The organism is Arthrobacter sp. Soil736 (assembly GCF_001428005.1).
Lineage (GTDB): Bacteria > Actinomycetota > Actinomycetes > Actinomycetales > Micrococcaceae > Arthrobacter.
Genome location: NZ_LMSB01000004.1, coordinates 1 through 56,863, shown reverse-complemented (window position 1 = coordinate 56,863; position 56,863 = coordinate 1). Strand labels below are relative to the sequence as shown.

Annotated in this window: 51 protein-coding genes, 9 pseudogenes and 1 riboswitch; of the genes and pseudogenes, 40 read left to right on the top strand and 20 right to left on the bottom strand. The window is 65.5% G+C overall.

The genetic code is table 11. The features are described 5' to 3' along the window. Positions 1-77: 77 nt before the first annotated feature. The 3 genes from ASG92_RS04020 to ASG92_RS04010 form a co-directional block, all read right to left on the bottom strand. Positions 78-461, bottom strand: coding sequence for a hypothetical protein (locus tag ASG92_RS04020; protein ID WP_157372089.1), 384 nt, complete (start codon positions 459-461; stop codon positions 78-80). Between the two features lie 184 nt (positions 462-645). Continuing rightward, entirely contained in the window at positions 646-1,185 is a 540-nt protein-coding gene (locus ASG92_RS04015; protein ID WP_056624797.1) for a hypothetical protein, read from the bottom strand. A 79-nt stretch (positions 1,186-1,264) separates the two neighbouring features. Beyond that, positions 1,265-1,555, bottom strand: coding sequence for a VOC family protein (locus tag ASG92_RS04010; RefSeq protein WP_056624796.1), 291 nt, complete (start codon positions 1,553-1,555; stop codon positions 1,265-1,267). A 59-nt stretch (positions 1,556-1,614) separates the two neighbouring features. Between ASG92_RS04010 and ASG92_RS04005 the strand changes: the two genes are divergently transcribed. Next, positions 1,615-2,013 carry a nuclear transport factor 2 family protein gene (locus tag ASG92_RS04005; protein WP_056624795.1) on the top strand — a complete coding sequence of 133 codons (399 nt, stop codon included), beginning with the start codon at positions 1,615-1,617 and terminating at the stop codon, positions 2,011-2,013. 79 nt (positions 2,014-2,092) lie between these two features. On the opposite strand, the gene ASG92_RS04000 is transcribed toward ASG92_RS04005, so the two are convergent. Then, positions 2,093-2,485: a VOC family protein gene (locus tag ASG92_RS04000; protein ID WP_056624794.1), complete on the bottom strand. Its 393-nt coding sequence runs from the start codon at positions 2,483-2,485 to the stop codon at positions 2,093-2,095. Positions 2,486-2,487: 2 nt separating this feature from the next. Next, positions 2,488-3,297, bottom strand: coding sequence for a MarR family transcriptional regulator (locus ASG92_RS03995; protein WP_200951876.1), 810 nt, complete (start codon positions 3,295-3,297; stop codon positions 2,488-2,490). Between the two features lie 193 nt (positions 3,298-3,490). On the opposite strand from ASG92_RS03995, the gene ASG92_RS03990 reads away from it, so the two are divergent. Continuing rightward, positions 3,491-4,276 carry an alpha/beta hydrolase gene (locus tag ASG92_RS03990; RefSeq protein ID WP_240986996.1) on the top strand — a complete coding sequence of 262 codons (786 nt, stop codon included), beginning with the start codon at positions 3,491-3,493 and terminating at the stop codon, positions 4,274-4,276. 154 nt (positions 4,277-4,430) lie between these two features. Here the strand turns inward: ASG92_RS03990 and ASG92_RS03985 are convergent, their stop codons facing one another. From ASG92_RS03985 to ASG92_RS03960, 6 genes are all read right to left on the bottom strand, one after another. Next, entirely contained in the window at positions 4,431-5,924 is a 1,494-nt protein-coding gene (locus ASG92_RS03985; protein ID WP_082579288.1) for an aldehyde dehydrogenase family protein, read from the bottom strand. 115 nt (positions 5,925-6,039) lie between these two features. Next, the gene (gene dapA / locus ASG92_RS03980) at positions 6,040-6,951 is read right to left on the bottom strand and encodes a 4-hydroxy-tetrahydrodipicolinate synthase (protein WP_056624791.1); all 912 of its coding nucleotides are present in this window, start codon (positions 6,949-6,951) and stop codon (positions 6,040-6,042) included. A gap of 49 nt (positions 6,952-7,000) precedes the next feature. After that, positions 7,001-8,380 (bottom strand): FAD-dependent oxidoreductase, encoded by a 1,380-nt coding sequence (locus ASG92_RS03975; protein ID WP_056624788.1) that lies wholly within the window; start codon positions 8,378-8,380, stop codon positions 7,001-7,003. A 444-nt stretch (positions 8,381-8,824) separates the two neighbouring features. Next, positions 8,825-10,162 carry an MFS transporter gene (locus ASG92_RS03970; protein WP_056624786.1) on the bottom strand — a complete coding sequence of 446 codons (1,338 nt, stop codon included), beginning with the start codon at positions 10,160-10,162 and terminating at the stop codon, positions 8,825-8,827. A 523-nt stretch (positions 10,163-10,685) separates the two neighbouring features. Then, positions 10,686-11,405: a cache domain-containing protein gene (locus tag ASG92_RS03965; RefSeq protein ID WP_056624783.1), complete on the bottom strand. Its 720-nt coding sequence runs from the start codon at positions 11,403-11,405 to the stop codon at positions 10,686-10,688. 1 nt (position 11,406) lies between these two features. Beyond that, positions 11,407-12,153 carry an FCD domain-containing protein gene (locus ASG92_RS03960; protein WP_200951875.1) on the bottom strand — a complete coding sequence of 249 codons (747 nt, stop codon included), beginning with the start codon at positions 12,151-12,153 and terminating at the stop codon, positions 11,407-11,409. 199 nt (positions 12,154-12,352) lie between these two features. Between ASG92_RS03960 and ASG92_RS03955 the strand changes: the two genes are divergently transcribed. The 5 genes from ASG92_RS03955 (at position 12,353) to ASG92_RS03935 (ending at position 16,452) form a co-directional block, all read left to right on the top strand. Further along, complete coding sequence (locus ASG92_RS03955) at positions 12,353-13,336, top strand: helix-turn-helix transcriptional regulator (protein ID WP_082579299.1); 984 nt, start codon at positions 12,353-12,355, stop codon at positions 13,334-13,336. Continuing rightward, a complete protein-coding gene (locus ASG92_RS03950) occupies positions 13,329-14,210 on the top strand; it encodes an SDR family oxidoreductase (protein ID WP_240986995.1) in 882 nt (293 codons plus the stop codon). The genes ASG92_RS03955 and ASG92_RS03950 overlap by 8 nt, the downstream gene beginning before the upstream one ends. A 130-nt stretch (positions 14,211-14,340) precedes the next feature. After that, a complete protein-coding gene (locus ASG92_RS03945) occupies positions 14,341-15,105 on the top strand; it encodes an SDR family NAD(P)-dependent oxidoreductase (RefSeq protein ID WP_056624776.1) in 765 nt (254 codons plus the stop codon). 155 nt (positions 15,106-15,260) lie between these two features. After that, positions 15,261-15,839, top strand: a complete 579-nt coding sequence (locus tag ASG92_RS03940; protein WP_200951879.1) for an adenylate kinase — start codon at positions 15,261-15,263, stop codon at positions 15,837-15,839. Between the two features lie 166 nt (positions 15,840-16,005). After that, complete coding sequence (locus tag ASG92_RS03935; RefSeq protein ID WP_157372088.1) at positions 16,006-16,452, top strand: hypothetical protein; 447 nt, start codon at positions 16,006-16,008, stop codon at positions 16,450-16,452. A 94-nt stretch (positions 16,453-16,546) separates the two neighbouring features. Here the strand turns inward: ASG92_RS03935 and ASG92_RS03930 are convergent, their stop codons facing one another. Beyond that, positions 16,547-17,557, bottom strand: coding sequence for a LacI family DNA-binding transcriptional regulator (locus tag ASG92_RS03930; RefSeq protein ID WP_240987001.1), 1,011 nt, complete (start codon positions 17,555-17,557; stop codon positions 16,547-16,549). 360 nt (positions 17,558-17,917) lie between these two features. Here ASG92_RS03930 and ASG92_RS03925 point away from each other — a divergent pair, with 360 nt between their 5' ends. The 8 genes from ASG92_RS03925 to ASG92_RS03890 all read left to right on the top strand — a co-directional run bounded on the left by ASG92_RS03925 (position 17,918) and on the right by ASG92_RS03890 (position 25,670). After that, positions 17,918-18,622 (top strand): nucleoside/nucleotide kinase family protein, encoded by a 705-nt coding sequence (locus tag ASG92_RS03925; protein WP_056624770.1) that lies wholly within the window; start codon positions 17,918-17,920, stop codon positions 18,620-18,622. A gap of 98 nt (positions 18,623-18,720) precedes the next feature. Next, entirely contained in the window at positions 18,721-19,485 is a 765-nt protein-coding gene (locus ASG92_RS03920) for an ATP-binding cassette domain-containing protein (protein ID WP_056624767.1), read from the top strand. Further along, complete coding sequence (locus ASG92_RS03915) at positions 19,482-20,567, top strand: ABC transporter permease (RefSeq protein WP_056624764.1); 1,086 nt, start codon at positions 19,482-19,484, stop codon at positions 20,565-20,567. Before ASG92_RS03920 ends, ASG92_RS03915 begins: the two co-directional genes overlap by 4 nt. A gap of 45 nt (positions 20,568-20,612) precedes the next feature. Next, entirely contained in the window at positions 20,613-21,593 is a 981-nt protein-coding gene (locus tag ASG92_RS03910; protein WP_056624761.1) for an ABC transporter substrate-binding protein, read from the top strand. 86 nt (positions 21,594-21,679) lie between these two features. Next, positions 21,680-23,179: a mannitol dehydrogenase family protein gene (locus ASG92_RS03905; protein ID WP_056624757.1), complete on the top strand. Its 1,500-nt coding sequence runs from the start codon at positions 21,680-21,682 to the stop codon at positions 23,177-23,179. Further along, on the top strand, positions 23,176-23,952 hold the full coding sequence (locus tag ASG92_RS03900; RefSeq protein ID WP_200951874.1) for an SDR family oxidoreductase: 777 nt from the start codon (positions 23,176-23,178) through the stop codon (positions 23,950-23,952). The genes ASG92_RS03905 and ASG92_RS03900 overlap by 4 nt, the downstream gene beginning before the upstream one ends. Positions 23,953-24,014: 62 nt before the next feature. Next, positions 24,015-24,599, top strand: coding sequence for an ATP-binding protein (locus ASG92_RS03895; RefSeq protein WP_162256294.1), 585 nt, complete (start codon positions 24,015-24,017; stop codon positions 24,597-24,599). 171 nt (positions 24,600-24,770) lie between these two features. After that, positions 24,771-25,670: a hypothetical protein gene (locus tag ASG92_RS03890; RefSeq protein ID WP_200951873.1), complete on the top strand. Its 900-nt coding sequence runs from the start codon at positions 24,771-24,773 to the stop codon at positions 25,668-25,670. Between the two features lie 90 nt (positions 25,671-25,760). Here the strand turns inward: ASG92_RS03890 and ASG92_RS03885 are convergent, their stop codons facing one another. Next, complete coding sequence (locus ASG92_RS03885) at positions 25,761-26,270, bottom strand: hypothetical protein (RefSeq protein ID WP_056624751.1); 510 nt, start codon at positions 26,268-26,270, stop codon at positions 25,761-25,763. 209 nt (positions 26,271-26,479) lie between these two features. Between ASG92_RS03885 and ASG92_RS03880 the strand changes: the two genes are divergently transcribed. Both ASG92_RS03880 and ASG92_RS03875 read left to right on the top strand, forming a co-directional pair. Beyond that, on the top strand, positions 26,480-27,688 hold the full coding sequence (locus tag ASG92_RS03880) for an aspartate transaminase (protein ID WP_056624750.1): 1,209 nt from the start codon (positions 26,480-26,482) through the stop codon (positions 27,686-27,688). 26 nt (positions 27,689-27,714) lie between these two features. Then, positions 27,715-28,392: a 4-carboxy-4-hydroxy-2-oxoadipate aldolase/oxaloacetate decarboxylase gene (locus ASG92_RS03875; protein ID WP_056624749.1), complete on the top strand. Its 678-nt coding sequence runs from the start codon at positions 27,715-27,717 to the stop codon at positions 28,390-28,392. Between the two features lie 273 nt (positions 28,393-28,665). Here ASG92_RS03875 and ASG92_RS03870 read toward each other — a convergent pair. The 3 genes and pseudogenes from ASG92_RS03870 to ASG92_RS03865 all read right to left on the bottom strand — a co-directional run. Continuing rightward, positions 28,666-29,787, bottom strand: a pseudogene (locus tag ASG92_RS03870) (DUF222 domain-containing protein); the annotation flags it as partial. A 330-nt stretch (positions 29,788-30,117) separates the two neighbouring features. Next, positions 30,118-30,351, bottom strand: a complete 234-nt coding sequence (locus ASG92_RS27085) for a hypothetical protein (protein WP_082579285.1) — start codon at positions 30,349-30,351, stop codon at positions 30,118-30,120. 132 nt (positions 30,352-30,483) lie between these two features. Next, a complete protein-coding gene (locus ASG92_RS03865; protein ID WP_056624742.1) occupies positions 30,484-31,404 on the bottom strand; it encodes a LysR substrate-binding domain-containing protein in 921 nt (306 codons plus the stop codon). 629 nt (positions 31,405-32,033) lie between these two features. Between ASG92_RS03865 and ASG92_RS03860 the strand changes: the two genes are divergently transcribed. The 10 genes and pseudogenes from ASG92_RS03860 to ASG92_RS03820 all read left to right on the top strand — a co-directional run bounded on the left by ASG92_RS03860 (position 32,034) and on the right by ASG92_RS03820 (position 40,787). Next, on the top strand, positions 32,034-32,822 hold the full coding sequence (locus ASG92_RS03860; protein WP_056624738.1) for a 5-oxoprolinase subunit PxpA: 789 nt from the start codon (positions 32,034-32,036) through the stop codon (positions 32,820-32,822). Position 32,823: 1 nt separating this feature from the next. Beyond that, the gene (locus tag ASG92_RS03855) at positions 32,824-33,549 is read left to right on the top strand and encodes an allophanate hydrolase subunit 1 (RefSeq protein WP_056624737.1); all 726 of its coding nucleotides are present in this window, start codon (positions 32,824-32,826) and stop codon (positions 33,547-33,549) included. Further along, positions 33,546-34,559 carry a biotin-dependent carboxyltransferase family protein gene (locus ASG92_RS03850; RefSeq protein ID WP_056624736.1) on the top strand — a complete coding sequence of 338 codons (1,014 nt, stop codon included), beginning with the start codon at positions 33,546-33,548 and terminating at the stop codon, positions 34,557-34,559. Before ASG92_RS03855 ends, ASG92_RS03850 begins: the two co-directional genes overlap by 4 nt. A gap of 55 nt (positions 34,560-34,614) precedes the next feature. After that, positions 34,615-35,955 (top strand): MFS transporter, encoded by a 1,341-nt coding sequence (locus tag ASG92_RS03845; RefSeq protein WP_056624731.1) that lies wholly within the window; start codon positions 34,615-34,617, stop codon positions 35,953-35,955. 94 nt (positions 35,956-36,049) lie between these two features. Beyond that, positions 36,050-36,799: an SDR family oxidoreductase gene (locus ASG92_RS03840; protein WP_056624727.1), complete on the top strand. Its 750-nt coding sequence runs from the start codon at positions 36,050-36,052 to the stop codon at positions 36,797-36,799. A 48-nt stretch (positions 36,800-36,847) separates the two neighbouring features. After that, positions 36,848-37,789, top strand: a complete 942-nt coding sequence (locus ASG92_RS03835) for a 2-hydroxyacid dehydrogenase (protein ID WP_056624724.1) — start codon at positions 36,848-36,850, stop codon at positions 37,787-37,789. A 121-nt stretch (positions 37,790-37,910) separates the two neighbouring features. Further along, positions 37,911-38,045, top strand: a pseudogene (locus ASG92_RS28095) (SDR family NAD(P)-dependent oxidoreductase); the annotation flags it as partial. Positions 38,046-38,089: 44 nt separating this feature from the next. Further along, positions 38,090-39,019, top strand: a pseudogene (locus tag ASG92_RS30235) (SDR family oxidoreductase); the annotation flags it as partial. 95 nt (positions 39,020-39,114) lie between these two features. Beyond that, positions 39,115-40,176 (top strand): L-idonate 5-dehydrogenase, encoded by a 1,062-nt coding sequence (locus ASG92_RS03825; protein WP_056624721.1) that lies wholly within the window; start codon positions 39,115-39,117, stop codon positions 40,174-40,176. 59 nt (positions 40,177-40,235) lie between these two features. Further along, entirely contained in the window at positions 40,236-40,787 is a 552-nt protein-coding gene (locus ASG92_RS03820; RefSeq protein ID WP_056624717.1) for a gluconokinase, read from the top strand. A gap of 2 nt (positions 40,788-40,789) precedes the next feature. Here the strand turns inward: ASG92_RS03820 and ASG92_RS03815 are convergent, their stop codons facing one another. Further along, positions 40,790-41,242, bottom strand: a complete 453-nt coding sequence (locus ASG92_RS03815; protein WP_056624708.1) for a hypothetical protein — start codon at positions 41,240-41,242, stop codon at positions 40,790-40,792. Between the two features lie 264 nt (positions 41,243-41,506). Further along, positions 41,507-41,604: riboswitch (glycine riboswitch) on the top strand. Between the two features lie 157 nt (positions 41,605-41,761). Between ASG92_RS03815 and gcvP the strand changes: the two genes are divergently transcribed. From gcvP to purU, 12 genes and pseudogenes are all read left to right on the top strand, one after another. Then, positions 41,762-44,614 (top strand): aminomethyl-transferring glycine dehydrogenase, encoded by a 2,853-nt coding sequence (gcvP, locus tag ASG92_RS03810; protein ID WP_056624707.1) that lies wholly within the window; start codon positions 41,762-41,764, stop codon positions 44,612-44,614. Between the two features lie 40 nt (positions 44,615-44,654). Next, a complete protein-coding gene (gene gcvT, locus ASG92_RS03805; protein ID WP_056624706.1) occupies positions 44,655-45,776 on the top strand; it encodes a glycine cleavage system aminomethyltransferase GcvT in 1,122 nt (373 codons plus the stop codon). A gap of 192 nt (positions 45,777-45,968) precedes the next feature. Further along, positions 45,969-46,352 (top strand): glycine cleavage system protein GcvH, encoded by a 384-nt coding sequence (gene gcvH, locus ASG92_RS03800; protein ID WP_056624702.1) that lies wholly within the window; start codon positions 45,969-45,971, stop codon positions 46,350-46,352. Beyond that, a pseudogene (gene glyA, locus ASG92_RS03795) lies at positions 46,349-47,227 on the top strand (serine hydroxymethyltransferase); the annotation flags it as partial. The gene gcvH and the pseudogene glyA, both read left to right, overlap by 4 nt. A 55-nt stretch (positions 47,228-47,282) precedes the next feature. Then, positions 47,283-47,939: pseudogene (locus ASG92_RS03790) on the top strand (hypothetical protein); the annotation flags it as partial. Positions 47,940-48,124: 185 nt separating this feature from the next. After that, positions 48,125-49,550: pseudogene (locus ASG92_RS03785) on the top strand (L-serine ammonia-lyase). A 67-nt stretch (positions 49,551-49,617) separates the two neighbouring features. Next, positions 49,618-50,151, top strand: a pseudogene (locus tag ASG92_RS03780) (hypothetical protein); the annotation flags it as partial. A 28-nt stretch (positions 50,152-50,179) separates the two neighbouring features. Continuing rightward, positions 50,180-50,506, top strand: a pseudogene (locus ASG92_RS03775) (lipoyl synthase); the annotation flags it as partial. 61 nt (positions 50,507-50,567) lie between these two features. Then, positions 50,568-51,339 (top strand): annotated as a pseudogene (locus ASG92_RS03770) (radical SAM protein); the annotation flags it as partial. A gap of 31 nt (positions 51,340-51,370) precedes the next feature. Further along, positions 51,371-52,204: a methylenetetrahydrofolate reductase gene (locus ASG92_RS03765; protein WP_082579283.1), complete on the top strand. Its 834-nt coding sequence runs from the start codon at positions 51,371-51,373 to the stop codon at positions 52,202-52,204. After that, complete coding sequence (cycA, locus tag ASG92_RS03760; RefSeq protein ID WP_056624699.1) at positions 52,194-53,663, top strand: D-serine/D-alanine/glycine transporter; 1,470 nt, start codon at positions 52,194-52,196, stop codon at positions 53,661-53,663. The genes ASG92_RS03765 and cycA overlap by 11 nt, the downstream gene beginning before the upstream one ends. Then, positions 53,660-54,598 (top strand): formyltetrahydrofolate deformylase, encoded by a 939-nt coding sequence (gene purU / locus ASG92_RS03755; RefSeq protein WP_056624697.1) that lies wholly within the window; start codon positions 53,660-53,662, stop codon positions 54,596-54,598. The genes cycA and purU overlap by 4 nt, the downstream gene beginning before the upstream one ends. Positions 54,599-54,713: 115 nt before the next feature. Here the strand turns inward: purU and ASG92_RS03750 are convergent, their stop codons facing one another. Genes ASG92_RS03750 through ASG92_RS03740 form a run of 3 tightly spaced genes read right to left on the bottom strand, consistent with a single transcriptional unit; the run spans position 54,714 to position 56,143 of the window. Next, on the bottom strand, positions 54,714-55,109 hold the full coding sequence (locus ASG92_RS03750) for a type II toxin-antitoxin system VapC family toxin (protein WP_056624981.1): 396 nt from the start codon (positions 55,107-55,109) through the stop codon (positions 54,714-54,716). Positions 55,110-55,160: 51 nt separating this feature from the next. Next, positions 55,161-55,574: a hypothetical protein gene (locus ASG92_RS03745; protein WP_056624695.1), complete on the bottom strand. Its 414-nt coding sequence runs from the start codon at positions 55,572-55,574 to the stop codon at positions 55,161-55,163. Beyond that, entirely contained in the window at positions 55,571-56,143 is a 573-nt protein-coding gene (locus ASG92_RS03740; RefSeq protein WP_056624692.1) for an MOSC domain-containing protein, read from the bottom strand. The genes ASG92_RS03745 and ASG92_RS03740 overlap by 4 nt, the downstream gene beginning before the upstream one ends. 120 nt (positions 56,144-56,263) lie before the next feature. On the opposite strand from ASG92_RS03740, the gene ASG92_RS03735 reads away from it, so the two are divergent. Beyond that, positions 56,264-56,647 (top strand): nuclear transport factor 2 family protein, encoded by a 384-nt coding sequence (locus ASG92_RS03735; RefSeq protein ID WP_056624691.1) that lies wholly within the window; start codon positions 56,264-56,266, stop codon positions 56,645-56,647. Positions 56,648-56,863 lie beyond the last annotated feature (216 nt).

The following is a 56,863-nucleotide window of genomic DNA, read 5'->3' as shown; positions in this document are numbered from 1 at the left end:
CACCTGCTGGCGCCGGCCAGTCTCGAACATGCTCGCCAAGACGGCGGCACCGAGTCCAACCGCGATCGGCCAGATATCTAGTTCCATGAAGAAGAAGGCCTCTTTCCGAAGCCTGCACAGCGGTACACGGACCAACTGATCACGCCAAGAGTCGCCGAGGACGGCAGCCCGGCAAGACCGCCGAGGAGCCCGGATCCGATCAACCAATAGCGTTCGGTGGGGGTAAGGCCGGCCGGCTGCACATCGGCTGTGGCGTACGCAGCTTTGAGGATTTCGCTGTTGCCCTCACCCAGCGCGGGCGTCTCCAGGTTCTCGAGGGGCACTCGCAGGATAGGGGTGTTCGCGAGCCCCGCGGGTATGGCTACGAGCACCGAGACGGCGATGCCGACGGCTGCAAGTCCAAAGATAACGGCAAACAGGAAAGCGACCTTGCGGTCCAAATGAGCCAACGAAGTAACCACAGTCCATCCCCAATCAGAAAGGTTATCGATTACCGTTAAGATAACGACTATCGATAAACATTTCAAGGAGCCCAAGCAGTTGTCCAGCTCGGATGCGCTGACCCCGGCTGCGATGTCGTGGGGTCGGGGTCGGGGTCCCGATTGGGGGGACTGTCACCGGGGACACTGTTAGGACGACGGGAACCTACCGCAACTGATCCAACTCGCGCATCAATGCATCGGGGTCATCCACGTCAAAGAAGGCGACGCCCTGAGCCTGGCCCAGATTGAGAACGTCCAGTCCCGTGTTTCGGTAGTCGGCCTGGCGCCTGTTGCCGAAAATAACGCTCACGTGACGGCCATCCCGAGAGCGGTCAACTCGCATCGGCGTGCCCTTTACGAACGTGTCGGTAAACGATCGTTCGCTTGAAGACACGATCGCTCGAGAATCCGTGAGCCCGTAGACGGTCATGATTTTGCGACGCTTCTTGTAGATGAAGCGACCAAAAATGAAATAGAGGCCCACCAGGACGAACGGAATCCCCCACAGAGTAAAGAAGATGGGCGCTCCGCTCACGACTACCTGCAACTCCCAGAAAACCGCGAAGCCTCCCCACATGATGCTGAACGGCACCAGGAAAAGGTCAGTTGCCGAAAAGCGAACCCGTGGATCTGGTTTGCCAACCCAGCGAAGCTGCTCTCCCTGCCGAAGGAGCGGATGAAGCCGATTCCACGCGTCATTCATGCCACGGAGTCTTCCATCGGAATCAAACCCCCACAGTTTTCGACACGCAGAAGCGTCCTAGGACATCCGCAGCAAAGACCTAGGCGCTGGTTGAGGCAGGCCGCAGGGGTTGTGCCACCTCGACGATCAGCCCTTCGGGTCCGCGAATGTAAGCGAGCCGGTAGATGTCCTGATAGTCCACGACATCGCCGACTGTGTGGTACCCCGCCGCGCGGGCCTGCGCCACGACTGCGTCGATGTTCGTTACCCGGTATGCGATATGGCGGTAGCCGTAGGCGTTCGCGGGAAGTTCCTCCCGGTCGTGGGCTCGGGTGGGTTCGTGGAACGCGGTGAGCTCGAGCTTGCCGCTTCCATCCGGTGCGGTCACCATGAAAGCCAGACTCCGCAGTCACGCCTGTGCAAACCACCGGGCCGGGGGCATACTGAGGCATGACCGGCCGCGACGATTTCTTGGCATGGGTCAAATCCGCGCTGTACCAAGCGGAACTGGCCCTTCACAACGGCGACTCGGCCCCGCGCCGGGCGCTCTGGTCCCGCAACGAGCCCGTGAGCATCCTGGGTGCGTGGCGCAACGCCTTCGGGCAGCAGGAGGTAGACGAGGCCTTCGCAACCCTCGAGAGATCTTTCTCCCACTGCACGTCGTACACGTTCGAATTGCAGGCGTATGACGTGGTGGATGACATGGCTTACACCGCAGGCCTGGAGCACATCTCAACCTCCGTCTATGACCAGCCGCGCAGTTACACCCTGCGGGCCACCCAGATCTACCGCCGCGAAGGCGGCGAATGGAAGGTAGCCCACCGGCACGCCGACACAGTGACCGAATGACGGATCGTCCCGCTTTGGAACTGGCACACTCCGGAGCCACGCCGTCGGCCGCGGCAGCACGTCCGGGCCCGCGGCGCGCTTATCCGCCGGCGGGCTGGAACAACTCGACCACGTTGCCGGACGGATCTTCCAGCAGGATCTGCTGACCGCCTGGACCGGTGACAATGTTGTTTCGGAACGTGAGGCCGGCCGCACGCAGCCGGTCCACCTCGGCCGCGATGTCGCCCACGATGAGGTGGATGCGGTTCCATCCCCCCGGCGTCGGCAATGTGCCGTCCGGCATTGGCCGGCCTGCCGAGCTGGTTGGCCCGCTCAGCAGGAGCCGCAGCTGGCCGCGTGCGACGTCGGCGAACGCCGGTGCGGCGCTCATCCTAAGGGTGAATCCGAGGTGCTTTGTGTAAAAGTCGATTGCCGCGTCGACGTCGTCCACCATGTATCGGACGCTGACCATGTCCGTTGGCTCGTTGGGCATTTCTAGCTCCTTTCCGAACTCGCTTGGAAGTGCTCGATTGCGTACAGCAGGAACTGGATTCGCGTGTTCAGTTCGTCCGCCGTGCGGACGAACGCCGGGTGACTGGGCTGGCCGGCAGCTGCTTCGGCCGCCGGATCGGGGATGCTCCAATGCACCATCGCCGGAGGCCCCGGGAACTCCGGGCATACTTCCCGTACGCGGTCGCAAAGGCTGATCACATAGTCGAACCGCTGCTCCACGAACTCCCTCAGATGCTTGGAGCGCGCCCCGCTGATGTCGACGCCGCGCTCGCGCATCACGCGCACGGCGTCGGGGTGCAGGTCTTTGGGGTGACTGCCGGCACTGGCGGCTTCGATCCGCGAGCCGCCCAGGCGCGCCAGAATCGCCTCGGCCATCTGGGACCGGGCGCTGTTGCCCGTGCACAGGAACAGCACCCGGACGGGTGATTGCGCCGGCGGCCGGCCAGGACCGCCCGCCGGCGGTGTCAGCGCGGCCGGGACCAGCCGCAGGCCGGGGTGAAGCGCGGCACCGGTCTCGGCAAGCCGCTCGCGATACAACGCCAGGTTGAGGCTGCAGTAGGTGTCACGTCCGTCAGCCGAGCTGCGCCGCATGGTCACCAGCCCGGCAGCGCGCAGTTGGCCCAGATGGTAGGACGTCAGGCTCTGCCTCTGGCCCACCAGCGCCGTTAGCTCGCGGACCTGCCGATCGCTGCGTGCCAGCTCGCCCAGCAACTGCCACCGCACGGGGTGCCCAACCAGGCGCAGGAACCCCGATGACGTTGCCCGTGCCTCCGGGGATGCGGTGTAGCTCACACGAAAATTATAGATCCATCCAGATGGATCAATCAAACTATTTTGATTGATTAGCCCCGTCCGACGGCGGCTGGCCGGCGCGGCAGGGGAGCGGCACCAAACGCAGGCCGACGACGGCGGGACGTCCCGCCGTCGTCCGCTCTCCATGGGTCTGAGTCCTGTTCGCCGGAAGCGCCCGGGGTTAGGATGCCGTGTGACCTTCACCCACGGCTATGCCGACAACCAGGGCCTTCGCATGTACTACGAGGTCCACGGTCGGGCGGTGCCCGGTCAGCCGCCGCTGCTCCTCATCCCGGGCGGCGGCTCCACCATCGGCACCAACTTCGCCGAACTCATCCCGCTGCTGGCCGAACAGCGCCAGGTGATCGCCGTTGAGGAGGAGGGCCACGGCCGCACCCAGCCCACCGGCCGCCCTCTCACCGCCGAGAACTCCGCCGGCGACGTCCTCGCCGTCCTGGACCAGCTCAACGTGCAAACCGTCGATGTGCTGGGATTCAGCGCCGGCGGCCACACCGCCATCGCGCTGGCACTAGGGCGTCCCGCCATTGTCCGGCGCCTCATCGCTGCCTCCACCTTTGCGACCCGCGATGCCGTGCCGGACGAGTTCTGGGACGGCATGGCGAAGGCCACCCTCGATGACATGCCGGACACCTACAAGGACGCTGACCGCCTTCTCAACCCTGAACCCGGCCACCTGGAACGGCTCTTCGAACTGGACAGGCAGCGCATCGTGGACTTCCGCGGATGGTCCGACGACGAGCTGGGCACCATCGCAGCCTCCACGCTGGTGGTGAGCGCCGACCGCGATGTTGTCACCGCCGGGTATGCCGCGCGGATGGCTGGCGTCATCCCGGGCGCCCGCCTGCTGATCGTCCCCGGCGGCCACGGCGATTACCTCGGTGAGCAGGCCGCCAGCGGCGGGGATCTCAAGACGATGCACGCCACCGTCCCGTTTCTGCTGCGGTTCCTCGACGGTTAGGCCGGCCGGTTTCAAGGCTCCCGGCTGCTTGAGCCCTTCGCGACTGTTGGGGGTCTACGTTCTTCTGGCTTTTCGGGCCGCATCGAGAAAATGATCATGCACCCCGGAAATCCGGGGTGCATGATCGGCAGCGGCCTGAATATGGAAAGCAGCCTCAGCCGTGGTTGTACATGACGTGTTTGGTGCGGGAGAAGTCCTCCAGGGCATAGACGGAGAGGTCGCGGCCGTAGCCGGAGCCCTTGAAGCCGCCCCAGGGCATTTCGTTGGCGATGACGAGGTGCGAGTTGACCCAGACGGTGCCGAAGTCAAGCCGGCGGGGCACGGAAAGTGAGCGGGCGGAGTTCGTGGTCCAGACGGAGGCGGCGAGCCCGTAGACGGTTTCGTTGGCTCGGGTGATGGCCTCCTCGTCGGTGCTGAAGGTCTCCACGGACACGACCGGGCCGAAGATTTCCGTGCTCGTGATCGCGGCGCCGGCGGGCACACCGGTGACGACGGTGGGTTCGATGAAGTAGCCCGGGCCCTTGATGGCGTTGCCGCCGACGGCGATCGTCAGGCCGTCGTTGCGGATGTCCTCGAGTGCGGCCAGGACCCTTTCGTAGTGGGTTTTGGAGATCATGGAACCGATTTCGACGTCGTCGCCCGCGCCGGGAGTGCCGACGGAGATCTCGCTCACCTCCCGCACGAGCAGTTCGGTGAACTGCTTTGCGACCGATTCGTGGACGAGGACACGGCACGCCGAGCCGCATTCCTGCCCGCCGTTCCAGAACCCGGCCGCGCGGACGCCTTTCGCGGCGGCTTCCAGATCGGCGTCCTCGAACACGACGACGGGTGCTTTGCCGCCGAGTTCCAGGTGCACGCGCTTGACGGTGGAGGCCGCGCTGGCGGCGACCTTCTGGCCGCTGCCCACGCTTCCGGTGATGGCGACGAGGTCGACATCGGGGTGTTCCGAGATCCGGCTTCCCACCACCCGCCCGGGGCCGGTGATGATGTTCAGGACACCGGCCGGAACCTCGGAGGCGATGAGTTCGGCCAGCTTGAGCGTGGTCAGCGGCGTCTGCTCCGAGGGTTTGAGCACCATGGTGTTGCCGGCGCCCAGGATAGGGGCGATCTTCCAGGCGGCCATCAACAGCGGGTAGTTCCACGGAGTGATCACGCCCACGACTCCCACGGGCTCGCGGAGGATCACCGAGGTGTGGTTCTCTGCATAGTCGCCGGCGCCGGGTGCGGTGAAGGCACGGGCAGCGCCCGCCGCGAACCTGAAGGTGTCAATCGCACTCGAGATATCGTCTTCGGCCACGGCGGCCGGTTTACCGGTGTTCGCGGCTTCGAGGGTTTCGAGAAGTTCGCGGTTGGCCTCAATGATCTCCGCGATGCGAAGAAGGACCGAGGAACGGTCCTTGGGAGTCTTCGCTGCCCAGTTCGCCTTGGCCGCTACGGCAGCGGCAACGGCGGCGTCGACGTCCTCAACGGAACCGGCGGGCACCTGCATCAGGATTTCCTCGGTGGCCGGGTTCACCACATCGACCGTTGAAGCCGAACTCGACGGGACGAACGCACCCCCAATGAACTGGCCGAAAGGAGGAAGGGAAGGAGCGGGCATGTCTCCCCCTCTGCGGACGGTGAACAATGCTGTTTCTGAAGTAGTCATGGTTATTCCTTAAGTCCTGTCTTTGGCTATGGGGTGTGCCCCGCGGCCGTGATCCGGTCCCCGCGCCGATGCGGGAGGAAGCCGGGACCGCGGCCGCAGGGCTTGGCCGGAGGGCTTACTGGGCGGGCATCTGTGCCCCCGCCTTCACGTTGAGGGCGGACAGGGCGTGCTGAACCCGTGCGAGGTCCTCGGCGTTGAGGTCGGCCGTGGGGCGCCGGGGCGAGCCGGCCGGAAGGCCCTGCAGGGTCAGGCCGGCCTTGACGGACGGGATGAACGGCACGGAGAGGAGCGCGTCGATGACCGGGTACAGCTGCTTCCACAGTTCACGGGCTCCGGTGAGGTCGCCTTCGGCGATGCGGCGGCTGACGGCGACGATCTCGTTGGGGACGACGTTGGCGGTGCCGGCCATCACGCCGGCCGCGCCCTCGGCGAGGGCGCTGTAGATGTAGGCGTCCCAGCCGATGAAGGTGCCGATGACGTCACTGTGGTGGTGGATCAGCTGGAGTGCCTGTTCCCAGTTCGCGCTCGAGTCCTTGATGTAGCGGATGTTCTCCACGTCTTCGGCCAGCGCGCGGACCGTGGCCGGATCCAGGTTGACGCCGGTGACGGCCGGGATGTTGTAGAGCATGACCGGGATCTTGACGGACCGGGCCACGTCCTTGATGTACGTGACCGTTTCCGCCAGGGACAGCGGCTCGTAGTACGGCGTGATCAGCATGAGCACGTCAGCGCCGGACTTCTCGGCCGCCTGCGACAGCCGGATGGCCTCGGCAGTCGAGGTCGCGCCGGTCTGGGCGATGACCGGGACGCGGCCGTTCGTGTGCTCGATGACGGTGTTGATGAGGAGGAGGCGCTCCTCGGAGGACAGGGCGCCGACCTCGCCCGTCGATCCCGCGGCCACGACGCCGTCGACCCCGGCGTCGATGGAGCGGTCAACGACCCTCCGCAGGGTGTCGACGTCGATGGCCCCGTCCTGGTCAAAGGGGGTGGACAGTGCGGTGAGGACACCGCGGAGATCTTTGGACATGAATGATTCCTCGTTTTCAGTACGGTTAAGGTGCAACGATGCTTCAGGGCTAGATGGAGAAGCCGGAATGAGGCTGTGCCTGGCGCTCGGTGGCAAGCAGGCTGGCGGCTTCCTGGGCTGCGGAGAAGCCGGTGGTGATGGAGCTTTCGGTGTAGAGGGTTCCGAGGAAGTCTCCCGCCAGGAACACGCGGTCCGTCCCCCGCATGAGCGTCGACTGGAGCTTGGCCCGGCCGGGGAAGCAGTAGGGCGAAGCGTTCTTCCACCGGTCCGCCTTGGCCTCGACGACGCTGTCAGCGAACCCGTGGCCGAGAACCTGGTCCAGATCGGTGAGGTGGGTCCGGGCGACTTCCTCATCGCTCTTGTCCAGCAACGCGCGCCCCAGGCCAGCCGGGGAGAACGTCATGAAGCTGCCGCCGGGCTTCCGCACGGACTCGGAACCACGGACGATGCTCGCCTGGTTCAGCGCGATCGCGAACGAGCGCTTCGGCGCCGCGATGGCATAGATGTCATCCCAGGGCCGGGCTGATGTCTCGTTGGTCAGGAAGGCCGTGCTGACGTGCGGGCCGTACTTGATCTGGCCGAGTGCACCGCGCAGGTCCTCCGGAAGGTCCACGCCGATTTTGTGCGACACGTCAGCGGTGGTGGCCAGGACGACGGCGCGGGCCTCCACTTCACGGTCGACACCGCCCTGGCTGTACCGGACGAGGACGGAGTTCTTCCGGTGCACGACCTCCTGCACGGTGGCTCCGAGCTCGATGCGGTCGCCCAGCGAGGCCGCGATCGACTCGGTCAGGGTGGACGGGCCGCCGACAATGCCCCGGTTGAGCCCCTGGCCGATGCCCAGGACCAGGCTGAAGTACCCGATTCCGGCGCCGGCGGAGATTTCGTTCATGTCACCCGCGGAGCGGGTGACAGTGGTCTTGAACAGTGCGGCTGCGTCCTCTGACAGGTTCCCAATGAAGTCCAGGAACGAGCTGTCGTTCTCGAAGTCATAGATGCGCTGCTGGCGCATCGCGCCGGATTCCCCCGAACGCTTCCTCACGACGCCCGTGTACTTGGCGACGCCGCTAACGACCTTCAGACCGGCCCGCAGCGTGTCGATGCGGGACGAAAGGGACATCGGAATGCGGAACGGGTAGGTGGCGATGTGCCCCTCGCGAATGAACTTCCCATTCATCGACAAGGCCTGCAGGGATCCGGGGATCTGAACGGCCGTCACGCCGACTTCATTGAGCAAGGCATCCGTGGACGATCCTGGGCCGGCGAAGACGTGCCCTCCCCAGTTCAGCCAGTAGGCACCACGGCGCTCCGATCGGATCCGACCGCCGATGCGGTGCCCTGATTCCAGCAGCACAGTGTCCCAGTGCCGAAGCCGCCAAGCTGCGGACAGTCCGGCGAGACCGCCTCCGACAATTACTACGTCTTTCATGATCTTCCTTCTTGATGGCGGATCCGTCACTTCCGTTCGGCGTCACCGCCGAACGGAATGTGTGAGGTTACATTTGTGTGCTGTTTACTTCGCTAGACAAGGCCGTCAACGGCCTTGTCCAGAAGTTGATGTTCGTCACATTTAAAAGATACATCATTGTAGGATTAATGCAATGGTTTTTATTCCTCGGGCAGGGACCGCATCGCCGCGACGATGTCCTCGTGCTCGAACCACGTTCAGCACGGTCTCCAGCGGCGGGTCCTCCACCGCGAGCCCGGACACCAAGGCCTGACGACGTCCGGCCACGCATTCGCGTCCTGGCGGAAGAAATCCGAACCGCAAACGACCTGTAGACGTGAAGGGCTCGTGGCCCTGTTGGATGATGGGTGTGTATCATCCGTCTAACAGGACCACGAGCCTTGATTGAGCTACGTGGGGTCAGCCTTAGTGCGAGTAGCCTGCTGCCGCCTCGGTCAGGGTCTTTCCCTTCGTCTCCGGAGCCAGCCACTGGGACAACCCGGCACCGAGGAGGGCGACTCCGGCGGCGATCAGCATGGTGGGACCAGCCCCGAGGCTCTCCATCGACATCGGGAAGAGGAAGATGCCGATGCCTGCTCCGACCCGGCTGACGGCGGCCGCGAAGCCTGTTCCGATCCCCCGGATCTCGGTCGGGAGGACCTCGCCCGGGTAGACGTTCGTCAACGTGTTGTACCCCGCGTTGAAGAACGAGAAGACCAGGAAGAGGATGAGCACGACGGGCGCCGGAGCGCCGGCCCACAGGCCGATGATCGCGAGGACGACGGCGCACAGCCACTGCGGCGGGACGGTCAGCGTGCGGCGGCCGGCCTTTTCGATCAACAGGAACGTGATCACGACCCCGGCCAGGGCGACGGCGGAGAGCCCGACTCCGCCAGCGAGCCCGCCGGCGAGGCCGTACTGATTCAGCACGCTGTCGGCGAAGGTGGCGATCGCGAAGTACGGTGTCACGGCGCAGAACCAGAACGCCGAGATGAACAGTGTGGACCGCCAGTGCGCCTTGGAGAACAGCATCCGGAAGCTGCCCTTGCAAACGTCCTCGTGCTGGACGTCGTCAAGCGCGTCGTCGGGCATGTACTTTGCGGCGAGGGCGCGGGCCTCGTCCTTGCGGCCCACGCTCCACAGCCAGCGTGGCGACTCCGGCATGCCGAGCCGCGCGAGGAATATGGCCACCGCGATGAACGTGCTCGTACCCAGGATGAAGTGCCAGCTCAGATCGGTGTACTCATTTAGCAGATGGCCGATCACGAATGCGATCATGAAGCCGCCGTACCAGGCGATCCCCATTGCGGCCATTAGCCGCCCCCGCAGATGGGAGGGCGAGAACTCAGCCATCAGGGGCCAGCCGACCGCATACTCGGTGCCGATCGCGATGCCCATCAGCAACCGCACCACAATGAGCAATGTCGGTGAGTCGACGAAAAACTGCATTCCCGACGCGATAGCGAATAGACCGATGTCGAACATGAAAATTGGCTTACGGCCCCACTTGTCGGCGGCCCAGCCACCGATCGGTGAGCCGATCAGGATGCCGATCAGAGCGGCCGCGGCGATCAGACCCTGCCAAAACGCAGTGAGCTGCAGGTCCTCGGCCATCCTCCCCGACACCGGACCGATGATGCCGAGGACGTATCCGTCAAGGACCATGCCGCCGATCAGGACGGTGACCATCCTGATCAGGAAGCGTCTTTTACTTGCGGCTGAGGCACCGCCTTGATGCGCGATTACGTTATCTATGGCTGACATTCTTCACTCCTGACGATTGGGGTGGATGACATGGGTTCCGCCTTGCCGCGGCACTGAGAAGTTGGCGCTTGAGCATTCTTTGACCTCCCGGTCGATGATGGCGCTGGGCGTGCGATGAGCGATGGGGGCGTGTGCAGATCCGAGTCCACCTGGTGCCCGGGTCTTTCGCTTCGCTTACTGCCAGCGTCAATGCTGCGTACTGCTCCTCCGTGAGTTTGGAGTTGGACATCCACCCGCGCACGTCTGCGTGGTTTTCCCCGAATTCCTTGGACAGTCCGACGTATTGCTCTGCAAGAACGTGACCTACACCACTAAAGATACATCATTGTATGATAAATGCAATACCTTTTTTGAACTTTGAAACCATGGCAGGCGTTGGGTGACGCATCGGAGATGAACGTCCAGTGCTGGGGGATCGACGACAACCTCGGGCTCACCTGCAACCCCGGTGGGCGCCAGGCAGCGCGGATTGTGCGGGGAGTGATTGCGACGGCGCCGGCCCGCGACGCTTGAGGTGCGGGCCTTACTGCTGAAGGCTGATGAGCTTCCAGGGCAGGCGGGTCGGGTTGCCCGGCGAGACGTCGAGTAAGGTTTCGGCCCGTTCTAGGTCTTCGTCCAGGAGCAGCGTGCCCGTTGCGATGCGTGCGCTGTTTGAGGCGATGACCCGGCCATTGGGTCCCAGCAGGACGACCACCGGCTCGCGGAGCTGAAGCGTCCGGAGGAAGGCTCCCTCAAGGTTCGCGAGGGTCAGGTCGCATCCGAGGACGTGCATGCCCTGTGCGGTTTGAGCGGGAACGCAGAGGGTGATGATGTTGACGTTGATGCCGCCGAAGTCGACGTAGGGGCCCACAGCCACCGGCCGCCCGGTGGAGGTGGGAAGGGTGAACCACTCCCGGCCTGTGTAGTCGTAGTAGTTCAGCGAGTCCGGGTTGAGGTCGTGGGTGACGAAGCGCGGCCCGCCTTTGGGCTGTGCCCTCCACCATTCGAGCCAGTGCGGCGTCTCGGGGAGGCTCCCTGGGGCGTAGGCGATCCCGGCTCCGACGATGAGGTCCGAGTGCAGCTTAATGAAATCGGCCAGGTCTTGCTTCAGGAACAGGTACGCGCTGCGGCGGGGGACACCGGGCACCGCTTCTGCGGCTGCCGTGACCGCGCCGGCGATTTTTTCCAGATCCGCGAAGACGCCGTTGATGCTGGCGGAGAGGGTGGCGGCGGTCCGCTCGAGGGCTTCTTTTACGGTTTCCACGTCACGCACCTTCTTCGGGCCGCATCGTCAACCTCAGATGCTGCTCAATCAAATATTCTGTCTGGCTGCGGCTGTGGTCCTCTGCCGCGCGGGCCGCGGCGTCGGCGTCCCGCTTCCTGATCGCATCGACGATCGCCTTGTGCTGGTCCACCAGTACGCTCTCGCTGCCGGAGTGGCCAGGGTCGCCCCACCAAAGGGTCATCAGCTCAGCCTCAAGTTGCAGCGCCGCCGAGGTCAGCCTGCTGGACTGCGAGGCGATGCTGATGGCCACGTGAAAGCGGCTGTCCATGCGGCGCCGCGCACGTTCATCGGCGGTATCCCGGTGGCGCTTGACCAGATCCTCCAGATGCTCAACGTTTTGAGGGTCTGCACGGCGGGCGGCGAGCCGGGCAGACATTGACGCGATGGCAGCCCCGAGGTCCCCAAGGTCCCTGAGGGCCTCTGTGCTGGTGTCCCGAAGCTTGTGCCGCAACTGCGTGTCCGTAAGCTCGATCTGGCGGCGGATGACGCTGCCGCCGCTTCGGCCCCGGCTGGTTTCGATCAGGCCCTTGGTCCGGAGCGCGGCAAGGGACTGGCGAAGGGTGATCGGAGAGATGCCGAGTTCCGAGGCAAGGGCAGACTCCGTGGGTAGCCTGTCGCCTTCGGTCAGGATTCCCATCAGAATCGCTGTCTCGATCTGGTACGAGACCTGATCTGCGCGGCCGAGCCCTTCGGGCTCACTTCCGCGCAGCAGCAACAGAAGATCCAAGGCGCGAGTGGAGATTGCCGCACTTTGCATTCCCAGGTCTCCCTGCTGTTAGGGGCTCGGCGGGAATCCGCCCATTACGGCCACTTCCCTATTACCTTCAATCTTTGCACATTCCAAGTTTGCGGTCCGACGTTCCGGCGGGTTGGGGGTGTCTGATAGACACTGCCACCGGCTGCACCGGCTCCGTAGCGTGGTGGATGTGGACAGAAAAGAAGAAATCCGGGAGTTCCTGATTTCGCGTCGTGCGAAGATCAGCCCGGAGCAGGCCGGGATCCCAAGCTACGGGGAGCTGCGCCGCGTGCCGGGCCTGCGCCGTGAGGAAGTGGCGCAGCTCGCCGGTGTGAGCACGGACTATTACACACGGCTGGAACGCGGCAGCATCCGCGGCGTCTCAGACTCGGTGCTCGAGGCGGTGGCCGCTGCGCTTCAGCTGGACGAGGCCGAGCGGGCACACCTGATGGACCTGGCGCGGACGGCCAATGCGGCGTCGCGCCGGGCACCGCGCCGTCCAGCGCAGCAGCGGGTCCGCCCCGGGGTGCTGCGCCTTCTCGACGGCATGACCGGAGTCGTCGCCATGATGCAGAACAGCCGTTCGGACGTGCTGGCCGCCAACCTGCTGGGCCGCGCGCTGTACGCGGAGGTGTTCAACTTCGCCGCGGCGTCGGGGCCGGACACTCCGGGCCGGCTGCCGAACCAGGCGCGCTACATCTTCCTCGATCCGCGCGCCGGTGACTTCTATCCCGATTGGCGCGCGATCGCGGCCACCACGGTCGCGATGCTGCGCTCGGAAGCGGGCCGGAACCCCGACGACCGGGAGCTGAACGAGCTGATCGGGGAGCTGACCACGCGCAGCGGGCTGTTCGCCGCGTTATGGGCCGGCCACGACGTGCGGATCCACACCACGGGAACCAAACGCTTCCACCACCCGGTCGCCGGGGATTTGTCCCTGCAGTTCGAGACGCTGCACCTGCCCGGCGATGAGGGACAGACTCTGTTCACCTTCACCGCTGAGCCTGGCTCCGCGTCCGAAAACGCGCTGGCGTTCCTCGCCAGCTGGGCGGCATCGCCTCCCGAAACAACCACGGCCGGCGATCCTGCCGGCACACCCACCGTCCCGGAAATGCGCTCCCACGCGCAGCCAGGGACACGTCACCAAGGAAAGACAGAACCATCACATGACTAATCAGGAAACCACGGCAGGGCAGAAGGAAAACATGACCGAGAAGAAGGTCTGGTTCATCACCGGCGCAGGCCGCGGCATGGGCGTGGACATCGCGAAGGCGGCCCTGGCCGCTGGCCACGCGGTGGTCGCCACCGGCCGCAACCCGGAAAAAGTCACCCAGGCCATCGGCGAGGACAAGGATCTGCTGGCCGTGCAGCTCGACGTCACCGATCCCGCCGGCGCCGCGGCCGCCATCCGGGCCGCCGTCGAACGGTTCGGCCGGATCGACGTACTCGTCAACAACGCCGGCAACTTCTACGCCGGGTTCTTCGAGGAAATCACCCCGGACGACTTCCGGACGCAGATCGAAACCACCATGTTCGGGCCCATGAACGTCACCCGTGCGGCCCTGCCGGTCCTGCGGGCCCAGCGCTCGGGCCTGGTGGTCACGATCTCCTCGACCGCCGGCATCGCAGGCGGGGAGTTCCTCACCGCGTACGCCGCATCGAAGTTCGGCGTGGAGGGCTGGGCGGAGTCGCTGGCCCCCGAAATCGCCCCGTTCGGCATCCGCACCATGATCGTGGAACCGGGGTTCTTCCGCACCGAGCTGCTCACCCCGGAATCCACCAGCTACGCGGAATCCACCATCGAGGACTACGCCGAACGCACCCGGCAGACCGTCGCCGCCTGGAAGGGCATGAACGGCCTGCAGGGCGGGGACCCGGCCAAGCTCGCCGACGCCCTGATCCGGCTGGCGGAGCTGGAGGAGCCACCGCTGCGGTTCGCTGCCGGAGCCGACGCCGTCGGGCTATTCGACTCCCGGGCCGCCGCACTCAAGGAGCAGGCCGACGCCCACCGCGAACTCTCCAGCAACCTCGCGCACGACGACGCCTAAGTCCCACGCAAGCGGACGACGGCGGGAAGTCCCGCCGTCGTCCATCAAGCCCCACCACCGCAGATCCGCCGGACGCCGACGGCTTCCGGCTGGCCAAAAACCGGCACCAACGCCGGAGGAGAACATACCCATGACATCGGAACTGACCGGAACCGCGGCCCTCGTCACCGGCGCCAGCAGCGGCATCGGCGCCGCCACCGCACGGCAGCTCGCCGCGCTTGGCGCCTCCGTGGCGCTCGTGGCCCGGCGCCGGGACCGCCTGGAGGCCCTCGCTGCCGAGATCGAAGAGGCCGGCGGCACCGCGCTGGTCATCGACGCCGACATCACCGACCGCGCCCAGGCGCAGGCCGCCGTGGACCGGACGGTGGAACGCTTCGGACAGCTGGACATCCTGGTCAACAACGCCGGCCTGATGCTCCTTGGCCCGGTCGTCGGCGCGGACCCCGCGGAGTGGGACCGCATGATCGCCATCAACGTCCAGGGCCTGCTGCACACCACCCACGCCGCACTCCCGCACCTGCTGAAGGCCGCCGAGGACGGACCGCGCCGGGTCGCCGACATCGTCAACATCAGCTCGATCGCCGGGCGTGTCGCCTGGAACGGCTACGGCGTCTACAACCTCACTAAATTCGGCGTCAACGGCTTCACCGAATCCCTCCGCCAGGAAGTCACCCAGCGGCACGTGCGCGTCGGCGTCCTGGAACCCGGCGGCGTCGACACGGAGCTGGGTTCCCACAACACCCCCGAGGTCCGCGGCGAAATGATCGACCCCTTCTATGAGCAGACAGAGGTCCTCGCCCCCGAGGACATCGCCGACGGCGTTGCCTACATGGTCACCCGGCCCCGGCGCGCCTCCATCGGCGAGCTCTGGATCATGCCCACCGACCAGGCCTGACGCCTCGGACCGACCTGATTCCGGGGCCTGCGCCGCCTTGCGCCAGCAGCGCGCCCGGTTCCAGCCCCACCGGATGCATCCTGGTCGCAACCTTTGAAGTCCTAGCATGGGGCTGGCCAGCAGCGGCACAACGAAGGGTTACTCGAATGACAAGAATGTTGATTATTGGGCCGCCCGGTTCCGGAAAAGGGACACAGGCGGAGCGCATTTCGGAGCGCCTCGGCGTTGTTGCGATCTCTACGGGCGACATCTTCCGCGCCCAGGTGAAGGGTGGAACGCCTCTTGGCCTCGAAGCCAGGAAGTACATGGACGCCGGTGACTTCGTTCCGGACAGCGTCACGAATGAGATGGTGCGCAGCCGCCTCAGCGAGGACGACGTCGAAAACGGCTTCCTGCTGGACGGCTACCCCCGCACCGCCGGCCAGGTTGACTACCTGGACGAGGTGCTGGCCCAGGGCGGGCAACAGCTCGACGTCGTACTGCAGCTGACCGCCGATGACGACGAACTCGTGACGCGCCTCCTGGGCCGCGCCAAGGACACCGGCCGAAGCGACGACAACGAAGCCGTTATCCGCCACCGGCTGGACCTGTACCACGAGCAGACCGAGGCTGTGGTGGCCAAGTATGCCGAGCGCGGCACCCTCACCCGGGTCGACGGCATCGGCGGCATCGATGAGGTTACCGACAGGGTGCTGGTGGCCATCGACACGGCTCCCGTCGCTGGCGGGCGGTGATCCCGCACCTTGCGAAAGCAGTGGTGGCCAAGGGCTAAGGGCTTGCGGTCATATACTGGCGCTCAATTGTTGGACTCACCGCGGAGGCAGCAGAGAAGTGGAACGGCCACGTCCGCGGTCCTGAGTGGGGGCGAGGCATAGCATGGGGCGTCGAGGCAAGATAGCCTTGGCGGCCGTAGCGGTCATCGTTGCAGGGCTCGCCGGCTTCTCTATGAATGTCCATTTTCAGAACGAGGCCAACATTCGAGAGATGAAGGCAATCGCGGATCGGCTGCAGACTTCTCCCGCGTGGGAACCGCTCGGCGGGACGCAGCCACCACTGGGCGGAGCGTTCTGCATCCCCATTGACGGACCGTGTGCAAACTACGCCTACAGGTGGGACACCCACACGCCATACAGAGACGGTGACCTGGAGCGGTACATGGGTCAGGTCGGCCTGACTCCCGACGAGTACAAGCCGTGCCTAAGGGAACCACGGTTCAACTCAGGTGGTCTGACGTGCCGGGGAGTCGGGAGGATCAACGGCTGGGACGTAAGGATCACCATTAACGACTACGGCCCCGAGTCCGACAGCTACACGACGCAGATCGTGGTTGAGCGCTACGGCTACTGAGCTCAGGGTTGGGCAAGCTGTGGGGCCAAGAGCTAAATAGCTGGCGGACGACGGCGGGCGATCCCGTTGTCGTCCGCTTTTCTCCTTCTCGGCATCACTGCATGGCTGCGGATGCAGACGGTGCACGGACGGACTGGCACGATTGGCGTTCGATCAGCTTGACGGGAATGACATTTTTCCGTCGGAACCTCTTGGTCGGCGCTGCAATTCGGGCGAGGATGCGTTCGGCGGCGACTCGTCCGACCTGTCGAGGGTCCTGATCGATGACTGACACCGAGGGCTGGAGGACGTCCGCCATGGGGAAGTCGCCAAAGCTGATGAGCGCAATGTCGGTTCTGTTCAATGCCTGAAGCGCTGGAAAAACGCCGGTTGAGAAACGGGCGTTGGAGGAGAAGATGGCCGTCGGCGCGTCGGGCAGCGCCAGTAAGTTCTTGCAGACCTGGGCGGCAGCGTCCGTGTCGCGCGAACCGAGCGCAATCAGTTCTTCGTCGTTCTCCAGGCCGGCGTCATCAAGGGCGGCGCGATAACCCTCCAGACGCAGCCTCGTGGTGGGGACGTCCGTTGAGTCTCCGACGATGGCGATGCGGCGGTGGCCGTGGGCGATGAGGTGCTGCGTCGCTTCAAATGCTCCGCCGAAGTCGTCTTCGACGAAGTAGTCGGCGTTGAGCTTGGTGGGTATGCGGTCAATGAACACGATGGGGAAACTGTCCTGCCAGCGGGAGAGGTATGACTGATCGGTAGCGATCGGGGCGATAATAAGCCCGTCGATCTGGCGGCGGACCGTCGATTCAATGATGCTCTGCTCTAGGGACGGGTTATCCCCCAGGCTGGTAACGACTATGGCCATGTCGTGTTCACGTGCTGCCAGTTCAATTCCCTTCGTGACGGCAGCGAAGAAGGGGTCGGCGACGTCAGGCACAGCGATGCCGATAACGGCTGATTTGCCCTCGCGGAAGGTGCGCGCGAGCATGTTCGGCACGTACTTGAGTTCGCGCATGGCCGACTGAACGCGCTCCCGCGTGTCTTCGGTGACGTGGGGGTCGTCGTTAAAAACCCTGGAAACCGTCTTGGCACTCACTCCGGCGCGCGTGGCCACATCCTGCATGGTAGTCACGGTTCGGCTCCTTCATTGTTCGCTGGGCACACCCTACAGGCTGGGCTGTCCGAACGCGGGAACACCTCCAGCGCTGAAGATGTCATCGGTGACAATCAGCCGCAAACCCCATCCTGCCCGATGCTCGCAGTAACTTCAAGCAACTCATGTCATCGATGACATAGATTTTTGAATTTTCCTTGACATCGATGACATGGGGCCTCTAGGTTTCTGTAAGGCAGGTCACGGCGAGTCCTCGAACCCTTAGGTTCGAGCCCCGCGATCAAGACCTACCGGTTTGATTCAGGCAGCGCTTCAAGGGTGTAGCAGCAGAGCTTCTTCACCGTGGCATGACCAACGGAGGAGACAGTGATGAACACCGCTGAAGATCGGGCCTCGGCTACCGTCCGGGGAGCGGAGCGGCTGACCTGCTCGCTAGATGAGCTGGTGGAGCGGGCCCGCGCCCTTGCTGTCGCTGGAAGCCGGCGCATCTTGGGAATCACTGGTGCGCCCGGTGCCGGAAAGTCCACCGTGTCGCAGGCTGTCGCCGATGCCTTGGGCGGCCAGGCTGCCCTGGTGGGAATGGATGCTTTCCATCTGGCCAACAAGGTCCTTGCAGCTCACGGCTCTCGGGACCGCAAGGGCGCTCCGGACACGTTCGACCCATGGGGATATGCCAACTTGCTGCGCCGGCTCAAGACGAACGAGGAAGCGGTTGTCTATGCCCCGATGTTCGATCGCGGCCTGGAGGAATCCATCGGCAGCGCGGTCCCGGTGGCCCGCGACGTACCGCTGGTCATTACGGAGGGAAATTATCTCCTTCTGGACGCCGAAGGCTGGCGGGAAAGCAGGGAACAGATCGACGAGGTCTGGTTCCTGGACCTAAGCGATGACGAGCGGCAGCTCCGGCTGCTGAGGCGGCACGAAGCCTTCGGAAAACCGCCCGAGGAGGCAGCGGCGTGGGCGCTGGGCAGCGACCAACGCAATGCCGCGGTTGTTGCCTCCACCCGGGAACGGGCCGATCTGATCATCGACCTGAGCTGTTCCCACAGCCCTGAGACCTTCGCCCAGGCCTGAACGAAGAGGAAGACAGAAGTGACAACACAACGAAGTGTCTTCGGCTGTTCTGCCGGAGCCGCTGCAATCGTCCCGTACCAGCTGACAGGTGTTACACCATGACAACAATCCCGGTTCTGGAAGCCCGCGGCCTGACCCGCAGCTTCGGCAACGTACGCGCCTTGGACGGCGTCGACTTCGACGTCCACGCAGGCGAAGTGGTTGCGCTCATCGGCGACAACGGCGCCGGAAAATCGACCCTCGTGAAGGCACTATCGGGAAACCTTGCATTGGACTCCGGCAAGATCCTGTTTGCGGGCGGTGAGGTCGAACTTGGTTCCCCGAGCCAGGCCAGCAGCCTGGGCATCGAAACCGTCTATCAGGACCTGGCCCTGGCGCCACACCTGAACGCCGCCCAAAACATGTTCCTCGGCCGCGAAATCCCCAAGCCCGGCTTTCAAGGTCGACTCGGATTCATGGACAACAGGACGATGCGTGCCAAGTCACGGGAAGCCTTTGACGAACTTGGCGCCACGGTTCGAAGCCTGTCCGACCCCGTCGGCAGCATGTCGGGCGGCCAGAAGCAGGCGATCGCCATTGCACGGGCTGTTGCCTGGGCCAAGGGTGTCATATTCCTCGACGAACCGACGGCTGCCCTGGGCGTCGTTCAGACAAGGAACGTGCTCGAGACGATCCGCCGAGTCCGTGACAAGGGTGTGGGCGTCGTGTTCATCAGCCACTCGATGCCGCACGTCATCGACGTCGCCGACCGGATCCAGGTACTCCGGCTTGGACGACGCGTGGCGACCTACGAGGCAAAGAAAACGACAGTGGAAGAACTAGTCGGCGCAATGACCGGCGCACTCGATGGAGCACACTCATGACCAGTACCCATGCCGTACCCCGCACAGCCGCCACCGCCCCGGAAATTTCACGCACCCGCTCCCTGCGACAGGTTCTCCAAGTTCAGTCGTTCCAGATCCTGCTTGTACTGATGGTCATCTTCCTGATGTTCTCAGCCCTGGCGCCGGACGTGTTTCCGACCTGGGGCAATGTCCGACAGATCATCCAGAATGTCTCCATCCTTGGTGTCCTGGGTATCGGCATGACCTTCGTCATTGTCACCTCGGGTATCGATCTGTCCATTGGATCCAACCTCGTTTTCTCCGGAGTCGTGGCGGCAAAGGTAATGCAGGCCATGGGCGACACAGGGTGGGGAACGGCCATTGTGGGCATCTTCGTCGCCGTCGGCTGCGGGCTCGGTTGGGGTCTTCTCAACGGAGTCCTCATCGCCAAAGCCAAGGTGCCGCCGCTGATCGTCACCCTGGGAACACTTGGCGGTGCCCTGGGGCTGGCGCAGGTGATCACCGGGGGCGTGGATATCAGGGAAGTTCCTGCGGTGCTCCAGGACACCATCGGCTATGGCAACGTTCCGGGAACCACATTGCCGACGATTTCCCTGATCGCGATGGTCCTTATTCTGATCTTCGGGACCGTGCTCCACCGGACCAGATTCGGCCTCTACACCTTCGCCGTCGGCTCCAACGAGGAATCCGCCCGACGGGTCGGCGTGAAAGTGGATCGCCAACTGATTTCCATCTACGTACTCTCCGGCGGCCTCGCCGGCGTGGCAGGCATCCTGTCGCTGTCCCAGTACGGCACCACCGCCATCGCCGGCCAGTCGGCGACAAACCTTAACGTAATCGCCGCCGTTGTGATCGGCGGAACCTCACTCTTTGGCGGCGTCGGCACCATCTTCGGAACCGTCGTCGGACTCTTCATCCCCGCAGTGCTGCAGAACGGCTTCGTCATCGTCGGCATCCAGCCGTTCTGGCAGCAGGTGGCAGTCGGTGCCGTCCTCGTCGTCGCCGTCTACGTCGATCAGCGCCGCCGGGCGGCGGCAGCCCGAGGACATTCCGCCAAGGCTGATGGCAAGAAGAAGCTTTTCGGCCGACGATCCAGCTGATTTCCTCCCCGCATCAACCCTTTCAAGCAAAACAGGAGCTAGACAATGAAGTTAACCCCTAAAGCGACCATGCTCGCGGCCGGACTCCTCGCCGCAACGTCCCTCACGGCCTGTGCCGGCGGAAGTGCCTCGGCCGGGAGTGCATCAGGAGCGCAGCCCAAGCTCACGTTCATCCAGGGTGTCGCCGGCGACGAGTTCTACGTCAGCATGCAATGCGGCATCGACGCCGCTGCCAAGGCAGCCGGCGCAACAATCAACACGCAGGGGCCCGCAAAGTTCGACCCGACCCTGCAAAAGCCCATCGTCGATTCCGTTGTAGCCTCCAAACCGGACGCCATCCTTATCGCGCCCACTGACGTGGCTGCGATGCAGGCACCCTTGAAGGCAGCTGCGGCAGCCGGCATCAAAGTGGTCCTCGTTGACACCACGGTGCAGGACCCTTCGTTCGCTGCGTCGGCAATCGCCTCGGACAACAAGGGCGGCGGCCTCGAGGCCTTCAAGGCAATCAAGAACCTCAGCCCCAACGGGGGCAAAGTCCTCGTAATTTCCACCGACCCCGGCGTCTCAACGGCTGATGCCCGTGTCGCGGGCTTCGAAGAAGGCGCCAAAGCTGACTCGTCCTTCCAGTACCTGGGCGTGCAATACAGCCACAACGACCCGGCCGAAGCGGCCAAGCTCGTCTCCGCTGCGTTGGCCAAGGACCCGGACATTGTCGGCGTCTTCGCAGCCAACACTTTTGCAGCGGAAGGAACCGCCACCGGCATCCGGCAGGCTGGCAAACAGAATCAGGTCAAGATCGTCGGCTTTGATGCCGGACCCGCGCAGGTCAAGCAGCTCAAGGACGGCGTCGTACAGGCCCTGATCGCCCAGGAACCGGCATCCATTGGCACGCAGGGTGTCGATCAGGCCCTCAAGGCCATCAAGGGGGAGTCCACCCAGAAGGAGATCCAGACCGGGTTCAAACAGATCACGGCGGACAACATCAGCGGTGAAGGCGCCCAGTACGTCTACAAGTCCTCCTGCTGACAGCCGGCCTTCCGGTGCTGTTGCCCGCCAACCCGCAACCGGGCAACAGCACCGTCCCACCGCACCCCATCGAAGAGAAGAATGACATGACGTCCCTGAATGAAGCGGCCCTTCAAGAATTAGAGGGCCAGCTACCCATCCCCTCGTATCGTCGCCGCGCGGTCCGGACAGGCATCGTTCACTTCGGCGTCGGAGGATTCCACCGGTCGCACCAAGCCATGTTCATCGACCGCCTACTGAACCTCGGGGGCTCTCAGGACTGGGGAATCTGCGGGGTCGGCGTTCTGCCCTCGGACGCCCGCATGCATGATGTCCTCAAGAACCAGGACGGGCTGTACACCTTGGTGTTGAAGGGCGGCGAAGGATCCGAAGACGCCAGAATCATCGGTTCCATCACCGAATATCTGTTTGCCCCCAACGACCCGGCCGCGGTCATCCGCAAACTCACGGATCCTGCTACGCGGATAGTCTCCCTGTCCATTACCGAGGGCGGCTACAGCATCAACGACTTCACGGGCGAATTCGATCCCCGTGGGCCGGACGTCGTCCATGACCTGAAACCGAACATCGTTCCACGCTCCGTTTTCGGACTGATCACCGCAGCCCTGGCGCAGCGGCGTGAGCAGGGCACTGCCCCGTTCACCGTCATGTCGTGCGACAACATTCAGGGAAACGGCAACGTCGCCCGCAAAGCGCTCGTGTCCTTCGCCCGACTCAAGGATCCGGAGTTGGCCGGCTGGATCAGCGAAACCGTAGCTTTTCCCAACTCCATGGTCGACCGAATCACGCCCGTCACCACCGACGCGGACCGGGCTGCGGTGACCGAAGCCTACGGATTCTCGGACGCATGGCCGGTCGTCGCCGAGCCCTTTGAACAATGGGTCCTCGAGGACAAGTTCACCGCCGGGCGACCGCCTCTCGAAGGCGTCGGTGTGCAGATCGTGGACGACGTGGAGCCTTATGAGCTCTTGAAGCTTCGGCTCCTGAACGCGAGCCACCAGGTCATGAGCTACCTCGGCTACCTCGCCGGTCACCGGTACGTCCATGAGGTCTGTACAGATCCGCTGTTCGCCGATTTCATCGTCGGCTTCATGGAACGGGAGGCGACACCCACGCTACGGCCTGTGCCCGGCATTGATTTACACGTTTACCGGAACGAACTCATCCACCGTTTCTCCAGCCCCGCCATCAGGGACACCCTCGCCCGCCAAATGGTCGATGCATCCGAGCGGATACCTAAATTCGTACTCCCAGTCCTCCGTGAACAGCTCCAACGCGGAGGCCCCATAGACCGGACGGCGCTCGTGATCGCAGCTTGGGCGCGGTTTCTGGAAGGCGCCGATGAACAAGGCGAATGGATCGACATCACCGACCGGCGCCTTGGCGAACTTCGCGCAGCCGTCCGTGCGGACCGCGCAGAACCGGGCGCCTTCCTCAACCTCACCGAGGTATTCGGCGACCTGGGCCAGAACGCCCGTTTCGCCGCCGCATACCGGCAGGCCCGTGAAGCGCTGCAACGATCCGGGGCACGAACCGCCGTCCAGGACCTAACCGACCCTTTGATACCTACAAGGAGAACTTCATGACCGACTCACCCATGGCAGACACAGCTGTCGCAGCTCGATCAGCGACAACCGACTTCAACGGCCGCACCATCCTCGTAACCGGCGCTAGCGGCGGCATCGGGGCCGCCACCGTCAGGCAGCTCGCTGCCGCGGGGGCAAAGGTGATCGCCAGCGCCCGCACACTCGACTCGTTAGCCGCGCTCTGTGATGAAACCGGCGCGCAGCGGTTGGTTTTCGACCTGACCTCCGAAGAAAGCATCAAAGACGCCGTCGAGGGGCTCGCCCTGTGGGGTGTAGTGAACTGCGGCGGCTTCGGCGGCGAAATCGCCACCCCGCAGGACACTGACATCGACGTCTTCGACAAGGTCATCAGTGTCAACGCCCGAGGCGCCCTCCTGGTCATCAAACATGCCGTGCCCTCCATGATCCGCCAAGGCAATGGCGGCGCGATCGTCAACGTTTCCAGCCAGGCCAGCATGGTCGCGCTCCACGGACACATCTCTTACGGCTCGTCAAAGGCCGCCCTGGACAACATCACCCGGGTTTCCGCCCTGGAACTTGGCAAGCACAACATCCGCGTCAACAGCGTCAACCCGACGGTGGTCATGACGGACATGTCCAACTTCTACTGGGGACGACCGGAAATCGGCGGACCTTTCCTTGAGCAAATGCCCCTCGGCCGCTGGGCCACCGTTGATGAGGTCGCCGCCCCCATCGTCTTCCTGCTCAGTGACGCCGCCTCCATGATCAACGGCGTTTCCCTACCGATCGACGGCGGCTACACCAGCCGCTGACCGTCGTTTCCGGCGCAGAGGCGCCGCGAACTGGCCCCAAATTGAAATGGATGACAATGAACATGACCGAAGAACGCTCAGCCGAGGCGATTATCGTCTGCGGAGTGCCGGCCAGTGGCAAGACAACATTTGCACAGGACCTGGCCCGCGAGCTCCACTGGACCATTCTTGACCTGGACACCGTCACGAATCCGTTGTTCGAACACATCGGCGGCGAGTTCCTTGTCGACGTCCCCACGGCGCAGCCCGCAGTGCGCGCGACCGTGAACGACATTCGCTACACCTGCCTCTTCGACACCACCCGGGAGAATCTCGCACTGGGCAACAGCGTGGTTGTTGTTGCCCCCTTCACTTCCGAACGCACCTTCCCGGCTGCGTGGGCACGGCTCCTTGAGCGCCTCGGGATTCCTGACTCGCTGGTGCACCTTGCTTGGATGGACACCCCGCCAGGCGAGGTCGTGAGACGCATGCGGCTCCGCGGAGCTGCACGAGACCTCGACAAGGTCAAGAATCCGGAGCGTTTCCTCTCTCCCGAGGTCACGCAGCCGCCCGCCATCGGACACATCCGAATTGACGGCCTACTTTCCCCGAGTGAACAGATCGATCGCTTCATGGCGGACTTCGCTGTGCGCGAGGCCGTGCGCTGAGCCGCCGCTAGCGGTTACCACGCCATTCCCCCAGACCGAGGGCTATCCCTCCCAAGACGGCACCTCGTTCGAGACGCGATTCGTTGTGCCCTCACCCCTGCGGTTTCCGGTGCCTCCGGCCGCCGACTCCAGACCCCCACAAGACCAAAACCACCCAATTAGGAGAACCCAGTGAATACCCTCACGACTCTCGAGCGCCGCGGCATGGCAGCGATCTCGACCCCCGGCGGCAAGATGCTCATCGTTGCCGCCGACCAGCGCAACGGCATGAAGGCCGTGATGAACGACGCACCCGACGGGCCGAACTCGATCACCGCCGAGCAGCTCTCCGACGCGAAGGTGGATCTGGTCCGTTTCCTGGGAAACGCAGCACCGGCGATCTTGCTCGATCCTGAAATTGCCCTGCCCCGCGTGGCAGATGAGGGCGTTCTCTCGCGCGACACCGCGCTCGTTGTCGGCCTTGATGCTTCCGGTTTCGAGACGGCCGACGGCTTGCGCTACACAAATTACGTCCCGGGGATGTCGCCCCGTAGGGTGCGCGAACTCGGCGGTGACGTCGCCAAGATGCTGTGGTACATGCGCCCTGACCTTCAGGATGCGGGCTCGCGCGTCGCGGGCGAAATCCGCGAGCTCGTCAAGGCATGCACCGACGAGGGCCTCCTCCTCATCGTCGAGATCCTGGTCTACCGCCTCGAAGGCGAAAGCGAGGAGGCCTACGCCGCGGCGTTCCCCGGCCTCGTCGCCGACTCTGCACGGCTCTCGGTCGAGTGCGGCGCCAAGGTGCTCAAGCTGCAGTACCCGGGATCTGCCGAGGCCAGTGCCGCGGTCACCAAGGCGGCGTCCGGAGTGCCGTGGGCCGTTCTGTCCGCGGGAGTGGACCACGAGACGTTCATCAAGCAGGTCGAGATCGCAGTCGCGAATGGCGCCGGCGGTGCTATGGCGGGGCGCTCGCTGTGGAAGGACAGCCTAGCGGTCTCGGCCGAAATCCGCGAGCAACTGCTGACGACACGAGCGCTCCCGCGTCTGCAAGAGCTCGAAGCCGTCGTGGACGGCACGCTCGTGGCTTCCTAACGAACGATTGTGGCTAGCGCTGCACCAAGCGCAAGCGGACTACGGCGGGACCTCCCGCCGTCGTCCGCTTGCGGTGAGCCTGGACCACTGCTACGCCGGGATGACACCTGATTCCGGCTGAAGGCCCCATGTCATCTTCCGGATGGTCTCGCGCTGCAGGCCGCTCAGTGCCGCGAGCTCGTAGTCGTCCAGGACTCCAAGCCGGCGTGCTGCAGCCAGGAGTTTCAGCCGCCTTCCCTCAAGTGCTGCTTTGGTCTTCTCAAGCGCAGCCAGTTCGGACTTGAGCTGGCCAATGACCGCAAGATGCTGCTCAGGGGGCAAGCCGGAGGGGAGCAAGTCCTCGGATGACAGGCCGATTGTCCGGACCACCCAGCGGGAGAGTTCGGAGGCCTCAGCGAGGCTCGCGACCTTCATGCCATCACAGAGCGCCTGGGCGATTTGTTGGTTCAGACGGACGGAGAGGGCGCGCATGCTGCTGGAGTTGAAGGAAATCCGTTGCCAGCCGTCGCGGAGCAGCTTCCGTACTTTCTCTGCCTGAACAGCACTTGGGTCGGGTTTTCGTGCTCCCCGGTAACGGTAGTAACCGGCTTTTTCATGCATGTCTAGAAGGCTAGACAGAACGGGGCAGCTGCGGAAATACCAATAGTGCGTGGAGCCATAATGAAAAAGTTTGGTGCGGGCTCCTCCACCGACGGGCCATAAGAGACGCTTATCCGTCCACGCAGTTTAGGTCTTATCCATAGCCGCCCGGATTCCCTAGGGTCGAAGGAAGCAAATATCGCTCCCTCCTGAATCCCTAGGAAGAGACCATGTCTGAATTTGTACCTGCATCGCGAGTGTCCCGCATCAAGTCATCTGCAAGTGTGGCCGCCGCTGCCCGCGTGCGTGAGCTGAAGGCAGAAGGGCGCCGGATTCTGGACCTGACGGTCGGTGAGCCTGACTTTGACACCCCGGACCACATCAAGTCCGCAGCCGTAGAGGCCATCAACCGGGGGGAGACCAAGTACACCTCCGTCACCGGAACCCCGGCCCTGCAGACCGCGATCCTCCAGACGCTGGAGCTGCGCACCGGACTCCGTTACACCCCGGCTGAGATCACCATCGGCGGCGGGGCCAAGCAGGTGATTTTCACGGCCTTCATGGCCACCCTGGACGCGGGCGACGAAGTCGTCGTGCCCGCACCCTACTGGGTCTCCTACCCGGACATGGTGCTCGCGAACGACGGCACGCCGGTGGTCGTTCCCTGCGGCGAGGAGGCCGGGTTCAAGCTCACGCCGGGGGCCCTGGCCGGGGCCCTCAACGAGCGGACCAAGTGGGTCATCCTGAACACGCCGTCGAATCCCACGGGTGCCGTCTACTCCCGGACGGAACTGCGGGCGCTCGCCGACGTCCTCGCGGACTTCCCTCACGTCAATATCCTGACGGACGAGATCTACGACCAGATCTACTTCGGCCCCGGCCGGCTCTCCAGCCTGGTGGAGGTGGCCCCCGAGCTGAAGGACCGCATCCTCGCCGTCAACGGCGTCTCCAAGGCCTATGCCATGACCGGATGGCGGCTGGGATACGCGGCCGGACCAGCCCCGCTGATTGCCGCGATCAACAAGCTCCAGTCGCAAATCTCATCCTGCCCGTCCTCGGTCAGCCAGGCTGCCGGTGCCGCCGCCCTCACCGGCGACCAGAGCTTCGTGCAGGAGAGCCGCGAGGTCTACCGCGGCCGGCGCGATGCGGCGGTAGCCGCACTGAACGCCGTCGACGGGCTGTCATGCACGACGCCGGAAGGCGCCTTCTACGCTTACGTCAACTGTGCGGGGGTCATCGGGAAGACGACTCCCGAGGGAAAGGTCATCGCCAACGACGAGGACTTCACCCTGTACCTCCTAGAGGCAGCATCCGTGGCGGTCATCCAGGGGTCGGCCTACGGCCTGGGCCCGTATTTCCGCATTTCCTACGCGACGAGCCTCGACGTCATCGACGAGTCCATCGCCGCCATCGACAAGGCCGTCCAGGCCCTCAACTGATCCGCACCCACCGAAGGAAAAACGCCGTGATTCACGTCAAGACCAACATCGAACGACCCGACGCCGACGCCGTAAGCCGCCTCGCGAAGTTCTCGTCCGCCACCATCCACGAGGCACAGGGACGCAAGGGCGCCCTCAGCTCCAGGATCAAGCCCATCGACAGGAGCATGTCCTTCTGCGGCCCCGCCGTCACTGTCCGCTGCGCCCCCAGGGACAACCTCATGCTGCAGGTCGCCATTCACTACGCGGAGGCCGGCGACGTCGTCCTGGCAGCGGCGGGGGAGTACGAGGAAGCCGGAACGTTCGGCGACGTCCTCGGCAACGCGATGAAGGCCAAGGGCCTCGCCGGCCTGGTGACCGACTCGGGCGTCCGCGACACCCAGGACCTCATCGAGCTGGGGCTGCCCGTCTTCTCTGGAAGCGTCTCCATCAAGGGCACCGTCAAGGAGACCATCGGCCCCATCAACCACCCGGTGGTCTTCGGGGACGAAATCATCTATCCCGGCGACGTCCTCCGCGGCGACGCAGACGGCGTTGTGGTGGTCCGGAAGGACGAGATCGAGGAAGTCATCCGCCTCTCGCAGGAACGGGACGACGCCGAGCGCGAGCTCATCCGCCTCTACCAGGCCGGTGGAACCACCATCGAGCTGTGCAACCTCACCGAGGTTCTGAAGGCCAAGGGCCTGCTCGTCGAACAGGCATAGTCAGGTAGCGGTCTAGCGACTACAAGCGCCGGCATCGCCTCGGGCGGGGCAGTACTACTGTCCCGCCTGAGGCGTACTTATGCTGCCGTGCTTTTTGCTCCCCGGCCTTCAGTTCCCGCGACCGCGGCATGCCCGGCGCCGCCCTCTCCCTTTAATTCGCCCTAAGGGGACGGGCCGGTCGGTTCGGACTTGCGTGTTTCGGGGATGCCGGCTCCGGGCTGGTTGAGTTCACTCAACCCCGTACCGGGCAGACTGGATCCGGGTAGCGGCGGTGCCTGTGATTCCGCCGGGGGTGCCGGTGATCAATTCGACGAGGGTGTCGGCCTTGATCTGCCCACGGCTGCGCTGGTCCCCGGCGGCGGTGAGGGTGTCGGCGTGCCGGGTCAGGGCCGCGTGCACCGCGACGCCCTGGTGGGCGGGCAGCAAGGCCGTCAGGTAGGTCATGCAGTCCGGGGCGGGGCGCAGACTCACCGTCCGCTCCGACGCGGCGTGGCTGGCGCGCTGGGCGACGGAGCGTGAGTCTCTCCGGGTGGCGGCGGCCCTCACTGCGGCGATGACGGTCCGCGTGCCGGCGCCGCTGAAGGTTCCTGTGTCGGCGGCGAGCTCCTCGTCCACCGCGGAGCGGTCGGCCACCGTCAGGCATGCTGTTTCTTTCACGACATACATGGCGCGCTCTTCGTTCAGCTGGCCGGTGTCCAGACACGCCAGGGTGTGGGGCATCTCGGTGACCAGTGCCTTCGACATGCCGAGGAGCCGGCCGCCGCGGTGCGGGGACTCGCCCCGGGCCAGCGCGATCTGCTCGGCCGCGCCCGTGCCGTGTTCCCTGGGGCGTTTCTTGCCGAGATCCTCAGCCGACAGAGAGCTACGGCTGGCCTGCCCGAGATCTGTCTGCGCTCCGAGTTCCGCTTGTTCCTCGCTGTGCCGGATCTCGAAGGCCACGGCCGCCCGCGCCTGTTGCCCGGCAATCATGCACTTGAGCTTCTCCCACGCCTGCATCTGGTCGATCAGCCCGGCGCCGTCGGCGGTGAGGTCTGCCCTCAAAAGGACAGCAGCCGCCCCGAACCGGTCCCCGACACTCAGCCGAGGTGTATCAGCGCCGGAGGCAGTGGCGTCGGCGCTAGAGGCGTCCGCGAACAGGACGTCGGCAAACAGGGCTTCGGGAAAGGGGGCCTCCGGAAAAGATGCCGGATACGCTGCGTCGAGGTCGTCGTCAAAGGGAAACCCGTCGTCCGCGAACCCGTCGAATGGAAGAGCTCGATCCGCGAACTCGTCCTCGGGAAACGCGATAAAAGGAAAACCAACGCATGACGGACCGGCCTCGGGAAACACGGCAGCGTGCAGGACGTCGCCATGCGGCGCCGCGCCTTTCAGCGCTAAACTTCCGATGCCTTCCATGAACACAGTCTGCCAAGGGGCACCGACATTAAGGGGTCGATCGTGCATCAGATGTGGGCGGGATCTGAAAGTTTTCTTGGATCCACCCGAGAACGAAACTAGGTAGCAGGTCACGGCGTTCTCAGCCGTGGAATGGCCTGCGCTGCCACCCGGTTGGGCGACCGGACCCCGGGAACAGCCGGGCAGAAAACACAAGCCGCGGCAGCACCGTCGTCGTATGGTGTTTCATCCCCATGGGGGAGTGGAAAGTAGGTAGCAGCTCGCTGCGTTCCCAGCCGTGAGAACGCCCTGAGCTGCCACCCAGTTGGGCGGCCGGAGGGGTAGGGCCGGTCAAGCGCGGTGAGGCACCAGATAGGCCGGGGCACCAAGGACAGCATCCTCCAAATACCAGACCGTCGATCCACTGCCGCTGACCGGCATGATGCTGCCTTCGAACACGAAAACCGGATTGCCGGAGCGGTCCTCAGGGCGCCAGAACCCATTAGCCGGGCAATGTGAACCGGTTTTAGCCATTAATCCCAGGTTTGCGCCGGAAGTTCTCCTGGTGGTGCTGATCCTTTTCATAGCAGGCTCCCCGTTGATTGGTTGCAGAAATGTTTGCCGCAATTTCTCGGCTTGCCACCAATATTAGAATCCGGAGCGCCTTTCCACTAAGACCAATGATGCATGCCCTAATAAGCTGATGCTATGAGTCGGCTACCTCGCGTATTTATTGCTGAGCATTTCCTGAAGCATTTCCTTGAGCACGAGGAGCACCGCCGATGCCGCCTCGGAAAGGGGATCATGGTCAGGGGTGCACAGCGCGATCTTGCACTGCAGCGCGGGGTCCACGATCCGCAGGACCTGGAAGTCTTCCTCGTGGAAGAGTGCGTCCGCGGCTGACTTGGGCATGATCGTGGCCCCCAGGTCGGCCCGCAGGAGCCGGGCCAGGGACGGAACCGACTCCACCTCGCCCACCAGCTGGAGTTTGAGCCCTTTGCTGTCGAAGCCGGCTTCGACCACCTGGCGGAGGGTGTGGATCTTCTCGGGCAGGAAGAGCCCGAAGCGGGCGGCGTCCTCCAGCGAGATCTCGCCACTCCCGGGTGCGACGCCTGATGTTTCGGCGTTGACGATCAGGTGCAGGTCTTCGACGATCATGGTGGTGAACTGGACGCCGCGGATGGGACCGGGCTCGTAGATGAGGGCCATGTCCAGCCGCCCGTTCTTGATCGCTTCACTCAGGACGCCGCCATAGATTTCCGTGACGTGCAGGACAATGTCCGGGTACCGGCGGCCCACTTCGCTGATGATTTGGGGCGTCAGGCTCGACGCCATGCTGTACGGCGCAATGGCAATGGACACCCGTCCGGACGGGGCGGCCCCGGACTGGGAAACGTCCAGCCGCGCCTGCGCAACGAGGCGCAGGATCGACTGGGCATGCCGGTAAAGGGTGTGCCCGGCCGCCGTGGGCTGCACGCCCTGCTTGCTGCGGATCAGCAGGCGCTGCTTGAGGTCGCTTTCCAGTGCCGAAACCTGCTGGCTCAGGGCCGGCTGGGCCACATGCAGCGCTGCCGCCGCCTTGGTGATGCTTCCCGAATCCACGATCTGCACGAAGTACGCAAGCTTCCGTGTATCCATAGCCGCCTTCTCTCTCTGCGGCGTCCTGAACCCAGAGACGGTCATAACCGGATGCTGTGGAGGGATACGCAATAGGTCTTTGTGTGATCCACATCGCTGACACTAGGTTGAACCCAGAACGCTATTTCACTAATCGTACATTCTATCTCCTCTGGTGACATGCAATTTCCCGATGACGTCAGACGCATTTCGCATGGAAATGGTGTTTACCGAAAGGGACGCCGTCTTTTACATTTTCGAAATATTCACTCCATAGCTTGAATGCATTCGCGAACCCGCGACACCGGAGCGGAATCCACTTTTGAGAAAGAGGTGACAAATGAGTGCAGTAATCGAGGGCACGCCCACCACTGTGGCCCGCCCTTTGGACTCAGCCTCATTGTGCCGCGGGCAGCACCGCCGGCGGGGCGGCCGCAGACCCGTCATAACCGGCACCTATCCCGTGACATGGATTACGTCTTTGTGTGAGCCAATTCGCAGTGCCAGACTTTTTGACAGAAGCCCGGCAGCCCGGGCCGCCGGACCAGAGGCCCCATACCGGGCCGGTTCGCGACACTCACTTCACCACCAGCAGTTGACCACCGAGCCCCACGGGGCAACGTTGCAGCTAACACCCCAGGAAGGCTCAAATGGGACCCTCAGTTGATCTCGTGGCAGATCTCGGAGAAGGCTTCGGCGCCTACTCGATGGGCGACGACGCGGCCCTGCTCGAGGTTGTTTCCAGCGCCAACATCGCCTGCGGTTTCCACGCGGGAGACCCGGACATCATGAACGCGACAGTCGCCGAATGCGTCCGGCGCGGCGTCAGCATCGGGGCACACCCGAGCTTCCCGGACCTCCGCGGCTTCGGCCGCCGCGCCATGGACCTGACGGCCGATGAGGTCCGCAACGACGTCCTCTACCAGTTCGGCGCACTGACCGCCTTCGCCGCCTATTACGGAGCCAGCGTGGCCCACATTGCACCGCACGGCCGCCTGGGGAACCTCGTTGCCACCCGCGCCGACTACGCCGCGGCCGTGGCCGACGCCGCCGCCCGCGTCAACCCGGACCTGATTGTCCTGGCCCAGGACGGCGAGCTGGCCTCGGCGGCCGCCGCACGGCAGCTCCCGGTCGCCATCGTGGGCATCGCAGACCGCGCCTACGAGGCGGACGGCACCCTGGTGCCGCGCAGCCGCCCCGGCGCCGTCATCCACGATCCTTCAGTAATCGTGGACCGCACCGTCCGGATGGTGTGCGAAGGCCTCATCGAAACAGTTGCCGGCACCGACCTGGCGATTGTCGCGGACACGGTCCTCCTGCACGGAGACACCCCCGGCGCCGTTCAGCTGGCCCGGCAGGTCCGCGCCGAACTGGAGAGCGCCGGAGTGACCATCGCCCCGCTGGCCCAGGTTCTGGCCGCCAAGGCAAAGGTCGCCTGACATGGCCGCCACACCAACCCCAACTCCGGTGGACATTTTCGAGTCCGGGGACGCCGCCCTGCGGGTCGTCGCTTCTTCCCCGGACAGCGAGGCCAACTGGTCCACCGTGCATTCCCTCGCCGAATGGCTTGAGGCCGCAGGAGCCGACGGCGTACACGGGTCCGTCCCGACGTACGATTCACTGCTCGTCGAATTCGACCCCGGGGTCACCTCGGCACGCCAGGTCCGCGCCTTCGTCCTCCTCGGCCTGCGCCAGCTCGACTTCGTGGGTGCACCCGCACGGAAGCCACGGGAGTTCAGTGTCCCGGTTGTTTACGGCGGCGAATACGGCCCCGACCTTGAGCGCGTTGCCGAACACGAGCAGCTGTCCGTCCAGGAGATCATCGAGCTCCACACCGCCAAGTCATACGTCATCCGCTGCCTCGGCGCCCCGGCCGGCTCGCCCATGATGGACGGCCCCGACTTTCCCCTCCCCGTTCCGCGGCTGAAGGACCCCCGGCTGTCCGTTCCGGCAGGTGCCGTGGCCGTCGCGGGCCGGCAGGCAGTCATTGCCCCGGCCGTGGCACCCGGTGGATGGTGCGTCATCGGCCAGACACCCCTGACCGTTCTCGACGCCGCCAGCGAGCCGCTCGTTCCCTACGTCCCCGGCGACCTCCTGCGGTTCCACCAGATCCGGCCCGAAGAGTTCGCGAACTACGCCGGCCGGAAACTGGAGGCGGCACGATGACCGGCTCATTGATCATCCAGCAGCCCGGCAACTCGGTCGTCACCGACCTGGGACGCTTCCGGGGACCCCGGTTCGGGCTGCCCGTGAACGGCGCGCTGGACCAGTTCTCCGCACGTGCGGCCAATATCCTCACCGCCAACGCGGACAACGCGCCGCTGCTGGAAATAACCGCCCTGGACTTCCGGATGCGCGCCACCAGCGACATCCTCATCGCCGTCACCGGCGCACCCCTGACGCTCACCGTCGGCGGGCGCGAATGCCCGCAATGGGAACCGGTGTCCGTCCGTGCCGGGGAAACGGTGGCGGTGCGCCGCATCACCGGAGGGCTCCGGGCCTACCTTGCAGTCCACGGCTCGGTGGAAGCGCCCACGCTGCTGGGCAGCTGCGCCCCTGACACGGTCATCGGATTCGGCCTGCGGCTTTCGGAGGGCACCGAACTCCGGACCTCACAAAGCGTCGCGCCGATACGTCAGCCGTACTACGACCTGCCGCTGTTCCGGCTGGGGCTGACCCGGCCGGAATTCAGCAGCCAGGCAGTCGTAGATGTCACGGACGGCCCCGACGTGGACGAATTCGGCGACACAGCCGAACTGCTCTTCAACACCGAATACACCGTCAGTGCCCGGAGCAACCACATCGGCCTGCGCCTCGGCGGCGCCCTTCCCGAACGCCAGTCCACAGCCGAAGTGCTGTCCCGCGGCGTTCCCGTGGGAGCCATCGAAGTGCCGTCCCGGGAGGAACTCCTGGTGCTGCACCGGGGCCGCGGAGTCACCGCGGGCTACCCCGTCCTCGCCGTGGTCACCAGCCGCTCCCTGGACGTGCTCGCCCAGGCCCGGCCGGGCCACACCATAACCTTCCGCAAGACCACCGTCCCCGACGCTACAGCGAAATACCGGGCGGCCTTGCGGGAACTGGAGAACCTCCGTTCCACAGTCGCCACAGTCTTCTCGCTCCTCGGCATCGGCAACCAGCCCGGCTGGTCAAAGCTGGCACCGGCGGCCGGAACCTAACCGCCCTAGCACCAGAGTCAAAGCCTTGTTACCATCCCCCTTAGTAAGGAAAGCCATGTCAACTTCTACGCACGCGGCCCAGCCGCACAAAGAGCGGCTCACCAGTAGGCAGACCCGCAAAGTCGTTACCGCCGGCTGCGTCGGCATTTTCGTGGAACTCTACGACAACGGCATCTTCGCCTTCATGGCTGGAACTCTTGCCCTAGTCTTCCTGGCACCCGGCAACCCGGACAACGCCCTGCTGTTCGTCTTCGCCGGCTACGCCGTGTCCTTCTTCGTCCGCCCCCTCGGCGCGGTGGTCTGCGGTGTGCTGGGAGACCGGATCGGGCGCCAGAAACTACTGGTCTTCGTCATCCTGCTGATCAGCGTCGCTACCGCCGGCATCGGACTCCTTCCCGCCTACTCGGCCATCGGCATCGCAGCGCCCGTGCTGCTCGTGCTGTTGCGGATGCTGCAGGGCTTCTCCGTTGGCGGCGAGGCCGCCGGTGCAATGACCTTCCTCGCTGAGCACGCCCCGGAAGGCAAGCGCGGCATCATCACCTCCTACGCTCAGATCGCCTCCTTCGCGGCTCTCCTCACCGGCACCCTCGTGGCGTTCTCGATGTCCCCGTGGCTCACCGCAGCAGCGATCGACGGCGGCGGTTTCGGTGCCTTCGCGTGGCGCATTCCTTTCCTCGTCGCCATTCCCATGGGCGTCATCGGCTGGTACATCCGCAAGGCCATCGCGGACACCCCCAACTTCGTGAAGCTGAAGGAAGAGGGCGGCCTGTCCAAGAACCCCCTCAAGGAAGCCTTCAAGTCCGCCGAACACCGCCGCGCCATGGTCCTGGCCCTGTTCATCCCGCTGATGAACGGCTCCGGCTACTACGTCCTCTTCTCCTACATGCCGACGTTCCTCAAGGGCAAGCAGCTCAACTTCACCATCGGTGAGGCACTCCTCGTCACCGCCTGCAGCCTGGTGGTCATCTGCATCGCCATCCCGTTCATGGGGGCCCTTTCTGACCGCATCGGTCGCAAGAAGGTCATCGCCGGCTCGGCAATCGCCATGGCCATCCTCGGCATTCCTGCCTACGCCCTGATCGCCACCGGCCAGATGGCACTGGCCATCCTCGGCGCCTGCATCATGGCCGTCGTGTTCGCCGGCCACACCGCAGTGATCCACATCCTGATCGTGGAACTCTTCCCCACCCGGGTGCGGTACTCCGCCTACGGACTGGGCTACAACATCTCTTCGGCCCTCTTCGGAGGCACCGCGCCGCTGCTGATGACCTGGCTGATCTCGTCCACCGGCAACATCTACATGCCGGCCTTCTACGCCGTCATCACCGCCCTGGGCACCCTGGCGGCCGTCAGCACCGTCAAGGACCGCGCGCACCTGCCGCTGCGGGACGCCTAACCACCCACCATCCGAACAGCAGTGCGCTGCCCAACGGCAGCGCACTGCACCACTTGCGGGGCACCAGCGCCGCTGCACCCACCAGGAGACTTAGATGCCCTTTTCAGATTATTCAACGGCCCTCGTCACGGGCGCTTCCACAGGAATGGGCGCCGCGATCGTCGAACGCCTGACCAAGCGGGGACTCACTGTCCACGCCCTGGCCCGCAACGAGGAGCGCCTGAAAGACCTTGCCGACAAGACCGGGGCCATCCCCCACGTGGTCGACCTGACCGACACCGCGGCGCTGACCGCCGCCGTCGGCGATCTTGAAATCGATGTCCTGGTGAACTGCGCCGGAGTGTCCCGGCCCGGCAACATCCTGGACTCCAGCGAGGGCGACATCGACGAGCTCATAGATGTGAACCTGCGCGGCCTGCTCCAGCTGACCAGGCTGGTGCTGCCCGGCATGGTGGAACGCGACCGCGGGCACGTCATCAACGTCAGCTCCATCGCCGGGGTGTACAACTTCTACGGCCACACGGTTTATCACGCCACCAAGGCCGCAGTGCACCAGATCTCCCGGCAGCTGCGCAACGACACGGTGGGCAAGCGCATCCGCGTCACCGAGATCTGCCCGGGGCGCGTCGAGACGGAGATCTTCGGCCGCAACATGGGCGGCACCCCCGAGGCCATGGAAGAGGCCTGGAAGACGTACTACGAAGGCTACGAGTCCCTGACCACGGACGACATCGTCAACGCGATGGACTACGCCATCGAAACGCCCCGGCACGTGAATGTGGGCATGTTGGAAATCATGCCCACGTTCCAGGTCCCCGGCGGGCTCACGTTCGACAGGCGCTAGCCGCCCAAGGCCCGCCCCGTACACCCCACATATCCGATAGGTATTCCGATGCAAACAGTCCGCACCGTCAGCTTCCCCGATCGGCAACTGCTCGCCGATCTCTCACCCCTTCCCGAGGGGCTGAGAGGAGTGGTTTGGGACATGAAGACGGATCCTGACGGCGGGACGCTGGGTGAGATCGACGGCGTCATCCTCCCTTATATCGACGCCTCCGCGGTTCTGGGATCCCTCGCCAAGGTAGAAGACCTGAAGTTCGTTCAGACGCAGTCGACCGGATACGACGGGGTCATCGAAGCGGCCGGGCCGGCGGCCGGGGTGGCCAGTGCCTCCGGTGTCCATGCGGCCGCGACGGCGGAACTGGCCGTGGGGCTGATCCTGGCGAAGCTGCGCGGCATCGACCAGGCCGTCCGCGACCAGCAGTACGGCCTCTGGCGGCCGGAGCGGCGCCAGTCCCTCGCGGACAGGCGTGTGTTGCTGGTGGGCGTCGGCGGCATCGGGCATGAGATCGCCCGCCGCCTGGAGCCTTTCGAGGTCACGGTCACCCGGGTGGGGAGTGTGGCCCGGACTGACGAGCACGGCGAGGTGCACGCTTCCACGCAACTGCCCGCGCTCGCCGCCACCCACGACGTCCTGGTCACGGTGCTGCCCCTGAACGAGCAGACCCATCAGCTGATTGGTGAAGAAGTTCTGGCCGCACTGCCGGACGGGGCGCTGGTGGTGAACGTAGGCCGCGGCCCGGTGGTGGACACCGCTGCCCTGACCAAGGAAGTCCTGTCCGGTCGCCTGCAGTGCGCGCTCGACGTCGTGGATCCGGAACCGCTGCCGCAGGACCACCCGCTGTGGTCCACGCCCAACGCCCTGATTACCCCGCACGTCGGCGGCAACACGTCCGCCTTCCAGCCAAGGCTCCTGAAGCTCCTGCGGAAGCAGCTCGAAGCCCTCGCCGCCGGACAGGCTCCGGCCAACCTGGTCCAGCGCGGCCCCTTCTAGAGGAACAGCGCGAACGTACACATGCGGCCCTCGCTGCCAGGGCCCCAAGTGTACGTTCGCGCGAAAACGAACGACCATTTCGCGCATTACCGCGCAGACCGCGGCGAAGGAGCTGCTCTTCATGAATTCACTTTTTGACCTGACCGGGCGCATAGCGTTGGTGACGGGTTCGAGCCGGGGGATCGGCAACGCTTTGGCGCGTGCCCTGGCCGATGCCGGCGCCACGGTGGTGCTGAACGGGCTCAACCGGCAACGCTTTGGCGCGTGCCCTGGCCGATGCCGGCGGGGCGCATAGCGTTGGTGACGGGTTCGAGCCGGGGGATCGGCAACGCTTTGGCGCGTGCCCTGGCCGATGCCGGCGCCACGGTGGTGCTGAACGGGCTCAATCCGGAACGGCTCAAGGACGCCGAGGCCGCGATGGCGGCCGGCTACGCGCCCGGCCGGGTGCACAGCTGCGCGTTCGATGTCACCAGCGATGCCGAGGCCGCGCGGCGGCTCAAGGACGCCGAGGCCGCGATGGCGGCCGGCTACGCGCCCGGCCGGGTGCACAGCTGCGCGTTCGATGTCACCAGCGATGCCGAGGCCGCGCGAGGCATCGCGTGGGTGGAGGAGAACGTGGGCCCGCTGGAGATCCTGGTGAACAACGCCGGCATCCAGCACCGGGTGCCCATGCTGGAGCTGGACGTGAAGGACTGGGAACGGGTCATTTCCACGGACCTGACCAGCGCGTTCCTGGTGGGCCGGGAAGCGGCCCGGCACATGATTCCGCGGGGCCGCGGGAAGATCATCAACATCTGCTCGGTGCAGACCGATCTGGCCCGTCCCACGATCGCGCCGTACATCGCGGCTCAGGCCCGGCACATGATTCCGCGGGGCCGCGGGAAGATCATCAACATCTGCTCGGTGCAGACCGATCTGGCCCGTCCCACGATCGCGCCGTACATCGCGGCCAAGGGCGGGCTGCGGAACCTGACCCGGGCGATGACCGCGGAGTGGGCGGCCTCGGGGCTGCAGATCAACGGGATCGCGCCGGGCTACATCCATACCGAGATGACGCAGAACCTGGTGGACGATGAGGACTTCAATGCCTGGATTCTGGGCCGGACGCCGGCGCACCGGTGGGGCACCGTCGAGGACCTGGCCGGCCCGGCGGTCTGGCTGGCCTCGAGCGGCTCGGACTTCGTGAACGGCCAGACGATCTTCATCGACGGCGGAATGACGGTGGTGGTCTGGGCCGGCCCGGCGGTCTGGCTGGCCTCGAGCGGCTCGGACTTCGTGAACGGCCAGACGATCTTCATCGACGGCGGAATGACGGTGGTGGTCTGATGGCACCGGCAACTACAGCCTTGCCGGCCTCGGGCCCGGCGGTGGTGGCGCACGCGAAGGGCGACCTGCGGATCGAGGAGGTCCCGCTGGCCGCGCCGGCCCCGGACGAGGCCGTCGTCGAGGTCCTGTACGGCGGGATCTGCGGCTCGGACCTGCACTACTGGCTGCACGGCGCGGCGGGCGAATCCATCCTGAAGGCACCCCTGGTGCTGGGCCATGAGATTTCCGGCCGGGTGGTCCGGCCCGCGGCCGACGGCACGGGTCCGGCCGCCGGGACCGCCGTCGCGGTTCACCCGGCCACCCCGGGTCCGGGCGCGGCGCGGTATCCGGCGGACCGGCCCAACCTCTCACCCGGGTGCACGTACCTGGGCAGCGCGGCCCGCTACCCGCACACCGACGGCGCGTTCAGCCGCTATGTGAACCTGCCGGTGCGGATGCTCCGGGCCCTACCCGGCAGCATCGACCTGCGCACCGCGGCGCTGATCGAACCCGCCAGTGTTGCCTGGCATGCGGTGGCCCGGGCCGGCGACGTCGCCGGCAAAACCGCCCTGGTGATCGGCAGCGGCCCCATCGGCGCGCTGGCCGTCGCCGTCCTGAAGCGGGCCGGAGCCGCCCGGATCGTCGCCGTCGACATGCACGCCAAACCGCTCGAGATCGCCACCGCCGTGGGCGCGGACGAGGTCCTGGCCGCCGGCGACGCGGAAGCGATCGCCGCCGTCGAAGCCGACGTCGTGATCGAATCCTCCGGCAACCACCACGGCCTGGCCTCCGCCATCCAGGGCGCCGCCCGCGGCGGGACCGTGGTGATGGTGGGCCTGCTGCCCACCGGCCCGCAGCCGGTCCTGATCTCCCTGGCCATCACCCGCGAACTCGAACTCAAGGGCTCCTTCCGCTTCAACGACGAAATCGACGACGTCATCGCCGCACTGGCCGACGGCACCCTCCACATCGACCCGGTCATCACCCACGAGTTCCCGGTGGAAGCGGCCCTCGAAGCCTTCGGCGTGGCCCGCAACTCCGCCGAATCCGGCAAGGTGCTGCTGAGCTTCGGCTCAGCGTAAATGACCCCGGCGCCGCAAGCATCGCCGCAGGCGGCAAGAACCATTCAAGGAAGAACACCATGATCACGAATCTGCCGCCCCTGGTTGTCATGGGCGTCTCCGGCTGCGGAAAGTCCACCATCGGCGCCCTCCTTGGGGAGCGGCTGGGCGTTCCCTTCTTCGACGGAGACGACTTTCATCCGCCCGCCAACAAGGCAAAGATGGCCGCCGGCATCCCGCTGGACGACGACGACCGGGCGCCATGGCTCGCCGAAATCGGTACTGCGCTGGCAACGCCGGGGGACGGCGCCGGCTCCCGCATCATCGCCTGCTCGGCGCTCAAGCGCAGCTACCGCGACCTGCTGCGCAGCTTCGCACCGGACCTCGTGTTCGTCCACCTGTCCGGCGAGGCAGCCACAATCTCCGGCCGGCTGAGCAGCAGGGCGCACGAATACATGCCCAGCAGCCTGCTGGCTTCCCAGCTGGCCACGCTCGAACCGCTGGCGTTCGACGAGGCCCACATAGTGGCGGACATCCTCGATGACCCGGCGTCGCTGGTGGACGGAATCGTCCGGCAGCTGGAACTTTCCGATGGCCGCCAGGACGAATTGGCAGGGACGGCCAGCTCCTAGGTTTATCGTTGGGGCGGAAGCCCGGCACCGGCGGGTTTGGCGAGCGTTATTTCGGTGGTGATAATGACGGCGGAGCACTGGAATTGCGCGCTGCAGCTTTGCAGGAAGACCGTAGCTGCGGCGGCGCCTTCGTTGAACGCCATCACATTTGGAACCACCCTTATGGTGACTGTTTGGGCCTTCTTGGTGCAGCTGATCTGATCGTTTCCGCCGCCGCCGGCGATCCGTCCGTCGCTGACTCTTTGGGTGAGTTGGACGACGGGTATTGCGATGATCAGGGCGGGGTCGGTGTCGCACACGAAGGTGACGGGAACATCCACCGCGGCGCCGTCGGCGACGAGGATTCCCGGTCCCGCGCTCACGAGCGTGGCGGGGGCTGCTTGCGCGGGGGCGGCTACGGTCACGAGGGCGGCGGCAAGAGCGACGGCGGCGAGGCGGCTTCTGGTGCCTAACATCAGGTTCTCCCTTGAATGGAAGCGTAGCGTCCTGTGTTCCGCATTGCCGGCCAGTGCGGTGACCGGGCGCCTTAATGTACGGGGCGTAGCCCCTGACGGCAGCGCCGTTCCGGGCGCCGCCTGATGCGGCCTAAAGTCCGGTTGACCGCACATTACTAACTCCCTGCCTGCGTGACAATAGCCCACTTATATAACGCAAATTTTGCATCCGGCCGCGGGAGCAGATATGGTGTGAGCCGTGTCACCCACCAGTGGCACAGCTTATGATCTGCGGCGGGAGAGTCCTGCCGGTACGTTCAGCAGGCGCCGTAGGAGCAAATCCTCCCCAGGAATCTCTCAGGCCCACGTACCGCCGCGGCAAGGCAACTCTGGAAAGCAGTCCGGGAAACCGGGCTCACCGACGGTGCAAGTGGCGCCTGTTAACAGCAGGCAACGCGGAAACTCTCAGGTCCAATACAGAGCGGGGAGGAACCCGAATCATCGTGGCGCTTTGTGCCACCTGAATTATGGAGTTCCTCAATGACGATTCATTCGTCCCCGTCCACGTTCGCAGACCGTCATATCGGTGCGCGCCGCCAAACAGACATCGACACCATGCTCAAGGCCGTCGGCTACGACAGCGTAGATGGCCTCGTTGACAACGCAGTCCCCGCTTCAATTCGCCAGGAAAAGCCGCTCAGCCTGGACAGCGCCCTCAGCGAAGTTCAGGTGCTGGCCGAGCTGCGCAAGCTGGCTTCCAAGAACAAGACGGCCGTGCAGATGATCGGCCAGGGCTACTACGACACCGTCACGCCGCCGGTGATCCGCCGCAACATCCTCGAAGCCCCCGCCTGGTACACGGCTTACACCCCCTACCAGCCGGAGATCTCCCAGGGCCGGCTCGAGGCACTGCTGAATTTCCAGACCATGGTCCAGGACCTCACTGCACTCCCGGTCGCCAATGCGTCCCTCCTCGACGAGGCCACCGCCGTCGCCGAGGCCGTGCTGCTGATGCGCCGCGCCAACAAGAATAAGACGTCCCGCGACGGCAAGACCGTCCTCGACGCCGACTGCCTCCCGCAGACCATCGCCATCGTGCAGGGCCGCGCCGAGGCGCTCGGCTTCGACGTTGAGGTCGCGGACCTGTCCCAGGGCCTGCCCGACGGCGACATCAACGGCGTTGTCCTCCAGCAGCCCGGTGTTTCCGGCCGGGTCTGGGACCAGTCCGCCGCGATCGCCGAGGCCAAGGACCGGGGTGCCCTGGTCACCGTGGCAGCGGACCTTCTGGCCCTGACGCTGATCACCCCTCCGGGGGAGCAGGGCGCGGACATCGCCGTCGGCTCCACGCAGCGCCTGGGCGTGCCGCTGTTCTTCGGCGGCCCGCACGCGGCCTACATGGCCGTGCGCGAAGGCATGGAACGCACCCTCCCCGGCCGCATTGTCGGCGTCTCCAAGGACAACGCCGGCGTCCCTGCGTACCGCCTGGCCCTGCAGACCCGCGAGCAGCACATCCGCCGTGAAAAGGCCACGTCCAACATCTGCACCGCGCAGGCGCTGCTGGCCATCGTCTCGTCGATGTACGCGGTCTACCACGGCCCCGACGGCCTGAAGGCCATCGCCGAGACCGTCCACAACAACGCCCGGTCCCTCGCCGCCACGCTCAAGGTCGCAGGCCGGGAACTGGTGAGCGAGTCCTTCTTCGACACCCTTACTGTCCGCGTTTCGGGTAAGGCCCGGAAGGTCATCACCGCAGCCGAGGCCCGGGGCATCAACCTGCGTTTCATCGATGCGGACACGGTTGGCGTGTCAGTCGATGAGACGACGACGGCGGAGGTCCTCTCCGCGGTGGTCGTCGCCTTAGGCGCCGGTCCGGTGGTGGAGGCCAAGGGCTTCGAGCTGCCCGAGGCTGTGCTGCGTTCCTCAGATTTCCTGCAGCACCCGGTGTTCAACACGCACCGCTCCGAGACTCAGCTGCTGCGCTACATCCGCAAGCTCTCCGACCGCGACCTCGCCCTGGACCGCACCATGATCCCGCTGGGTTCGTGCACCATGAAGCTGAACGCCACGGCCGAGATGGAAGCCATCTCCTGGCCCGAATTCGCCTCCATCCACCCCTTCGCCCCGGACTCCCAGACCGAAGGCTGGCGGGAACTGATCGAGGGCCTGGAATCGGACCTCACCGAGATCACCGGTTACGACCAGGTCTCCATCCAGCCCAACGCCGGGTCCCAGGGCGAGCTCGCGGGCCTGCTGGCCATCCGCGGCTACCACCTCTCCCGCGGCGATGCCCAGCGCAATGTCTGCCTCATCCCGGCTTCCGCGCACGGCACCAACGCGGCCTCCGCGGTCCTGGCCGGCATGAAGGTCGTGGTGGTGGCCACCGCGGCCGACGGCACCATCGACCACGCCGACCTGAACGCCAAGATCGAGCTGCACAAGGACGCCCTGTCCGCGATCATGATCACCTACCCGTCCACCCATGGGGTGTACGACGCCGACGTGCGCGAGGTCTGTGACTCGGTCCACGCCGCCGGCGGCCAGGTCTACGTGGACGGCGCCAACCTCAACGCCCTCGTCGGACTGGCCCAGCCGGGCAAGTTCGGCGGCGACGTGTCCCACCTGAACTTGCACAAGACCTTCTGCATCCCGCACGGCGGCGGCGGTCCCGGCGTGGGCCCGGTCGCTGCGAAGGCGCACCTGGCTCCGTTCATGCCGGGCGATGCCAACAAGGCCGCGCACGAGGCCGGGCACGGAGTTGCGATCTCTGCCTCCCGGTACGGGTCCGCCGGCGTCCTGCCGATTTCCTGGGCCTACGTGAGGCTCATGGGCGGCGCGGGCCTGACCGAGGCCACCAAGTCGGCGCTGCTGGCGGCCAACTACATCGCCTCCCGCCTGAACGAGTTCTTCCCGGTTCTGTACACAGGCGAAGGCGGGCTCGTGGCGCACGAGTGCATCCTGGACCTGCGTGAGCTGACGGCCAGGACCGGCGTCACCGCCGAGGATGTGGCCAAGCGCCTCATCGACTTCGGCTTCCACGCGCCCACGCTGGCGTTCCCGGTTGCCGGCACGCTCATGGTGGAGCCCACCGAGTCCGAGGACCTCGCGGAGATCGACCGCTTCATCGACGCGATGATCACCATCCACGCCGAGATCGAGCAGGTGGCCGCCGGGGACTTCACCCTGGAGGACTCCCCGCTGCGCAACGCGCCGCACACGGCTGCCGCCGTCGTCTCCTCCGACTGGGCCCGCAAGTACCCGCGCGAGCAGGCCGCGTTCCCCGTGCACACGCTCAGGCAGGACAAGTACTTCCCGCCGGTAGGCCGCATCGACGGCGCGGCAGGGGACCGCAACCTGGTCTGCTCCTGCCCGCCCCTCGAAGACTTCGAAAACTGATTTCGACCAGCTCAATCACCAGATTGAAAGGCACTTTCCCATGACTGAGAACTACACCGCGCTCTACGAAGAGCACAAGAAGGCCGGCGCCTCCTTCACCGACTTCGGTGGCTGGCAGATGCCGCTCAAGTACAGCTCCGAACTGGCCGAGCACCACGCCGTACGCAACGCCGCCGGCCTGTTCGACCTCTCCCACATGGGCGAGGTCTGGGTGACCGGCCCGGACGCCGCGGCCTTCCTGGACTACGCCCTGGCCGGCAAGCTGTCAGCGGTCGCCGTCGGCAAGGCCAAGTACTCGCTGATCTGCCAGGAAGACGGCGGCATCATCGATGACCTGATCTCCTACCGCCGGGGCGAGGAGAAGTACCTCGTGGTCCCGAACGCCGGCAACGCCGTGGTGGTCGCCGCAGCGCTGGCCGAAAGGGCCGCGGGCTTCGACGTCACGGTGGAGGACGTTTCTGCCGAGACTTCCCTGATCGCCGTTCAGGGCCCGAACGCAGAGGCCATTCTGCTGACGCTGGTGCCGGCCGAGCAGCACTCGCTCGTCACGGAGCTCAAGTACTACGCCGCGGTTGAGGTCGAAATCAACGGTCAGGAGCTGCTGCTGGCCCGGACCGGGTACACCGGCGAGGACGGCTTCGAAATCTACATTCCCAATGGGGACGCAGCGGGCCTGTGGGAGGCATTGCTGGAAACCGGTGCCGGCCACGGGCTCATCCCCGCCGGCCTGGCCTGCCGCGACTCGCTGCGCCTTGAAGCCGGCATGCCGCTGTACGGCAATGAGCTCTCCCGCGACGGCAACCCCTACGCCGCAGGCCTGGGACCGGTTGTCTCGCTCGCCAAGGAATCGGACTTCGTCGGAAAGGCTGCCCTGGGCGAGCTCAAGGCAGCCGGCGCCGGTTCCACGAGCGGACGCAAGCTGGTCGGTCTCAAGGGACTGGGCCGCCGGGCCGGCCGCGGCCACTACCCGGTGCTCAAGGACGGCAACGTCGTTGGCGAAGTGACCTCCGGCCAGCCCAGCCCCACGCTTGGCTACCCGGTCGCCATGGCTTATGTCGACGTCGAGTTCACCGAGCCCGGCACCGCCCTGGACATCGATCTGCGCGGCAAGGCGGAGCCGTTCGAAGTCGTCGCACTGCCGTTCTACAAGCGGGACAAGTAGGTCCCGTCGGGACCGACATCCTCCGCGTGCTCGGTCGCGAAGACGCCGGCTGGGCCGGCGTGACGCTCCCTTAGACGCACGCTTCCGGATGCCGGTCCCGAAGGGGACCTTGACGGTCACCTCGGTTCCCCGCCCCCAAACCGGACAACAAGATTTACGAGTTGGAACCACGAACTTTAAGGATTGAGAAACATGAGCAAAGTAGTTGCTGAACTGAAGTACTCCGCAGAGCACGAGTGGGTTGCTGCTGACGGGTCCGGCCCTGCGGGGATTGGAATTTCCGCCGTGGCTGCCGATGCCTTGGGCGACATCGTTTACGTGGACCTGCCGGAGGTGGGCTCGGCCGTGACCGCGGGGGAGACGTGCGGCGAGGTGGAGTCCACCAAGTCCGTTTCGGACCTGTATGCCCCGGTGACGGGCGAGGTTGTCGAGATCAATGATGAGGTTGTTTCGGATCCGGCGCTGATCAACAGCGATCCGTATGGTGCCGGCTGGCTGTTCAAGGTGGCCGTGACTGACGAGGGCCCGCTCATGTCAGCTGAAGAGTACGCGGCAGCCAACGGCGGCGAGCTGTGAGCGGGGTCGCTGCCGTAACGGCCGCGTTTGAGCAGGTCGTGTCCCCGTCCCTGGACGCGGAGCTGTCGGCGCTGGATCCGGAGATCGCGGCGAAGATCGATGACGAGCTGACCCGGCAGCGCGGCGGGCTGGAGATGATCGCGTCGGAGAACCACACCGCGGTTGCGGTGATGCAGGCGCAGGGCTCGGTGCTGACGAACAAGTACGCCGAAGGGTACCCGGGCAAGCGGTACTACGGCGGCTGCGAGCACGTGGACGTGATCGAGCAGCTGGCGATCGACCGGGTCAAGGCCCTGTTCGGCGCGGAGTACGCGAACGTGCAGCCGCACTCCGGGGCGCAGGCGAACGCCTCGGTGATGCACGCGCTGATCAAGCCGGGCGACACCATCATGGGCCTGAACCTGGCGCACGGCGGGCACCTGACCCACGGCATGCGGATCAACTTCTCCGGCCGGCTCTACAACGTSGTYCCGTACCAGGTCCGCGAGGAGGACCACCGGATCGACATGGCCGAGGTGGAGCGCCTGGCCCTGGAGCACCGGCCGGCGCTGATYGTGGCCGGCTGGTCCGCCTATGCCCGGCAGCTGGACTTCGCGGAGTTCCGCCGGATCGCCGACTCCGTGGGGGCGTATCTGATGGTGGACATGGCGCACTTTGCCGGGCTCGTGGCCGCGGGGCTGCACCCGTCCCCGGTGCCGCATGCGCACGTGACGACGTCGACGACGCACAAGACCCTGGCCGGTCCGCGGGGCGGGATCATCCTGTCCAACGATGCCGGCATCGCCAAGAAGATCAACTCGGCGGTGTTCCCGGGCCAGCAGGGCGGGCCGCTGGAGCACGTGATCGCGGGCAAGGCCGTGGCGTTCAAGATCGCCGGCCCAGCAGGGCGGGCCGCTGGAGCACGTGATCGCGGGCAAGGCCGTGGCGTTCAGCAACGATGCCGGCATCGCCAAGAAGATCAACTCGGCGGTGTTCCCGGGCCAGCAGGGCGGGCCGCTGGAGCACGTGATCGCGGGCAAGGCCGTGGCGTTCAAGATCGCCGCCTCGGCCGAGTTCAAGGAGCGCCAGGAGCGGGTGCTGGCCGGTGCCCGGATCCTGGCCGAGCGGCTGGTCCRGCCGGACGTCACCGCCAAGGGGATCAGCGTGATCTCCGGCGGMACSGACGTGCACCTGGTCCTGGTGGATTTGCGCGACTGTGAGCTGGACGGGCAGCAGGCCGAGGACCGGCTCGCGGAGATCGACATCACGGTCAACCGCAACGCAGTGCACCTGGTCCTGGTGGATTTGCGCGACTGTGAGCTGGACGGGCAGCAGGCCGAGGACCGGCTCGCGGAGATCGACATCACGGTCAACCGCAACGCGGTGCCGTTCGATCCGCGTCCGCCGATGGTCACCTCGGGGCTGCGGATCGGCACCCCGGCGCTGGCGACCCGCGGGTTCGGCGAGGCGGCCTTCGCGGAGGTYGCGGACATCATCGCCGAGGCCCTGATCGCCGACGCCGGCACCGACCTGTCGGGCCTGCGCTCCCGGGTCGAGGCCCTCGCCGAAGCCCACCCGCTCTACCCGGCCGTAGCGGCACTTAGCTGACGGTCTCCTTTGGCCCGTTGGGGCCGACATCCTCCGCGTGCTCGGTCGCGAAGACGCCCGCAGAGCGGACGTGACGCTCCCTTAGACGCACGCTTCCGGATGCCGGCCCCAAAGGGGCCCGTCTGCTCACCTCCTTCAGAGTTCCTACCACCCAACCCGACCACTTATCTAGTTAGGAACCGACAATGGCTGTTGGAGTCTTTGACCTTTTTTCCATCGGAATAGGCCCATCCAGTTCTCACACGGTGGGCCCGATGCGGGCTGCCGCGGTGTTCGCCGAGGAGCTCAAGTCCATCGGACAGTTGGCGAGCGTGGCGTCGTTGCGGGTTGACCTCTACGGCTCGCTGGCCGCCACCGGGCACGGCCACGGCACCATGACGGCCATCCTGCTCGGCCTGGAAGGCTTCCACCCCGATCTGATCCTGCCCGAGGAAGTGGAGGAGCGGCTCGCCGCCATCGCCGAGACAGGCACCCTGCAGCTGGCCGGTTCCGTCCCGCTGCCCTACGGGGTCAAGGACATGGTCCTGCGCCCGCTGACCATCCTGCCGCGGCACACCAACGGCATGACCTTCACCGTCTCCGACGCCGGCGGCGAGGTCCTGCACAGTGCCACGTTTTTCTCGGTAGGCGGCGGCTTCATCGTGCGGGAAGGTGAGGAGGACGCGGCTCAGCAGGAGCTTGAGGAGTCCAAGAAGGAACTGCCGCTGCCGTTCCGGACCGCGGCGGAGCTGCTCAAGCATTGCCAGAACACGTCGCTGGGCATCAGCGATGTCATGCGGATCAATGAAGAAGACAGCCGCACCGAGGAGGAGATCCGCGAGGGGCTGCTGCACATCTACTCGGTCATGGAGGGCTGCGTGGAAGTCAGCCTGAAGCGTGAGGGCCTGCTGCCCGGCGGGCTGAAGGTCCGCCGTCGTGCGCCGGACTGGCACGAGCGACTGGCACGAGCGGCTCCTCAAGGAAAGCCGGGACCATGATCCCGGCTACCGGGACCCGAAGTACTGGCAGGAATGGGTGAACCTGATCGCCCTGGCCGTCAACGAGGAAAACGCCTCCGGCGGGCGCGTGGTCACCGCGCCGACCAACGGTGCCGCGGGCATCATCCCCGCCGTGCTCTACTACGCGCTGCATTTCGCCCCCGGCATGGAGCAGGCGACCCAGCAGGACCGCGACGACGTCGTGGTCAAGTTCCTGCTGACGGCCGGCGCCATCGGGGTGCTGTACAAGGAACAGGCCTCGATCTCGGGGGCCGAGGTGGGCTGCCAGGGCGAGGTGGGATCGGCGTCGTCCATGGCCGCAGCGGGCCTGGCCGAGGTCATGGGCGGCACCCCGGCGCAGGTGGAGAACGCCGCGGAGATCGCGATGGAACACAACCTGGGCCTGACCTGCGATCCGATCGGCGGGCTGGTCCAGGTGCCCTGCATCGAACGGAACGCCATCGCCGCCGCCAAGGCGATCAACGCCGCCAAGATGGCGCTCTGGGGCGACGGTTCGCACCGCGTGTCCCTCGACGAGGTGATCGTGACCATGCGCGAGACGGGCAAGGACATGAGCTCCAAATACAAGGAAACCGCCATGGGCGGCCTGGCCGTGAACGTGGTGGAGTGCTGACCGGCAGGTCAGCACCAGCACCAAAGTCTTGCCGGCATGCCGGCGCACGCACAACGGAAAGAGAACAATGACACTGGCACCAGAAGGCCGGAAGATGCTGCGTATCGAGCAGCGCAATGCGGCCACCCCGGTGGAGCGCAAGCCGGAGTGGATCAAGGCCAAGGTCCAGATGGGCCCGGAGTTCGTCCAGCTCAAGAACCTGGTCAAGAAGGAGGGCCTCCACACCGTGTGTGAGGAGGCCGGCTGATGGATCAAGGCCAAGGTCCAGATGGGCCCGGAGTTCGTCCAGCTCAAGAACCTGGTCAAGAAGGAGGGCCTCCACACCGTGTGTGAGGAGGCCGGCTGCCCCAACATCTTCGAGTGCTGGGAAGACAAGGAAGCCACGTTCCTGATCGGCGGCTCCGAATGCACCCGGCGCTGCGACTTCTGCCAGATCGACACCGGCAAGCCCTCCCCGGTGGACATGTTCGAGCCCACCAAGGTGGCCCGCTCGGTCCAGGCGATGCAGCTGCGCTACGCCACCGTCACCGGCGTGGCCCGGGACGACCTCGCCGACGAGGGCGTCTGGCTGTACGCCGAGACGGTCCGCAAGATCCACGAGCGGGGACGACCTCGCCGACGAGGCCACCAAGGTGGCCCGCTCGGTCCAGGCGATGCAGCTGCGCTACGCCACCGTCACCGGCGTGGCCCGGGACGACCTCGCCGACGAGGGCGTCTGGCTGTACGCCGAGACGGTCCGCAAGATCCACGAGCTGAACCCGGGCACCGGCGTCGAGCTCCTGATCCCGGACTTCTCCGGCAAGCCCGAACACATCGAGGCGATCTGCGATTCCAAGCCCGAGGTCTTCGCGCACAACGTCGAGACGGTGCCGCGGATCTTCAAGCGGATCCGTCCGGCGTTCCGCTACGACCGCTCGCTGGATGTCATCACCCAGGGCCGGAACCTGGGCATGGTGACCAAGTCCAACCTGATCCTGGGCATGGGCGAGACCCGCGAGGAGATCTCCGCGGCGCTGCGTGGCCCGCTCGGTCCAGGCGATGCAGCTGCGCTACGCCACCGTCACCGGCGTGGCCCGGGACGACCTCGCCGACGAGGGCGTCTGGCTGTACGCCGAAACGGTCCGCAAGATCCACGAACTGAACCCAGGCACCGGCGTCGAACTCCTGATCCCGGACTTCTCCGGCAAACCCGAACACATCCAGGCGATCTGCGACTCCAAGCCCGAGGTCTTCGCCCACAACGTCGAGACCGTGCCGCGGATCTTCAAGCGCATCCGCCCCGCGTTCCGCTACGACCGGTCCCTGGATGTCATCACCCAGGGCCGGAACCTGGGCATGGTGACCAAGTCCAACCTGATCCTGGGCATGGGCGAGACCCGCGAGGAGATCTCCGCGGCGCTGCGGGACCTGCACGAGGCCGGCTGCGACCTGATCACCATCACCCAGGGGCGAGACCCGCGAGGAGATCTCCGCGGCGCTGCGGGACCTGCACGAGGCCGGCTGCGACCTGATCACCATCACCCAGTACCTGCGCCCGTCCGAGCGSCACCTYCCGGTGGACCGCTGGGTCAAGCCGCAGGAATTCGTCGACCTSCAGCAGGAAGCGGACGAGATCGGCTTCCTCGGCGTCATGTCCGGACCCCTGGTCCGGTCCTCCTACCGTGCCGGCCGGCTCTGGGCCACCGCSATGCGCAAGAAGGGCTGGGAAATCCCGGCCGAACTCGCGCACATCGAAAGCTCCGGCAGCACCCGCCAGGAAGCCAGCTCACTGCTCGCGGCCACGGCCTGACTTTACAGACCCTGATGTTCAGAGAGGACCAATGATGTTCCCCATCAGAATCGAAATCATCCCTTCAGAGGGAATCGTTGAGCGGGTCACGGCCCTGGTGCCCTTGACCACAACGCTCAGCGTGACGTGCCTGCCCCATCACGGCATCGAGCGGACCATGCGCACGGCGATACAGCTGAGCGTGCTCGGTTACAACGTGATCCCGCACCTCGCGGCGCGGAGCCTGCACAGCCGTGCCGACCTCACCGGAATCCTCCGCGACTGCAATGTGGCCGGCATCGGCGAGGTGTTCGCCATCGGCGGAGACCGGAAGAATCCAGCCGGCCCGTACGAGTCCGCCCTTCCAATGCTGGAAGACATCGCGCAGTACTCCGGCGGCGCGATGCGGGCAGGCGTTGCGGGCTACCCGGAGGGCCACCCCTCCGTTGGCCCCGTGGACCTGCTGGACGCGCTGCTGGCCAAGCAGCACCTGGCTTCGCACGTTGTCACGCAGATGTGCTTCGCCGCGCCGAAAATCCTTGATTACGCGGCGCTCCTGCGCCGCGAAGGCGTGCGGCTGCCCGTCTGGGCGGGCGTGGCGGGGGCCGTGCCGCGGACCAAGCTGGTCTCCCTGGCGGCGCAGATCGGCGTCGGAAGTTCCCTGAAGTTCCTGAGCCGCAAGGGCCCGCTGGCCCGCAAACTCCTGAGTGGCGACCGCTACTCGCCACAAGGTCTGGTGTCCGGGCTGGAAAGCCAGCCCGGCACCATCGCGGGCATCCATCTGTACAGCTTCAATAGCCTCGATTCGGTTCCGGGCGGGCCGGGTCAGGCGTCAACATCAGCACTCCAGCAAGCATTGATTCGAGGAGCAGCACGTGACAACTGAAACCGTAACTTCCCAGCAAACGCCGCATCTTGAGCGCCAGCTCAGCAACCGGCACATCCAGCTGATCGCCATTGGCGGCGCAATCGGCACCGGCCTCTTCATGGGCTCGGGCAAAACCATATCCGCGGCGGGGCCCTCCGTCATCTTCGTCTACATGATCATCGGCTTCATGCTGTTCTTCGTCATGCGGGCCATGGGCGAACTGCTGCTGAGCAACCTGAACTACAAATCCTTCAGCGATTTCGCGGCGGACCTCCTCGGTCCCTGGGCCGGGTTCTTCACGGGCTGGACCTACTGGTTCTGCTGGGTGATCACGGGAATCGCGGACGTCATCGCCATTGCCGGCTATTCGAAGGAACTCTGGCCGGCGCTGCCGCTGTGGATCCCGGGCCTGGCCACCGTGGCTATCCTCCTGCTCCTGAACCTCACCACGGTGAAGGCGTTCGGCGAGACGGAGTTCTGGTTTGCGCTGATCAAGATCATCGCCATCGCGGCACTGATCGTGGTGGGCCTGTTCATGATTTTCAGCGGGTTCCAGTCCGACGCCGGCCCTGCCACCTTCACGAACCTGTGGAGCCACGGCGGTTTCTTCCCGAACGAGTTCATGGGATTCGTGGCCGGTTTCCAGATCGCAGTCTTCGCCTTTGTGGGCATTGAACTGGTGGGCACCACGGCCGCAGAGGCCAAGGACCCGGAGAAGAACCTGCCCAAGGCCATCAACTCCATCCCCATCCGTGTGCTGCTCTTCTACGTGGGCGCCCTCATCATCCTGATGTCCGTCACCCCCTGGACCCAGTTCCAGGCCGGGCACAGCCCGTTCATCGCCATGTTCTCCCTGGCAGGCCTGGGCGCCGCCGCCACCATGGTGAACCTGGTGGTGCTCAGCTCGGCCATGTCCTCCGCCAACTCCGGCATCTACTCGACGTCGCGCATGGTGTACGGGCTGGCCCAGGAGGGTGACGCTCCGTCCGTCTTCAGCGCCCTGTCGCGCCGCAAGGTCCCGCAGAATGCCCTGTTCCTGTCCTGCGTTCTCCTGCTCTCGGGCGTGGTGCTGATGTACGCGGGCCAGGACATCGGCAAGGCCTTCGACATGGTGACCACCGTGTCGGCAGTGTGCTTCGTCTTCGTGTGGTCCATCATCCTGGCCAGCTACATTGCCTTCCGCAGGCGCCGCCCGCACCTGCATGAGGCGTCCAAGTACCGGATGCCGGGCGGAGTCCCCATGGTCTGGGTGGTCTTCGCGTTCTTCGCCTTCGTGCTCTGGACGCTGACCACGCAGCCGGACACCCTGACGGCGCTCCTGGTCACGCCGGTCTGGTTCATCCTGCTCGGCGCCGCCTGGCTGGTGCTGCGCCGGCGGCCGGCGCACCTGGCCCGCTATGCGACGTTCCAGGCCGAACTCACCCAGGATCTGGAGCAAGAGTCAGCCACCGCGCGGGAAATCGGAAAGGTGAAATGAGCGCCGCCCAGACACTGCATGGTCCTGTCCTGAAAGCGGAGGAACCTGCCGCCACCGTCGAGCATGTAATGACCGTCGACTGTGCCGAGGCTCCGGGCATCGTCCACGCGGTCTCGGGATTCCTGCTCAGCCACGGCTGCGACATCATCGACATCAAGCAGTACGGGGACAAGGGGGAAGGGCACTTCTTCATGCGCGTCCACTTCGCCTCGGCGCAGGCGCCCTCAGCACTGGACTCCTCGGTGCAGGAGTCCTTCAGCACCGAGGAGCTGCGCCGGGACTTCACGCCTGTGGCGGAGAAGTGGCGGATGAACTGGCAGCTGGAGCCGCACGGCCGCAAACGCCGCGTCCTAGTGATGGTGTCCAAAATGGGCCATTGCCTCAATGACCTGCTCTTCAGGGCACGCACGGGCGACATCCCCGTTGAAATCGTCGCCGTGGTCTCCAACCACCGCGAGCAGGAGGCGCTGGTCCAGTGGCACGGCATCCCGTTCTTCCACCTCCCGGTCACGAAGGACACGAAGCCCGACGCCGAAGCCCGGCTCCTGGAACTCGTCGACGCATTCGACGTGGAGCTCGTGGTCCTGGCCCGCTACATGCAGGTCCTGAGTGACGGGCTTTCGGCCAAGCTGGCAGGGCGGACCATCAACATCCACCACTCGTTCCTGCCCAGCTTCAAGGGTGCGAAGCCCTACCACCAGGCTTACGACCGCGGCGTAAAAACCGTGGGCGCCACGGCGCACTACGTCAACGCCGAACTCGATGAGGGTCCGATCATTTCGCAGCAGGTCATCGACGTGGACCACACGTACACCGCCGATGACCTGGTGGCGGTGGGCCGTGATGCCGAATGCGCGGCCCTCCGCAACGCCGTCCGCTGGCATTGTGAGGGCAGAATCCTGCTGCTCGGCAACCGCACCGTCATTTTGCGCTAGGGCGGTTCCATCCGGGTCCGCGGGTGCGGACCCGGGTGGAACCCCAGTCAATGTCCTACTGACTTTGGCTGCCCGGCACCGGCGTCGACCGGCCCTGACGCCCACCGCGGGTGGGTCAGTACAGCGCTTCGATCGGCGCCACCGTGACCAGGCCCCGGGCCGCAAGGGCGAGCTGCCCGTCCAGGGTGATCAGGGCATCGGCCTGCAGTTGGGTCAGGGCGATGTATTCGGCGTCGAGGGTGTCCGGCCAGCCGAGCTGGTCGGCCACCTTCCAGGCGGCGCCCTGAAGGACCCGGTCACCGAGCAGCCGGATGCGCAGGCCCCGCACATAGTCGAGCTGCCGGGCGGCATCCGTCTTCGATAACTCGCCACGCCGCACCGCCTGGTAGAGGAGCGACAGGACCTGCGAGCGGAGCAGCGTCGGGGCCACAAGCTGGCACCCGTCGCCGGTCACTGTCTGGTCCTGCGCAAGCCGCAGGGCGGTGTCCGGGGTGATCACATACCGAGTCATGGACCCCATTTTCGCTCAGGTCGCATCCTCGACCCAGTGCCCATCGCTCCGTCAGTCCTGCGGGAGGTGTGCCCGCAACCAGCTTGGCCCCACAACGGTGGCGCCCAGTTCCTCGACGCGGCTCCGGAGTCCGCGGTCGGCGGTCACCACCTGCACCGACGCGGAGCCGGTGATCAGCTCGCGGACCGTATCAACTATTGCCTGGTCGCCGTCCCGTTCGGCGGCCACGACCCTGACCCTTTCCTGGGGATCGGCGGCGCCGTTGGCCTGTCCCTCGGTCACGACGACGATGTCCGGCCAGGTGCGTTCCACACCTGCCCCGGCCTCGGAAGAAACGATGCCCTGCTGCGCCAGATGTGACAGGCCGTCAATGAGCCGCTGCGCAGCCTTTCTGCGGTCGCGCCACCAACCGTCCGGGCGTGACCCGACCACGTTGGCTGCGTCGACAACGAGGTGTGAGTTCACCGCAGCCGGGACGGCTGCAGCAGCGTGGGGTCGCCTGCGCGCTCGGGGTCGAGCGGCACGGGGCTGATCGGCACGGCCGGCCCGCGGTGCAGTATGCCGTCCGAAAGTGGCTGGCAGCGCACGCCGCCCCGTCCGCGCATGGCCTTGTGCGCTCCGGGGGCCAGCACCTGGTCCATCCAGGCGCAGGGGTGGGCGGGCCGCCCGGCCTTCAGCCGCACCAGGTCGCCGCGCGACTCCAGCGCGAAGTCATTTCCAATCAGCGGAGCCAGGTGGGCCCCTCTGAGGACCACGTTGCGCCGCGTCAGCAGGGGGTCGAAGGGGGCTACGCCCAGCTCCGCGGCCATGGCTTCGAGCGCCTCGATCGCGAACACGGTGACCGCCGCATCCATGTGTGCGGCCTTGCCGAAGAACCGGTCACCGACGATGCCCTTGCCCGCCACCACCTCGACCCGGTCGGCATCGGCCGTGGGGACGTCCGCCGCACCCTCGCGGGCACGGCCAAAGTAGGCGTGCGCCGGCGACACGAGAAGGTGCAGCACCTCGACGTCGTACCTGTAGCTAGCCGTCATGCCACAAAACTATCCTCCATCGCAGGGGCCTGCACACCTGCTGGCAGGTAACGGCAGGGCCTCCCGCAGCGGGGCCGGGGCCAATAGCGTTGATGGCATGGACAAAGGAAACGGCAAGCGATGACCACCGACGCAGCGGACCAGGACCGGTCGGAAATCCTGGACAACTACCGGGCGCAGCTGCGCGCCATGGTGGACGGCGACACCGACGTGCTCGGCGGGCTGCTCACGGGCGACTTCACGCTGACGCACATGACGGGCTACCTCCAGGCCAAGCAGGAGTGGCTGGCCCAGATGCGGGCCGGGCAGTTTGTCTACCACGACGCCCAGGAGAAGGACGTGACCCTCGACGTGGACGGCGACACCGCCCGGCTGGTCGGGAGGATCGTCACCGACGCGGCGGTCTACGGGTCCCGGGCCAAGTGGCCGCTGCAGCTCACCATGGATTTCATCCGCACGGACGGGCGATGGCTCGCGTCGCGCTCGGAGGCCACCACCTGGTAACCACCGGGGAACCTGCAAGACGCCCTAGTCCGAAGTTACGTGGGGCCGTGGCCCGGGGATCGTTGAGTTTCCGGGCCGGGGCCCTTCTTTTGTATCACCATTTGTAGCCACTAAATTATTGGCGTGCCTTACGCTGTTCCCCTCTATTTCCTTTTGTATCACCATTTGTAGCCACTAAATTATTGGCGTGCCTTACGCTGTTCCCCTCTATTTCCT

Coding starts and splice junctions, on each gene's coding strand:
- ASG92_RS04015 (WP_056624797.1), bottom strand. CDS start 1,185: ATGAATGACGCGTGGAATCGGCTTCATCCGCTCCTTCGGCAGGGAGAG.
- ASG92_RS04010 (WP_056624796.1), bottom strand. CDS start 1,555: ATGGTGACCGCACCGGATGGAAGCGGCAAGCTCGAGCTCACCGCGTTC.
- ASG92_RS04005 (WP_056624795.1), top strand. CDS start 1,615: ATGACCGGCCGCGACGATTTCTTGGCATGGGTCAAATCCGCGCTGTAC.
- ASG92_RS04000 (WP_056624794.1), bottom strand. CDS start 2,485: ATGCCCAACGAGCCAACGGACATGGTCAGCGTCCGATACATGGTGGAC.
- ASG92_RS03985 (WP_082579288.1), bottom strand. CDS start 5,924: ATGACTACTTCAGAAACAGCATTGTTCACCGTCCGCAGAGGGGGAGAC.
- dapA (WP_056624791.1), bottom strand. CDS start 6,951: ATGTCCAAAGATCTCCGCGGTGTCCTCACCGCACTGTCCACCCCCTTT.
- ASG92_RS03975 (WP_056624788.1), bottom strand. CDS start 8,380: ATGAAAGACGTAGTAATTGTCGGAGGCGGTCTCGCCGGACTGTCCGCA.
- ASG92_RS03970 (WP_056624786.1), bottom strand. CDS start 10,162: ATGTCAGCCATAGATAACGTAATCGCGCATCAAGGCGGTGCCTCAGCC.
- ASG92_RS03950 (WP_240986995.1), top strand. CDS start 13,329: ATGACTAATCAGGAAACCACGGCAGGGCAGAAGGAAAACATGACCGAG.
- ASG92_RS03945 (WP_056624776.1), top strand. CDS start 14,341: ATGACATCGGAACTGACCGGAACCGCGGCCCTCGTCACCGGCGCCAGC.
- ASG92_RS03940 (WP_200951879.1), top strand. CDS start 15,261: ATGTTGATTATTGGGCCGCCCGGTTCCGGAAAAGGGACACAGGCGGAG.
- ASG92_RS03930 (WP_240987001.1), bottom strand. CDS start 17,557: ATGCAGGATGTGGCCACGCGCGCCGGAGTGAGTGCCAAGACGGTTTCC.
- ASG92_RS03925 (WP_056624770.1), top strand. CDS start 17,918: ATGAACACCGCTGAAGATCGGGCCTCGGCTACCGTCCGGGGAGCGGAG.
- ASG92_RS03920 (WP_056624767.1), top strand. CDS start 18,721: ATGACAACAATCCCGGTTCTGGAAGCCCGCGGCCTGACCCGCAGCTTC.
- ASG92_RS03915 (WP_056624764.1), top strand. CDS start 19,482: ATGACCAGTACCCATGCCGTACCCCGCACAGCCGCCACCGCCCCGGAA.
- ASG92_RS03910 (WP_056624761.1), top strand. CDS start 20,613: ATGAAGTTAACCCCTAAAGCGACCATGCTCGCGGCCGGACTCCTCGCC.
- ASG92_RS03905 (WP_056624757.1), top strand. CDS start 21,680: ATGACGTCCCTGAATGAAGCGGCCCTTCAAGAATTAGAGGGCCAGCTA.
- ASG92_RS03900 (WP_200951874.1), top strand. CDS start 23,176: ATGACCGACTCACCCATGGCAGACACAGCTGTCGCAGCTCGATCAGCG.
- ASG92_RS03895 (WP_162256294.1), top strand. CDS start 24,015: ATGACCGAAGAACGCTCAGCCGAGGCGATTATCGTCTGCGGAGTGCCG.
- ASG92_RS03885 (WP_056624751.1), bottom strand. CDS start 26,270: ATGCATGAAAAAGCCGGTTACTACCGTTACCGGGGAGCACGAAAACCC.
- ASG92_RS03880 (WP_056624750.1), top strand. CDS start 26,480: ATGTCTGAATTTGTACCTGCATCGCGAGTGTCCCGCATCAAGTCATCT.
- ASG92_RS27085 (WP_082579285.1), bottom strand. CDS start 30,351: ATGAAAAGGATCAGCACCACCAGGAGAACTTCCGGCGCAAACCTGGGA.
- ASG92_RS03865 (WP_056624742.1), bottom strand. CDS start 31,404: ATGGATACACGGAAGCTTGCGTACTTCGTGCAGATCGTGGATTCGGGA.
- ASG92_RS03860 (WP_056624738.1), top strand. CDS start 32,034: ATGGGACCCTCAGTTGATCTCGTGGCAGATCTCGGAGAAGGCTTCGGC.
- ASG92_RS03855 (WP_056624737.1), top strand. CDS start 32,824: ATGGCCGCCACACCAACCCCAACTCCGGTGGACATTTTCGAGTCCGGG.
- ASG92_RS03850 (WP_056624736.1), top strand. CDS start 33,546: ATGACCGGCTCATTGATCATCCAGCAGCCCGGCAACTCGGTCGTCACC.
- ASG92_RS03845 (WP_056624731.1), top strand. CDS start 34,615: ATGTCAACTTCTACGCACGCGGCCCAGCCGCACAAAGAGCGGCTCACC.
- ASG92_RS03840 (WP_056624727.1), top strand. CDS start 36,050: ATGCCCTTTTCAGATTATTCAACGGCCCTCGTCACGGGCGCTTCCACA.
- ASG92_RS03835 (WP_056624724.1), top strand. CDS start 36,848: ATGCAAACAGTCCGCACCGTCAGCTTCCCCGATCGGCAACTGCTCGCC.
- ASG92_RS03825 (WP_056624721.1), top strand. CDS start 39,115: ATGGCACCGGCAACTACAGCCTTGCCGGCCTCGGGCCCGGCGGTGGTG.
- ASG92_RS03820 (WP_056624717.1), top strand. CDS start 40,236: ATGATCACGAATCTGCCGCCCCTGGTTGTCATGGGCGTCTCCGGCTGC.
- ASG92_RS03815 (WP_056624708.1), bottom strand. CDS start 41,242: ATGTTAGGCACCAGAAGCCGCCTCGCCGCCGTCGCTCTTGCCGCCGCC.
- gcvP (WP_056624707.1), top strand. CDS start 41,762: ATGACGATTCATTCGTCCCCGTCCACGTTCGCAGACCGTCATATCGGT.
- gcvT (WP_056624706.1), top strand. CDS start 44,655: ATGACTGAGAACTACACCGCGCTCTACGAAGAGCACAAGAAGGCCGGC.
- gcvH (WP_056624702.1), top strand. CDS start 45,969: ATGAGCAAAGTAGTTGCTGAACTGAAGTACTCCGCAGAGCACGAGTGG.
- ASG92_RS03765 (WP_082579283.1), top strand. CDS start 51,371: ATGATGTTCCCCATCAGAATCGAAATCATCCCTTCAGAGGGAATCGTT.
- purU (WP_056624697.1), top strand. CDS start 53,660: ATGAGCGCCGCCCAGACACTGCATGGTCCTGTCCTGAAAGCGGAGGAA.
- ASG92_RS03750 (WP_056624981.1), bottom strand. CDS start 55,109: ATGACTCGGTATGTGATCACCCCGGACACCGCCCTGCGGCTTGCGCAG.
- ASG92_RS03740 (WP_056624692.1), bottom strand. CDS start 56,143: ATGACGGCTAGCTACAGGTACGACGTCGAGGTGCTGCACCTTCTCGTG.
- ASG92_RS03735 (WP_056624691.1), top strand. CDS start 56,264: ATGACCACCGACGCAGCGGACCAGGACCGGTCGGAAATCCTGGACAAC.